At 68.6% G+C, this 56306-nt stretch carries 56 protein-coding genes, 1 other RNA gene and 3 pseudogenes (1 of these 60 running past the window's edge); 12 read left to right on the forward strand and 48 right to left on the reverse strand.

The window, feature by feature from the left end; genetic code table 11:
* The 5 genes from ACGFH9_RS21495 to ACGFH9_RS21515 all read right to left on the reverse strand — a co-directional run.
* Positions 1-432, reverse strand: a 432-nt coding sequence (locus ACGFH9_RS21495) for a hypothetical protein (protein ID WP_393222010.1), incomplete at its 3' end; no start/stop codon positions are given.
* A 24-nt stretch (positions 433-456) separates the two neighbouring features.
* Positions 457-1155, reverse strand: a complete 699-nt coding sequence (gene npdG / locus ACGFH9_RS21500; RefSeq protein WP_393222012.1) for an NADPH-dependent F420 reductase — start codon at positions 1153-1155, stop codon at positions 457-459.
* 32 nt (positions 1156-1187) lie between these two features.
* Positions 1188-2618 carry an RNB domain-containing ribonuclease gene (locus tag ACGFH9_RS21505; RefSeq protein WP_393222014.1) on the reverse strand — a complete coding sequence of 477 codons (1431 nt, stop codon included), beginning with the start codon at positions 2616-2618 and terminating at the stop codon, positions 1188-1190.
* 63 nt (positions 2619-2681) lie between these two features.
* Positions 2682-3503, reverse strand: coding sequence for a histone (locus tag ACGFH9_RS21510; protein ID WP_393222017.1), 822 nt, complete (start codon positions 3501-3503; stop codon positions 2682-2684).
* Between the two features lie 82 nt (positions 3504-3585).
* Positions 3586-3789, reverse strand: coding sequence for a hypothetical protein (locus ACGFH9_RS21515; RefSeq protein ID WP_355241419.1), 204 nt, complete (start codon positions 3787-3789; stop codon positions 3586-3588).
* Between the two features lie 184 nt (positions 3790-3973).
* On the opposite strand from ACGFH9_RS21515, the gene ACGFH9_RS21520 reads away from it, so the two are divergent.
* Positions 3974-4471, forward strand: a complete 498-nt coding sequence (locus ACGFH9_RS21520) for an NUDIX domain-containing protein (RefSeq protein ID WP_355241417.1) — start codon at positions 3974-3976, stop codon at positions 4469-4471.
* A gap of 3 nt (positions 4472-4474) precedes the next feature.
* Here the strand turns inward: ACGFH9_RS21520 and ACGFH9_RS21525 are convergent, their stop codons facing one another.
* The 5 genes and pseudogenes from ACGFH9_RS21525 to ACGFH9_RS21545 form a co-directional block, all read right to left on the reverse strand.
* Complete coding sequence (locus ACGFH9_RS21525; protein WP_393222020.1) at positions 4475-5341, reverse strand: helix-turn-helix domain-containing protein; 867 nt, start codon at positions 5339-5341, stop codon at positions 4475-4477.
* A gap of 87 nt (positions 5342-5428) precedes the next feature.
* Positions 5429-6172 carry a GNAT family N-acetyltransferase gene (locus ACGFH9_RS21530; RefSeq protein WP_393222211.1) on the reverse strand — a complete coding sequence of 248 codons (744 nt, stop codon included), beginning with the start codon at positions 6170-6172 and terminating at the stop codon, positions 5429-5431.
* Positions 6152-6532 (reverse strand): annotated as a pseudogene (locus ACGFH9_RS21535) (redoxin family protein); the annotation flags it as partial. The pseudogene ACGFH9_RS21535 and the gene ACGFH9_RS21530, both read right to left, overlap by 21 nt.
* Positions 6533-7333, reverse strand: a complete 801-nt coding sequence (locus ACGFH9_RS21540; RefSeq protein WP_393222023.1) for an alpha/beta fold hydrolase — start codon at positions 7331-7333, stop codon at positions 6533-6535.
* 71 nt (positions 7334-7404) lie between these two features.
* Positions 7405-8997, reverse strand: coding sequence for an FAD-dependent monooxygenase (locus ACGFH9_RS21545; protein ID WP_393222025.1), 1593 nt, complete (start codon positions 8995-8997; stop codon positions 7405-7407).
* A 157-nt stretch (positions 8998-9154) separates the two neighbouring features.
* On the opposite strand from ACGFH9_RS21545, the gene ACGFH9_RS21550 reads away from it, so the two are divergent.
* Positions 9155-10009 carry an expansin EXLX1 family cellulose-binding protein gene (locus ACGFH9_RS21550; protein ID WP_393222028.1) on the forward strand — a complete coding sequence of 285 codons (855 nt, stop codon included), beginning with the start codon at positions 9155-9157 and terminating at the stop codon, positions 10007-10009.
* Between the two features lie 33 nt (positions 10010-10042).
* Here ACGFH9_RS21550 and ACGFH9_RS21555 read toward each other — a convergent pair whose 3' ends face one another.
* Positions 10043-10216, reverse strand: a complete 174-nt coding sequence (locus tag ACGFH9_RS21555) for a hypothetical protein (RefSeq protein ID WP_355241397.1) — start codon at positions 10214-10216, stop codon at positions 10043-10045.
* A gap of 218 nt (positions 10217-10434) precedes the next feature.
* Between ACGFH9_RS21555 and ACGFH9_RS21560 the strand changes: the two genes are divergently transcribed.
* A complete protein-coding gene (locus ACGFH9_RS21560) occupies positions 10435-13230 on the forward strand; it encodes a TIM-barrel domain-containing protein (RefSeq protein WP_393222032.1) in 2796 nt (931 codons plus the stop codon).
* Between the two features lie 70 nt (positions 13231-13300).
* On the opposite strand, the gene ACGFH9_RS21565 is transcribed toward ACGFH9_RS21560, so the two are convergent.
* Both ACGFH9_RS21565 and ACGFH9_RS21570 read right to left on the reverse strand, forming a co-directional pair.
* Positions 13301-13468: a hypothetical protein gene (locus ACGFH9_RS21565; protein WP_393222035.1), complete on the reverse strand. Its 168-nt coding sequence runs from the start codon at positions 13466-13468 to the stop codon at positions 13301-13303.
* An 83-nt stretch (positions 13469-13551) separates the two neighbouring features.
* Positions 13552-13818 carry a hypothetical protein gene (locus ACGFH9_RS21570; RefSeq protein WP_393222214.1) on the reverse strand — a complete coding sequence of 89 codons (267 nt, stop codon included), beginning with the start codon at positions 13816-13818 and terminating at the stop codon, positions 13552-13554.
* A 212-nt stretch (positions 13819-14030) separates the two neighbouring features.
* Here ACGFH9_RS21570 and ACGFH9_RS21575 point away from each other — a divergent pair, with 212 nt between their 5' ends.
* Together ACGFH9_RS21575 and ACGFH9_RS21580 are read left to right on the forward strand one after the other, a co-directional pair.
* Positions 14031-14978, forward strand: a complete 948-nt coding sequence (locus tag ACGFH9_RS21575; protein WP_393222038.1) for a DUF5919 domain-containing protein — start codon at positions 14031-14033, stop codon at positions 14976-14978.
* A gap of 59 nt (positions 14979-15037) precedes the next feature.
* Complete coding sequence (locus tag ACGFH9_RS21580) at positions 15038-15781, forward strand: inositol monophosphatase family protein (protein ID WP_393222217.1); 744 nt, start codon at positions 15038-15040, stop codon at positions 15779-15781.
* 259 nt (positions 15782-16040) lie between these two features.
* Here the strand turns inward: ACGFH9_RS21580 and ACGFH9_RS21585 are convergent, their stop codons facing one another.
* The 10 genes from ACGFH9_RS21585 to ACGFH9_RS21630 all read right to left on the reverse strand — a co-directional run bounded on the left by ACGFH9_RS21585 (position 16041) and on the right by ACGFH9_RS21630 (position 25010).
* Positions 16041-17417: a hypothetical protein gene (locus ACGFH9_RS21585; RefSeq protein WP_393222041.1), complete on the reverse strand. Its 1377-nt coding sequence runs from the start codon at positions 17415-17417 to the stop codon at positions 16041-16043.
* Positions 17414-18628, reverse strand: coding sequence for an ATP-binding protein (locus tag ACGFH9_RS21590; protein ID WP_393222043.1), 1215 nt, complete (start codon positions 18626-18628; stop codon positions 17414-17416). The genes ACGFH9_RS21585 and ACGFH9_RS21590 overlap by 4 nt, the downstream gene beginning before the upstream one ends.
* 83 nt (positions 18629-18711) lie before the next feature.
* Positions 18712-19914, reverse strand: coding sequence for a tyrosine-type recombinase/integrase (locus ACGFH9_RS21595; protein WP_393222046.1), 1203 nt, complete (start codon positions 19912-19914; stop codon positions 18712-18714).
* Entirely contained in the window at positions 19914-20096 is a 183-nt protein-coding gene (locus tag ACGFH9_RS21600; RefSeq protein WP_112601013.1) for an AlpA family transcriptional regulator, read from the reverse strand. Before ACGFH9_RS21600 ends, ACGFH9_RS21595 begins: the two co-directional genes overlap by 1 nt.
* Positions 20096-21844 (reverse strand): replication initiator, encoded by a 1749-nt coding sequence (locus ACGFH9_RS21605; protein WP_393222049.1) that lies wholly within the window; start codon positions 21842-21844, stop codon positions 20096-20098. Before ACGFH9_RS21605 ends, ACGFH9_RS21600 begins: the two co-directional genes overlap by 1 nt.
* A complete protein-coding gene (locus ACGFH9_RS21610) occupies positions 21841-22380 on the reverse strand; it encodes a DUF2637 domain-containing protein (protein ID WP_393222052.1) in 540 nt (179 codons plus the stop codon). Before ACGFH9_RS21610 ends, ACGFH9_RS21605 begins: the two co-directional genes overlap by 4 nt.
* Entirely contained in the window at positions 22377-22568 is a 192-nt protein-coding gene (locus ACGFH9_RS21615) for a hypothetical protein (RefSeq protein WP_377668278.1), read from the reverse strand. The genes ACGFH9_RS21610 and ACGFH9_RS21615 overlap by 4 nt, the downstream gene beginning before the upstream one ends.
* Before the next feature lie 5 nt (positions 22569-22573).
* Positions 22574-22816: a hypothetical protein gene (locus tag ACGFH9_RS21620; protein ID WP_357173769.1), complete on the reverse strand. Its 243-nt coding sequence runs from the start codon at positions 22814-22816 to the stop codon at positions 22574-22576.
* On the reverse strand, positions 22813-24405 hold the full coding sequence (locus ACGFH9_RS21625) for a cell division protein FtsK (RefSeq protein WP_393222055.1): 1593 nt from the start codon (positions 24403-24405) through the stop codon (positions 22813-22815). The genes ACGFH9_RS21620 and ACGFH9_RS21625 overlap by 4 nt, the downstream gene beginning before the upstream one ends.
* Before the next feature lie 209 nt (positions 24406-24614).
* Positions 24615-25010, reverse strand: coding sequence for a transcriptional regulator (locus ACGFH9_RS21630; protein ID WP_238661241.1), 396 nt, complete (start codon positions 25008-25010; stop codon positions 24615-24617).
* Positions 25011-25170: 160 nt separating this feature from the next.
* Between ACGFH9_RS21630 and ACGFH9_RS21635 the strand changes: the two genes are divergently transcribed.
* Complete coding sequence (locus ACGFH9_RS21635) at positions 25171-25614, forward strand: hypothetical protein (RefSeq protein WP_393222058.1); 444 nt, start codon at positions 25171-25173, stop codon at positions 25612-25614.
* Here the strand turns inward: ACGFH9_RS21635 and ACGFH9_RS21640 are convergent.
* The 4 genes from ACGFH9_RS21640 to ACGFH9_RS21655 all read right to left on the reverse strand — a co-directional run bounded on the left by ACGFH9_RS21640 (position 25598) and on the right by ACGFH9_RS21655 (position 27983).
* On the reverse strand, positions 25598-26374 hold the full coding sequence (locus tag ACGFH9_RS21640; protein WP_393222061.1) for a glycosyltransferase family 2 protein: 777 nt from the start codon (positions 26372-26374) through the stop codon (positions 25598-25600). The genes ACGFH9_RS21635 and ACGFH9_RS21640 overlap by 17 nt on opposite strands.
* Positions 26362-27183, reverse strand: a complete 822-nt coding sequence (locus ACGFH9_RS21645) for a GntR family transcriptional regulator (protein WP_393222064.1) — start codon at positions 27181-27183, stop codon at positions 26362-26364. Before ACGFH9_RS21645 ends, ACGFH9_RS21640 begins: the two co-directional genes overlap by 13 nt.
* A 133-nt stretch (positions 27184-27316) precedes the next feature.
* Positions 27317-27661 (reverse strand): hypothetical protein, encoded by a 345-nt coding sequence (locus ACGFH9_RS21650; RefSeq protein WP_393222066.1) that lies wholly within the window; start codon positions 27659-27661, stop codon positions 27317-27319.
* A complete protein-coding gene (locus ACGFH9_RS21655; RefSeq protein WP_393222069.1) occupies positions 27654-27983 on the reverse strand; it encodes a hypothetical protein in 330 nt (109 codons plus the stop codon). The genes ACGFH9_RS21650 and ACGFH9_RS21655 overlap by 8 nt, the downstream gene beginning before the upstream one ends.
* Before the next feature lie 551 nt (positions 27984-28534).
* Here ACGFH9_RS21655 and ACGFH9_RS21660 point away from each other — a divergent pair.
* Positions 28535-28948, forward strand: coding sequence for a GntR family transcriptional regulator (locus tag ACGFH9_RS21660; RefSeq protein ID WP_393222072.1), 414 nt, complete (start codon positions 28535-28537; stop codon positions 28946-28948).
* Positions 28949-29054: 106 nt separating this feature from the next.
* On the opposite strand, the gene ACGFH9_RS21665 is transcribed toward ACGFH9_RS21660, so the two are convergent.
* The 4 genes from ACGFH9_RS21665 to ACGFH9_RS21680 all read right to left on the reverse strand — a co-directional run bounded on the left by ACGFH9_RS21665 (position 29055) and on the right by ACGFH9_RS21680 (position 33740).
* Positions 29055-30164, reverse strand: a complete 1110-nt coding sequence (locus ACGFH9_RS21665) for a hypothetical protein (RefSeq protein ID WP_393222075.1) — start codon at positions 30162-30164, stop codon at positions 29055-29057.
* Positions 30165-30352: 188 nt separating this feature from the next.
* Positions 30353-31600, reverse strand: a complete 1248-nt coding sequence (locus ACGFH9_RS21670) for a hypothetical protein (protein WP_393222077.1) — start codon at positions 31598-31600, stop codon at positions 30353-30355.
* A gap of 584 nt (positions 31601-32184) precedes the next feature.
* A complete protein-coding gene (locus ACGFH9_RS21675) occupies positions 32185-32658 on the reverse strand; it encodes an ABC-three component system middle component 2 (protein ID WP_393222080.1) in 474 nt (157 codons plus the stop codon).
* A complete protein-coding gene (locus tag ACGFH9_RS21680; RefSeq protein ID WP_393222083.1) occupies positions 32655-33740 on the reverse strand; it encodes an ABC-three component system protein in 1086 nt (361 codons plus the stop codon). Before ACGFH9_RS21680 ends, ACGFH9_RS21675 begins: the two co-directional genes overlap by 4 nt.
* Before the next feature lie 384 nt (positions 33741-34124).
* Between ACGFH9_RS21680 and ACGFH9_RS21685 the strand changes: the two genes are divergently transcribed.
* A complete protein-coding gene (locus tag ACGFH9_RS21685; RefSeq protein WP_393222086.1) occupies positions 34125-34316 on the forward strand; it encodes a hypothetical protein in 192 nt (63 codons plus the stop codon).
* Between the two features lie 391 nt (positions 34317-34707).
* Here ACGFH9_RS21685 and rnpB read toward each other — a convergent pair.
* Positions 34708-35123, reverse strand: an RNA gene (gene rnpB / locus ACGFH9_RS21690) — RNase P RNA component class A.
* 127 nt (positions 35124-35250) lie between these two features.
* Here rnpB and ACGFH9_RS21695 point away from each other — a divergent pair.
* Positions 35251-36012 (forward strand): sulfite exporter TauE/SafE family protein, encoded by a 762-nt coding sequence (locus ACGFH9_RS21695; protein ID WP_393222089.1) that lies wholly within the window; start codon positions 35251-35253, stop codon positions 36010-36012.
* Positions 36013-36035: 23 nt separating this feature from the next.
* On the opposite strand, the gene ACGFH9_RS21700 is transcribed toward ACGFH9_RS21695, so the two are convergent.
* Positions 36036-37268 carry an MFS transporter gene (locus ACGFH9_RS21700; protein ID WP_393222092.1) on the reverse strand — a complete coding sequence of 411 codons (1233 nt, stop codon included), beginning with the start codon at positions 37266-37268 and terminating at the stop codon, positions 36036-36038.
* Between the two features lie 54 nt (positions 37269-37322).
* Here ACGFH9_RS21700 and ACGFH9_RS21705 point away from each other — a divergent pair, with 54 nt between their 5' ends.
* Complete coding sequence (locus ACGFH9_RS21705) at positions 37323-37781, forward strand: MarR family winged helix-turn-helix transcriptional regulator (RefSeq protein WP_393222094.1); 459 nt, start codon at positions 37323-37325, stop codon at positions 37779-37781.
* Positions 37782-38063: 282 nt separating this feature from the next.
* On the opposite strand, the gene mctP is transcribed toward ACGFH9_RS21705, so the two are convergent.
* The 7 genes from mctP to ACGFH9_RS21740 form a co-directional block, all read right to left on the reverse strand.
* Positions 38064-39713 (reverse strand): monocarboxylate uptake permease MctP, encoded by a 1650-nt coding sequence (mctP, locus tag ACGFH9_RS21710; RefSeq protein WP_393222096.1) that lies wholly within the window; start codon positions 39711-39713, stop codon positions 38064-38066.
* Between the two features lie 58 nt (positions 39714-39771).
* Positions 39772-40014, reverse strand: a complete 243-nt coding sequence (locus ACGFH9_RS21715; RefSeq protein WP_393222099.1) for a DUF3311 domain-containing protein — start codon at positions 40012-40014, stop codon at positions 39772-39774.
* A gap of 138 nt (positions 40015-40152) precedes the next feature.
* Entirely contained in the window at positions 40153-41307 is a 1155-nt protein-coding gene (locus ACGFH9_RS21720; protein ID WP_393222102.1) for a bifunctional RNase H/acid phosphatase, read from the reverse strand.
* A gap of 3 nt (positions 41308-41310) precedes the next feature.
* On the reverse strand, positions 41311-42048 hold the full coding sequence (locus tag ACGFH9_RS21725; RefSeq protein WP_393222105.1) for a zinc ribbon domain-containing protein: 738 nt from the start codon (positions 42046-42048) through the stop codon (positions 41311-41313).
* Positions 42038-42874, reverse strand: a complete 837-nt coding sequence (locus ACGFH9_RS21730; protein ID WP_393222220.1) for a Nif3-like dinuclear metal center hexameric protein — start codon at positions 42872-42874, stop codon at positions 42038-42040. Before ACGFH9_RS21730 ends, ACGFH9_RS21725 begins: the two co-directional genes overlap by 11 nt.
* Positions 42875-42981: 107 nt before the next feature.
* The gene (locus ACGFH9_RS21735) at positions 42982-43557 is read right to left on the reverse strand and encodes a flavoprotein (protein WP_393222108.1); all 576 of its coding nucleotides are present in this window, start codon (positions 43555-43557) and stop codon (positions 42982-42984) included.
* A 13-nt stretch (positions 43558-43570) separates the two neighbouring features.
* Positions 43571-44800, reverse strand: a complete 1230-nt coding sequence (locus ACGFH9_RS21740; RefSeq protein ID WP_355241353.1) for a helix-turn-helix domain-containing protein — start codon at positions 44798-44800, stop codon at positions 43571-43573.
* Between the two features lie 247 nt (positions 44801-45047).
* On the opposite strand from ACGFH9_RS21740, the gene ACGFH9_RS21745 reads away from it, so the two are divergent.
* Positions 45048-45719 carry a bifunctional DNA primase/polymerase gene (locus ACGFH9_RS21745; RefSeq protein WP_355051440.1) on the forward strand — a complete coding sequence of 224 codons (672 nt, stop codon included), beginning with the start codon at positions 45048-45050 and terminating at the stop codon, positions 45717-45719.
* Positions 45720-46122: 403 nt separating this feature from the next.
* On the opposite strand, the gene ACGFH9_RS21750 is transcribed toward ACGFH9_RS21745, so the two are convergent.
* From ACGFH9_RS21750 to ACGFH9_RS21770, 5 genes are read right to left on the reverse strand one after another with little or no spacing between them, the layout of a single operon-like run.
* Positions 46123-46845, reverse strand: a complete 723-nt coding sequence (locus tag ACGFH9_RS21750; protein ID WP_393222223.1) for an FAD:protein FMN transferase — start codon at positions 46843-46845, stop codon at positions 46123-46125.
* Between the two features lie 49 nt (positions 46846-46894).
* Complete coding sequence (locus tag ACGFH9_RS21755; RefSeq protein WP_393222112.1) at positions 46895-47515, reverse strand: FMN-binding protein; 621 nt, start codon at positions 47513-47515, stop codon at positions 46895-46897.
* Between the two features lie 11 nt (positions 47516-47526).
* Positions 47527-48945, reverse strand: coding sequence for a ferric reductase-like transmembrane domain-containing protein (locus ACGFH9_RS21760; protein ID WP_393222115.1), 1419 nt, complete (start codon positions 48943-48945; stop codon positions 47527-47529).
* On the reverse strand, positions 48942-50324 hold the full coding sequence (locus ACGFH9_RS21765; RefSeq protein WP_393222117.1) for a DUF1501 domain-containing protein: 1383 nt from the start codon (positions 50322-50324) through the stop codon (positions 48942-48944). Before ACGFH9_RS21765 ends, ACGFH9_RS21760 begins: the two co-directional genes overlap by 4 nt.
* An 8-nt stretch (positions 50325-50332) precedes the next feature.
* The gene (locus tag ACGFH9_RS21770) at positions 50333-52456 is read right to left on the reverse strand and encodes a DUF1800 family protein (protein ID WP_393222119.1); all 2124 of its coding nucleotides are present in this window, start codon (positions 52454-52456) and stop codon (positions 50333-50335) included.
* Between the two features lie 428 nt (positions 52457-52884).
* Between ACGFH9_RS21770 and ACGFH9_RS21775 the strand changes: the two genes are divergently transcribed.
* Positions 52885-53142 (forward strand): DUF3040 domain-containing protein, encoded by a 258-nt coding sequence (locus ACGFH9_RS21775; RefSeq protein ID WP_234586377.1) that lies wholly within the window; start codon positions 52885-52887, stop codon positions 53140-53142.
* A 4-nt stretch (positions 53143-53146) separates the two neighbouring features.
* Here the strand turns inward: ACGFH9_RS21775 and ACGFH9_RS21780 are convergent, their stop codons facing one another.
* The 3 genes and pseudogenes from ACGFH9_RS21780 to ACGFH9_RS21790 form a co-directional block, all read right to left on the reverse strand.
* Complete coding sequence (locus ACGFH9_RS21780) at positions 53147-54037, reverse strand: SWIM zinc finger family protein (RefSeq protein WP_393222121.1); 891 nt, start codon at positions 54035-54037, stop codon at positions 53147-53149.
* Positions 54034-56205: pseudogene (locus ACGFH9_RS21785) on the reverse strand (DEAD/DEAH box helicase); the annotation flags it as partial. The pseudogene ACGFH9_RS21785 and the gene ACGFH9_RS21780, both read right to left, overlap by 4 nt.
* Before the next feature lie 80 nt (positions 56206-56285).
* Positions 56286-56306: pseudogene (locus ACGFH9_RS21790) on the reverse strand (ATP-dependent helicase); its annotated part runs 925 nt beyond the window's last position; the annotation flags it as partial.

Genomic DNA, 56306 nt, shown 5'->3' on the forward strand with positions numbered 1-56306 from the left:
CCGGTGCGGTGAAAGTCGCACGCCGGGTTCGGAGAGCGGCCCGGGGAAACGGAGCAGCGGCAACGCCGCCACCGCGCCCCGGGCCGACTCAACCACATCCGGCACTGGGCCGACGGCGGCGACACCAGCCTGGCCAACTCGGTGCTCCGCTGCGGCCACCACCATCGGCACGTCCACCGGGGCGATTGGGCCGTCCGCCTGGGCGGCGACGGCCAGCTCGGCGACATCGTCGCTGCTCTGCCCGCAGTCGATCTCCAACTCGGGCTGCTGGACCATCCGAAATGCCGCGCCCAGGTCCATGTTCCAGTAGTGGTCGACGTCGAGCTGAGACAGCTGGATCTCCGGACCGAATCGGCTCTCCGCCGCATCCAACAACATGGAGCACGCTCGGCGCAGATCCGCGATCCTCAACACCGCGTCAGCATCGGTCATGCCCCATGATCCCTCAGGGCACTGTCAGAGGTCGGTGACGCGGATGCCGGCGTGGGCCTTGTAGCGCTTGTTGATGGCGATCAGGTTCGCGGTGAACGCCTCGATCTGGTGGGCGTTGCGCAGCCGCCCGGCGTAGATGCCGCGCATCCCGGGGATTCGCGCGGCGAGCGCTCCGACGATGTCGACGAGTTCCCGGTCCTCGGTGCAGATCAGCACGTCGAGGTCGATCCGGTCGACCTTGGGGTCGGCCAGCAGTGGGGCGCTGACGTGGTTGAACGCGGCACACACGCGCGACTCGGGCAGCAGCGCGGCGGCCTGCTGGACGGCGCTGCCCTCGGCGACGGTGAGCGCGTACGGGCCCTGCTTGTCGAAGCCCAGTGGGTTGACGCAGTCGACGACGATCGTCCCGGCCAGCGGTTCGGCGAGAGCGGCGACGGTGGCGGCGTGACCGTCCCACGGCACCGCGATGATCACCACGTCGCTCCGGCGGGCCACCTCGTCGTTGGCGGCGCCGGTGATGCGGACGTCGGCCGGCATCCGGGGCAGTGCGGCGATCTCGGCGGCGGACTCGGCGGCCCGCTCCGCGGACCGGGAGCCGATCAGCACCGTCTGCCCCGCCCGGGCGAGGCGGTAGGCGAGGCCGCGTCCCTGGTCGCCGGTGCCTCCGATGATGCCGACCGTCAGCCCGGACACGTCGGGCAGCGTGCTCGCGTCGTATGCCATGGGCTCATCCTCGCAAACCGCTCGGCGGCGACTCAGGCCAGCTCGAACAGCACCGTACGTGCGGCCGGGTCGGCGGTGACCAGACGGACCCGGACCCGTTCGCCGAGGGGCAGTTCTCCGAGGCAGCGACTGCGGACCGGCGGGGCGTCCAGCGCCACCGTTCCACCGGGCGGGCGCGGCCGGGACTTGCCGTTGGCAGGGGCGTCGACGTCGAGCACCGCCGCGTCGAAGGTCTCCCCCACGCGGTGTTCCAGGAGTACCGCCTCGGTCAGCTCGACAGCACCCCGGCTGGCCGCCGAGGCGACGCGGTCGGTGCTGGCCATCACCTCGGGCAGCCGGGGCAGCGCCGAGCGTGCCCAGTCGGGCACCTCCCGGCCCGCGTGTAGGGCCAGGCAGACCTCGGTGGCGTACCGGTCGGCGAGGCGTCGCAGCGGGGCCGTGACGTGGGCGTACGCGGCCGCCACCTCGCCGTGCTCCGGCTGCTCCGGTCGACTGCCGTCGAAGGCGGTGTACGCGGCGCCGCGCATCAGCTCGGCCGCCTGGTCGATGAACGCGGCGCAACGCGGCTGCGCGGCGTCCAGGGCGTCGATCACCTCGCCGGGGCTCATGCCGTCCGGCCAGCGCACGCCCAGCGGCGCGGCGGCGGCCCGCAGGCGTTGCACCGCGTCCGGCTTCGGCGGAGGCATCGTCCGCAGCAGGCCGATCCCGCCAGCCAGCATGATGTCGGCGGCCGCCATTCCGGTCAGCAGCGAGATCTGGGCGTTGTGCTCCTCCATCGGAGCCGGCCCGCGCAGCACCAGCCGCCACCCGTCGCCGTCGGGCTCCACGTCCTGCTCGGGTAGCGGCAGGTTGATCGCCCCCCGGCGCAGTCCGCGGGCGGTCAGCCGGTCGCCGATCTCGGGCAGCAGCGCGATCGGCTCGGGCAGCCGACCGGCGTCGGCGGCCGCCTGCACCCCGACGTAGTCGAGCTTGGCCCGACTGCGTACCAGAGCGCGCTCCAGCTCGACGGACACCGTGCCGCCGTCGGCGTCCAGGTCGATGGTCCACACCACGGCGGCGCGGTCGTCGTCGGGCAGCAGGCTGGCCGCGCCCTCGCTGAGCGTCACCGGGTGCAGAGGCACGTTGCCGTCGGGCAGGTAGACCGTCTGCCCGCGCCGCCAGGTCTCCTCCTCGAGCGCGCCGCCCGGCTGGACGTGGGCGGCGACGTCCGCGATGGCGTACCGCACGCGGTAGCCCCCGCCCGGCCGGCGGGCCAGGTGCATCGCCTGATCCAGGTCACGGGAGGTGGCCGGGTCGACAGTGACGAACGGTATGTCGGTGCGGTCGACTGACGGCCGCGGCGGCGCGGCCGCCGCCGCGTCGGCCTCCCGCTGGGCGGCCGCCGGAAAACCCTCGGGCAGGCCGAGCTCGCGGCGCAGCGCGCCGAAGTCGATGCGGGGAGCGAGTACGCGTCGGATGACCACGGATCAATCCTGACAGCGCTGCCGGTGATCCGCTTCCCGTGACCGGCCGGTGGGTCGGCCCGTTCAGCCGGTCGCCTTGCGGGCGGTGCCCGTACCCCGTGTGGTGGTAGCCCGCGCGGTCACCTTGCGGGCCGGCGCCTTGGCCGCGGTGGTCTTCTTGGCAGTCGTCTTCTTCGCCGCGGCCTTGCGCGCGGTGGTCGACGAGGTGGCGGTCACCTTCGCGGCCGGTGCCTTCTTCGCCGCCGCCGTGCGGACGCCGCCGCTCGGACGGGTGGACGTGGCCTTCTTCGCCGGGGCCTTCTTGGCGGGGGCCCTCTTGGCCGTCGTCTTCTTCGCCGGGGCCTTCTTGGCGGCCGTCTTCTTCACGGTGGACGCCTTGGTCGCCACCTTGCGAGCGGGCGCCTTCGCGGCGGCGGTGGCCCTCTTCGCGGCCGACGCCGTGGTCTTCTTCGCCGCGCTGGTGGTCTTCCTGGCGGTGCCTGTCGTCTTCTTGGCAGTGCCCGTCGTCCTGGTCGCGGCGGTGGTGCTCTTGCGCGTCGCGGCGGCCGGGGTCCGCTTCGTGGCGGCGGTCGTGCTGCGGGCGGCGGTCGAGGTCCTGGCCGGGGCCTTCTTCGCCGCCGCGCTGGTCGTGGTCGCGGTCTTCTTCGCCGCGGCGGTGGTCGTGGTCTTCTTCGCCGGGGCCTTCTTGGCCGCCGTGGTGGTCTTCTTCGCCGGGGCACGCCCCGCGCCGCCGGCCGCCTTGCGGGCCGGGGCCGTGGCGGCGGCGGTGGACTTGCGCACGGGGGTGGTCCGGCTCGCCGACGTGCCGCGCTCCGCCGCGGCGGTCTTCTTCGCGGTGGTCTTACGGGCAGCCGGGCGTGTGGTGGCCTGCTGGGTAACGGCCATCGTCGTTCCCTCCTTGGGGACGTGCTCTCGCGTGCGTCCTCGCGGAGCACGAACTACCGCGACGCGGGCCGTCCCGCGCCGTCTACCTGTCCTCCCCGGTCCAACGCGCGTCCTCGGCCTCCCACGCCTCGTTCCGCTCCTGCACTCGCTGCAGGGCGTTCTCCGCGTCGGCCGCCGAGTCGTACGGGCCGAGGACGTGCTTCGCCGGGCACACGTCGGCGTCCGTCTCGACCCGGTGGTGTCGGGTGCACCAGTAGAACTGCCCACTACGTCCGCTGTCGCTCATGGGAAACACTGTGCACCGCGAACCGGCCGACCGCCACCGGATCACGCAGGTCGCCGAACCCTCTCCACAGTAGAGACGCTTGCTGCGGCGCGGGCGAAAACGCCGAAAGAAGTGCAGGTGGGGGCACTGGACGCGCGGAAGCCCGGGGTCGGGCGAGGCGGGACGCGCGGCCTATGATCGCCCGATGGCGGTACCGGACTACATCGTGCGGATGCGCAGGCACGTCGGCCACGACCTGCTGTGGCTGCCCAGCGTCAGCGCGGTCATCCGCAACGACGACGGCGAGCTGCTGCTCGGCCAACGCTCGGACGACGGACGCTGGTCGGTGATCAGCGGCTTCGTCGAGCCGGGCGAGCAGCCGGCCACCGCGCTGGTCCGGGAGGTGCGGGAGGAGACCGGCCTGGACGTGACGCCGCTGCGTTTGACCAGTGCCGTCTCCCACCCGCACACCTATCCCAACGGTGACCGTTGCGAGTACCTGAACCTGGGCTTCGTCTGCCGGGTGGTGTCCGGCACCGCGCGGGTCAACGACGACGAGTCGCTGGACGTGCGGTGGTTCCCGCTGGACCGGCTGCCCGCGTTGGACCGGCACGCGCTGCTGGTCATCGCCTACGCGCTGCGCGACAACCCGTCGGCCGGTCACCTGCCGCCGGGCACCGGCTGGGACGACGTGCCCGACTGACTCTCAGGCCGTGACCCGCTCGACGGGGATCCACAACTCGGCGTCCGCCGTGGTCCCGTCCGCGGACACCCGCACCCGGGAGATCTCCGGTCCAGGTCGGCTGCGGTACGGGTTGGACGGAAACCACTGGGTGAACACGTCCCGCCAGAGGAACTGCACCGCCTGCGGGAACGCGCCGGAGGTGGTGAACACCGCCCACGTTCCGGCCTGCACGGGCAGCGCGTCCAGGTCGTCCGGTGGCGTCGTACCGGTGACCACCCCGTGCCAGTAGTCCAATTCGCTGCCCTCGGCGCGGCTGTCGGCGAGGTTGTCGCTGACGTTGACGATCCCGGCCGGCTCCTGGTCGGAGAGCGCCTCGATCCGAGCTGTCGTCTCCTTGTCGATGCTCCTGATGAACGCGACGATCGCCGGGTTCATCCCCTCGTGCACCAGCGGGACACGAGCCTTGCGCCCCACCAGCGCGAACGCGTCCTTGCTGACGATCCGGTACTCCATGCTGCCGCTCCCTTCCACGGTGAGTCGGAAGGACATCCGGGGCTGGGCGCGCAGCGCCGCCCCCGTACGCCGGGCCTCTCCGGGCCCCACACCGTGTACGGCGTGGAACGCCCGGGCGAACGCCTCGGCCGATCCGTAGCCGTAGCGCACCGCGACGTCGAGCAGCGTCCGCTCCCCCGCCAGTACGTCCGCGCCCGCGACGGTGAGCCGACGTCGGCGGATGTACTCCGACAGCGGCATACCGGCCAGCGCGGAGAACAGCCGCCGGAAGTGGTACTCCGACGTGAGCGCGATCCGTGCCAGCTCGGTCACCTCGATCTGCTGATCGAGGTGCCGCTCGATGTGCGCCATGGCCTCGTTGAGCCGCTCCAGCACCCGGACCTCCTTCCCTGACGAGCAGCAACGCTAGGCGGCAGGGCAGGCGGCCCACCCGACATCCGGTGCCCGCATTGGTCGGGTACGTCAACGGCGCGGTTGCTGCATGACCCAGGTGGGTACCGGCTCCGCCAGCGAGCCGACCACCTCCCAGCCGGCGCGGCGGTACAGCTCGACGTTCGCCGGCTTGCTGGTCTCCAGGATCGCCGGCAGGCCGTCGGCCGCCGCACGCGCCAACCCGGCCCGCATGACCGCGCGACCCCAGCCGCGTCCGGCGCTGTCCGGGTGGGTGCCCAGGACGCCGAGATACCAGTCACGCACCGCGCCGCCCTGGCGGACGAGCTGGTACAGGCGCCCGTCGGCCAGGACGCCGACGCCGCCCTCGTCGACGTCAACACCGTGCGACGGGCCGGGAGCGTCACCATCGAGCAGGACCCGGAACGGGATCGGCTGTCCCGCCCCGGGGGCCAGCACGAGGTGCGCGTCGCGGGCGTGGAACCGGAAGGCGATGCCGCCGCCGGCCCGGTCCAGCACGACGTTCTCCGACCCGGTCGTCCACTCCCCCGCGAGGGCCCACTGGTTGAGGCCGAGGCTCTCCGGCACCTGGTAGGCGCGGCGTTCGTCGAGCGCGGGGCCGTTCGGCGACGCGAAGTGTTCGCCACGGTCGAAGCCGAGGTACGTCTCGGGCGTGCGCAGGTTGTCCCAGTCGGCCTCCGCCTCCACACCGACCCCCCGCACGGGTACGAGGTCCCGCTCGATGCCGAGCAGACGCTGGATGGTCCGCTCGGACTCCTCGTAGCGGCCCTCACCGAAGTGCTCGTCGCGGATCACGCCGTCGGCGTCGACGACGTAGAGCGCCGGCCAGTACTGGTTGGCGAGGGCCCGCCGGATGGCGTAGTCGCTGTCGACGGCGACCGGGTAGTCGATGTCGCGCGCCGCGACGGCGGCGCGTACCCAGTCGATCCGGTGCTCGAAACCGAACTCCGGCGTGTGCACCCCGACGACGACCAGGCCGTCGTCGCGGTAGGCCCGCGACCAGGCCCGGACGTACGGCTCCTGGCGCAGCCAGTTGATGCAGGTCAGCGTCCAGAAGCTCACGAGGACGACGCGACCGCGCAGCTCGGCGGGGCCGAGCGGCTCGGAGTTGAGCCACTCGACCGCCCCGCCGAGCAGCGGCAGGTGCACGGCCATCTAGCGCAGTGACCGGAAGGCGGTCCGCAGTTCCTCGGAGAACAGCTTCGGCTGCTCCCAGGCCGCGAAGTGCCCGCCGACGTCGAGCTCGTTGTAGTAGATGAGGTTCGGGTACGCCTGCTCGGCCCAACTCTGCGGCGCCTCGTACAGCTCGTCGGGGAAGACGCTCACGGCGACCGGGACGTTGACGCCCTTGGTGGCGAAGAACGAGAGCTTGTTCTCCGTGTAGAGGCGGGACGCGGAGACCGCGGTGTTCGTCAGCCAGTAGAGCGAGATGTTGTCCAGGATGTCGTCGCGGGTCAGGCCCGCCTGGGCACCGTCGAAGACCTGCGCGATCAGGGCGAGGCTCTTCGCGTCGTGGTCGAGCAGGAACGACGCCAGGCCGACCGGAGAGTCCGCCAACGCGGTGAGCGTCTGCGGACGCGTCGCCATCATCAGGGCGTACGCGACGTGCTTCCAGACGTAGTCCAGCTCGGTGGCCGCGCGCATCTCGTCGTCGGACAGGCCCGAGGGCAGCGATCCCATGGCGTTGTTCGCGCCGGTGGTGTCGCCCTGGAACAGCAGGTCGATCTCGGGCGGGACCGCGCCCGGCATGTTGGTGTGGATGCCGAGCAGCTGCGGCGGGGCCTGCACGCCCATCTGGTCCACGACGACCGCTCCCCGGTCACCGCCCTGGGCGACGAACCGGTCGTAGCCGAGACGCGTCATCAGCTCGGTCCAGGCAGTGGCGATCTTCTGCGGGTTCCAGCCCGTCGAGGTGGGCTTGCCGGAGAAGCCGTGCCCGGGCAGCGACGGGATCACCAGGTGGAAGGCGTCCGACGCGCTCGCGCCGTGCGCGGTCGGGTCGGTGAGCGGCTCGATGCGGAGCCATCTCAGCGGTGTGCGGGAACGAGCCGGCGCAGGTAGCTGACGATCCGGTCCTCGTCCGGATCGGTCGCGCGGACGCCGATGTAACCGTCGGGTCGCACGAGAACGAGGGTGCCGTCGGTGGCGTCGTAGTTGGCGAAGACGTCACCGGTGGGATCGGTGTACCGACCGTCGGCCGCCTGCCCTGCGCCAAGAACGCGGTACGCGCGCACGTGCTCCGGGAAGCGCTCGGCCAACCTGCTGGCGACCTCGGCGCTCCCGGCCCCGAAGGCCAGGGCGGTGACGTGCGTGCCGCGGAAGAGGTCGAACAACCGCAGCGCGTCACCGTTCGCCGCCACGAGCATGCCGCCGGGTGCCCGATCCCCGGCGGTGAGCACGCCGGCCGCCACCTCGCCGTGGAGTTCGCTGAGCGAGCTCGCCGGGTACCGGACGCCGAGCTGGGTGACCGACTGCTGCTGACCGTCCTTCGGTAGCACGGTGGCGAGCCCACCGCCGAACATCTTCGCGGAGAGACCCAGTACGTCGAGGGCGACCGGCTGGCGTTCCTCCTGATACGTGTCGAGCAGCGCGTCGGGTGCGCCGGACACGGCGTGGGCCAGTTTCCAGCCAAGGTTGTACGCGTCCTGGATGCCGGTGTTCATCCCCTGCGCACCGGCCGGAGTGTGCACGTGGGCGGCATCGCCGGCCAGGAAGATCCGTCCCACCCGGTAACGCTCGGCCAACCGCGCGTTGGCCCGCCAGATCGACTGCCACCGTACGTGCTGGATCCGGATGTCGGCGCGGCCGCTGATGTCGCTGATCAACGCCTGCATCGCGTCGGTGGACAGCGTGGTGGCACTGTCCGCCGGCACGCCGGTCTGTAGCTGGAACGCATTGATCCCCGGCAGCGGGCACAGGGCGAGACCGGCGCCCGACGCGTGTATCCACTGGTACCAGAAGTCACGGTCCAACCCGGCGAGCTCGACGTCGGCCACCAGCCACCGGGAGTCCTCGTCCGTCTCACCGAGGAAGGCGATGCCACTCTGCTTGCGGACGAGGCTGGAGCCACCGTCGCAGCCGACCAGGTAGGCGACGCGGACCTCGGCTTCTGCACCGTCCGCGTCGAGCCAGGCGGACACGCCCGTCTCGTCCTGACTGAACCGCAACAGTCGGGTGTTCTGCTCCACCTGCACCCCGAACTCGGCCAGCCGGGTTCGCAGCAGCGCCTCGGTGCGGTACTGCGCGATCATCAAGGGCCGCGTGTACGGCGTCGCCGCGCTGGGCTCGGCGGCGTTGGCGAGCACCTCGTGGGTGATCGTCTCGCCGTTCGGCAGGTACTTGCGCAACAGCATGCGGAAACGCCCGTTGGCGACAGCCGCAGCAGCAAGGCCGAGGTCGTCGAGTACCTCCAGGGTTCGTGGTTGCATACCTTTGCCCCGAGAACCAGCGCGGGGCTCGGCAGCCGCTTCGATGATCCGAACCGGTATGTCGCGGCGAGCCAGCTCGCACGCCAGAGTGAGGCCTGTCGGCCCCGCCCCTACCACCAGAACAGCCGGGTCCAGCACAAGATCAGTCACGACACCGACTGTATGACCGGCCTCTTGACGATCTGACGACATTCGCTGCTGACCAGCGCAAGAACGTGAAGCGTCCGTCAACTACCGCCCGTACCGCTTTGCGCTGCGGCATGCGGGTACGGCAGCATCAGCCGCCGTGAGGGTACGCGGCACCGGAATCGAACAGAACACCCCTGGTGGGACGAACAGAAGATTTCGTTTGAGTCGGCGCGGCCAGCACTGGTTCGCCGGTGTCGGGGTTGCCACCCTGGCCGCCGTCCTCGGCGTCACCCTCGCCGTCCGTGGCGGTGCCGCACCGGCCTGCGCCGCGCCACCGAGCGGCAACACGGTCCACAGGGGCACGGCGAGCTTCTACGACGCGGGCCGCTCGGGTGGCACCTGCTCATTCCCGGGTCCGCCCGTGGACCGGCTCTACGTGGCCCTCGGCTCCTCCCAGTACGGCAACGCTGCCGCCTGCGGCAGCTACCTGGACGTCACCGGCCCAAAGGGCACGGTCCGGGTGATGGTCATGGACCAGTGCGGCGGGTGCGGCAGCAGCAAGATCGACCTCTCCGACGAGGCGTTCACCCGGATCGCCGACCGGTCGCAGGGCATCGCCCGCGTGACGTACCGGACGGTGGTCGACCCGTCACTCGACGGCGGCCTCACCTTCCGAGTCAAGGGCGGCGCGTCGCAATACTGGTTCGCGGTGCAGGTCGGCAACCACGGCAACCCGCTGCGCTCGGTCGAGGCGAAGGGACCGACCGGCGGTTTCCGCAAGACTGCCCGCCAGGTCGACAACTACTGGACCGTCGAGGACGGGATCGGCCCCGGCCCGTACACCATCAGGGTCACCGACGTGTACGGCCACCGGAGCACCGCCACGGGCATCCGCATGACGCCGAAGCAGGTCCAGCGCACCACAGCCTCCCTCGTCGCCGCCATGCCCAGCGCCTCCCCAACGCCTTCGCCGTCGCTCTCACCCTCGCCGACGCCGCCGGCCGAGTCGGCCGCTCCGGCGGCGACGGTCGAGGCCCTGGCCGGCGCAGCTCCGCTGGCCGCCGCACGCTGCTGACCGCGCGCTGATCCACTCCAGGTCGGCGGCGGATCAGGTGCTGATCGCCCCCAGCACGGCGGCGTTGTTGCCGCGAGCGGCCCGCTCGCCGGCGGCCACCACCTCTTCCGGGGTGGCGCCACGGGCCATCGCCTTGGCCATGGCCTCCTGACGCCGCTGCTCGATCTGCTCGTGACGCCTCTGCTTCAACCGACTCCAGAAAGACATGCCGCAGACCATCCCCGCGCGCCGGCTGCGGCAAACCGGTCAGGGGCGATGTGCCGTCGTCAGCCGCAACCTGCGCCGGGGCGGACGCACAGGTTCAGGCTGGTGGTCGGGCCCGCGAAGGAGAGAAGAGAAACTCTCCGAGCCCGTTGACAGACGTTTCGGGCAAGTGACAGCGTTGTCATCGACTCATTTCCTCCATATGAGACGAGGAGCGCATCTTGCTCTATCGGAACTCACCGCGCCGCCGTGCGACAGCAGCCGCTGCGGCCGGCATTCTCATCACGGGGCTGGCGCTCGCCCCGGCGGGCCCGGCGCAGGCCAGCCACCACCGGGCGCAGGACGCGGCCGTACGCTCGGGCAACGCACGCTTCGAGGTGCTGTCCCCGACCCTGATCCGCACCGAGTACCAGAAGGACGGCCGGTTCACCGACGCGGCCACGTTCAACGCCATCGGGCGCGACGACTTCCCCCGTACGCGTTTCACGAAGCACGTCGAGCACGGCTGGCTCACCATCGACACCGGCGCGATGACGCTGCGCTACCAGGTCGGCTCGGGCGCGTTCACCGCCGAAAACCTGACCGTGCAGCTCAAGGCCGGCAAACAAGACGTGCAGGGCCAGCCCTGGGCCGGCCACACCGCTCCGGCCTGCGAGTTCGGCGCGCTCTGCGAGGCCGAGGCGCTGCAACTGAACGGGCCGGGCGTGGCCACCGACCACCAGGGATACACCGGGCGCGGGTTCGCCGCCGGCTTCGCGTCGTCCGGCGACTCGGTCACCTTCGCGCTCGACGCCCCGGAGGGCGGCACGAAGCAGCTCGCCGTCCGCTACGCCAACAGCACCGGGGGCGACGGCCAGAACGTGGACCGCACCCTCACGGTTCAGGTCGACGGCGACAACGGCCACACACTGACGCTGCCGCCCACCACGAACTGGGACACCTGGGCCACGGCCAGCGTGCCGGTCGACCTCACCGCCGGCCGGCACGAGATCCGCGTCGTACGAGGTGCCGACGACTCCGGCAACGCGAACATCGACAGCCTCGCCGTGGTCAACCCGGGTGACCCGTTCCCCGCGCCGGCCACCCCCCAGCCGCAGCCCCTACGGTTCGGCACGCTGGGAGAGGCCGAGACCGGCGCGCTGACCGGCGGCGCGCGGCCCGCGAACGACCACAACGGCGCTTCGGATACGGGATTCCTGGCCGGCCTGGAGAGCACCAGCGCCGCCGTCGCCCTCACCGTCACGGATGTACCCGCGGCGGGCGACTACCAGGTGCAGATCCGCTACGCCAACGGGCAGGCCGGCGCCCAGCCGAGCCAGACGCGCACCCTGTCGGTGACGGCGGGAACGGCGGCACCGGTCACGGCGACCCTGCCACCGACCAGCGGATGGGACTACTGGAACACCGTCTCCGTCCCGGTCCACCTCGACCGGGGCACCACCACCGTGACGCTGGGCTGCCCCACCGACGCCAGCTGCAACGTCAACGTCGACACGGTCGCCGTCACGGGCAGAGCCTCCCCGCTGCTCGCCCCGCACGCGCCGCTCGGCGGCTACCGCCGGGGCCTGGACGGCGTGACCGGTTCCGCGCTCACCGCCCCGGGCCTGCTCTACCAGGACGGCTGGTACCTGCTCGACGACTCGGCATCGGCCCTGCGCACCACCAAGCCCCGGCCCGCGCCCGAACAGGACGGCTACGTCTTCGCGTACGGGCAGGACTTCACCCGCGGCCTCAAGGACCTGTCGACCCTGACCGGCCCCACGAAGTTGCTACCCAAGTGGGCGTACGGGGTGTGGTACTCCGAGTACTACGACCGCACCGCCACCGAGTTCCAGAACCTGGTGGCCCGGGCGAAGGCCGAAGGCGTACCCCTGGATGTTCTTGTCCTGGACACCGACATCAAGGCGCCGGACAAGTGGAACGGCTGGAGCATCGACCCCACCCGCATCCCCGACCCGAAGGCGTTCTTCGACTGGGCGAAGAAGCAGGGCCTGCACACCGGCATCAACATCCACCCGAGCATCCTCGGCTCGGACCCGAAGTTCGCCCAGGCGCAGGCCACCGCGAAGGGCAAGCTCCAGCGCGTCGGCTGCAACGGCGGTCCCGACTGCTACACGTTCGACTTCGGTGACCCGGACCAGCTCAAGGCCTATCTGCAGCTGCACGACGGGATGATCCCGAAGGGCAGCAAGGGCCCCGACCTGTGGTGGCTGGACTGGTGCTGCGACAACACCACGTCCTCGCTCGCCGGCGTGACCGGTGACGCGTGGATCAACCAGCAGTACGCCGACAAGACCGGCTTCGCCTTCTCCCGGGCGTACGGGTCGTTGCAGGCCGGCGGCTACGGCAGCCCGACCCCGGTGGCGACCGGGCCGTGGGCCGACAAGCGCACCACGCTGCACTTCACCGGCGACACCACCAGTGACTGGGCGACGCTGCAGATGGAGGTCGGCTACACCCCGGGCGAGTCGGCCGCGACCGGGCTGGCCGCCGTCAGCCACGACATCGGCGGGCACACCGGCGGCCTGCGGGAGCCGGGCAGCGAACCGGGCAGCACCAAGCTCCCCGACGACCTGTACGCCCGGTGGGTGCAGTTCGGCACGTTCCAGCCCATCGACCGGCTGCACTCCAACCACAGCGACCGGCTGCCCTGGCAGTACGGCCCGGAGGCGAACGCGTCGGCCAAGAAGTTCCTGAACCTGCGCAAGGAACTCCAGCCATACACCTACGCCGCCGCCAAGGAGGCAACCCGCACGGGTACGCCCATCGTCCGCTCGATGTACCTGGCGTACCCGAACGAGCAGGCCGCGTACGCCACCGCCGGCTCGGAGTACCTCTACGGCCCGGACTACCTGGTCGCACCGGTGACGACGCCGGGCGACACCGCCACCACGTCGGTGTGGTTCCCGCCGGGCAACAGCTGGACCGACATCTTCACCGGGAAGACGTACCGGGGCGGCACCACGCAGACCATCACCACCACGCTGGACACCATGCCGGTGTTCAAGAAGCACTGAAGTTTTTAGAGATCCGGACGGCCGGGTGGGGGGCAACCCCGCCCGGCCGGTTCGTTTGGTTGGGCTGGATTTAGTGTCGGCGAGGTCGGCGGGCCAGGGACAACCAGCCGAGGAACCTGGCATGCATCGCCGGCAGGTCCGGGCGCAGACCCAGGCCGTACATGTCGTCGGTTGCCTCCTGCATCGACGCGGCCAGGTAGAACGCCAGCGCGATCGAATGACCGTAGAACTCGGTCACGAGCGCGAGCTGAGCGGGACCGCACGGCCAGGGCGCGGCGCAGTTGCGGCACCGCCATGCTGGGCGCATCGGCAGGTGCGGGTTCATCCGACCCGCACCGGACGTCGCAGGCGTTTGGCCGGCCTGGTCGGTGTGACGGGCAGGGGTTGCAGCCGTACGCCCGCTCGCATCACAAACAACTCGCGCCGCGCCACGGCGTCGCCCGCCGCGTTCAACTGGTAACCCTCAATCCAGACCCAACCGTCGTACGTGTGCCGCTCGGGCAACTCGCGGATGACGCGAACGAAGATCGGGCGCAAGAACTGCACGCTCGCGGCGGTGGTCAGGTGGATGACGTCGCCGGCCTTCATCGTCCCGATCACCGCGACCCCCGCCAGATGGTCCGCTTAGCTGATCCCTCTCCTGACATGCCTCGAACCTGTCAGGCGCAGCAGCCGCCAATCCATCACAGCGGGTAGTAACCGAGCAGATAACTTTCGTCCACGTTGGATGTCGATCAGTTCCGGCTATATGACCACCGGATAAGCTGACCACCACCCAGGTTTGGGAAGGAGCCACACGCATGAGCGTCAGGGCAGCCACAGCGTTAACAGTGCCTCCTTCACTCTGGGACACCACCGACATGATCGACGCTTTGGCCGCCCGCGACATTGCGCGCGTCTTCCGCTTGGTTCAGCGCGCAACCCGCGTCAGCCAAACCCACCTTGGCGTTGCCACGGGCCTCAGTCAGGCTCAGATCAGCGAGATCATCAGCGGTACCCGTCGGGTCAGCAGCATCGACGTACTAACCCGCATCTGCACCGGCCTTGCCATGCCCGGTCACGCGCGGATGACACTGCTTCTTGGTGAACACCCATCCCAGGCCGCGCCCGGTCCTGGCGGCGAGGGCGGCAACCGCACACAAGTAGTGTCCGCCCAGGCAGGATGCGCCGACCGCTGCCGGCCGGTTGACGAAGATGCCCGGGAGTGGTGTTCCGACGTCACCGCGGTCTACTTGAGCCGGTCGGAGTTCACCGCGAAGATGCCACCACACGTCCTCTTCGACGACGCTACGGACATCCGGGCCGCCGGTCTGTCGCTCAACATCCTCTGCCAGCAGTATGCCGACAACCAACTCCTCAAACTCTTGGCCGCCGGCACCCACCTCCGCTGCCTTTTTCTTGACCCTGCTGGCGACGCAATTAAGAGGCAAGAGCGTGAGGACGACTATCCAGACGGTCACCTCAGCGCGCTCACCGAACTCAACATCCAGAACCTCGCCGGGCGCATCCGCAATCGGCTTCCGGCCGATGCCCACGAGCGCCTGGCCATCCGCGTGTACGACGAAACCGCCCGTGTCAACGTGCTCCTGATTGACGACCGACTCTGCGTCGTCCAGCATTACCTACCGCAGATACGCGGAGTTGACTCACCGACGATGGTCGTCGAGCGCACCGCTATCACTCCCGGCCTCTACACGGTGTTCGACGGAATGTTCACCTCGCTGTGGGAACGCAGCCGCGACGTATGAGCAGCTTTGCGCACCTTCTGCCCCTGGCAAACGAGGCTGTCGACCTGGCGCATCACCTCATGCGGACCCTCCGACCTGGCACTCTTACCAGCAAGGGTGACCGCGACATGGCGTCCGAGGTGGACTACGCCATCGAGCAACAGGTCCGCGAACTCCTGGCCGCCAGGGCACCCGACATCGGCTTCCTCGGCGAGGAGCACGGCCTGAGCGGCGATGCCACGGAACTCATGTGGGCACTGGATCCGGTGGACGGCACCGTCAATTTTGTGCACGGCTCACCCCTGTGCGCCATTTCTCTCGGCCTGATCCACAAGAAAAGGTCAGTCCTAGGCATCATTGATCTACCATTCCTGGGCACTCGTTATCAAGCCGCCGAAGGGTGCGGCGCTTTCGCCAACGGAGAGCGCATCCATTGCAGTCAGACAGAGGATTTGCAAGATTCCGTCGTCGCTATTGGAGACTACGCTGTAGGAACTGATGCGGCAGCCAAAAACGTCCAGCGGCTTGCTATCACGCATCAACTAGTGCGGAATGTTCAACGGATACGCATGCACGGATCGGCCGCAATCGACCTGGCATGGCTCGCTCATGGCAAGATCGATGCTTTCATCATGCTGAACAACAAGCCATGGGACACGGCTGCGGGCGTCGTGATCGCGAAAGAGTCCGGCGTCCAGTTGGTCGACGTCGACGGAGCGCCACACAGTGCAGACTCTACTGCGACAGTCGGCGGAAACGATCGGGTTCTTCCGCTCGTCCTCGCGCTCGTCCAGCAAGCTCTCTCTTCCCCGCAGGCTCACTGACGTGTTCGTGAGCACCCGGAATGAGAGATCGAAAGCCGACCCGATCAACGCGCCGAGGCCAGTGCAGCTAATCAGAACCGCTTCCCGGCCGACCGCTACCGGGCGATCCCACACGAAAAGCTCGCAGCCCCGATCGAGGCCGCGACCTGGTGGGCGACGGACGAGTCGACCTGTACGCCGGATTATGACCGTGGTAGACCCATTGAACAGGGATGGAGCACAGCCACAGCCGCTTCAGGCCGTCGCCAGGCCGTCGCTGCTACCAGTAGATCGCAACGACCTCGCCGTCCAAGAGCATCTCGTCGGTCGGCTTGGGTTGCGTGGGACTCGTCGAGGCAGACACCGCGACCGACTGACCATCGGGCAGAAGGAGCGTGTCCGCCAGCGCAGCCGAGCGAAGTTGAGCAGCCACAACGGAATCGACCTTGACCGCGTAAGTCGTCGCGAAGTGGTTTGCGATGGCTTCAAACGCACGGCGCCTAGCGTCATAGCCCTCGAACTCTCGACAATGATGTGCAGCGAGGGCCGTGAACGCCGATTTCTGATCGGCATCGATTACAACGTCATAGTGTTCCGCAAGAAGCATCGAATAGGCAATCAATGCGAGGGCGACGGTCGCACTACGATCATCATTCAGGCCTTGCGAGGCTGAATTTTGACCGAACGCTCTGCCTGCCTGCTCGACCTGAACCGCCAAATCCGGAACAACGTCCCGCAGAACATCTACAAGCTTTACGGGAACCCAGCTACTTCGCACGCCGCCAGCGTTCAATCTGGAAAGGATTCGGAAGCGCTGCCCAGTGAAGAGCACCCGCCGCACATCCTTCCAATATAGGCGCTCCTCAGTAACGCCAACTACATAGAGAGGTCTTGGGACATATTGCAAATCAGGAGCAATGTGCTCCGTCAAGCGAGTATGAACTGCAACTCTTTCACCACCAAAGTCCACTACGCAATAGTCGAGCGCGCGGCATCGAAGTGGGATGAGCCCGACGAGCAACTTGTCCAGCACCCGATTGACGGCAGCAACCTCTTGAAGTTGCGGAAATTGGGATTGCGGAAAAAGCTCTGGATTCTCGACTATCAGAGCCGACAAAGCCGACATGATTGATGTCATCTTGAAGATCGAATGGGTTGAAAGCTCGATCTCAAGCTCTACCAACAACCCTCTTTCCAAATTCGACGGCCGGATAACCCAACCATCATAAATTGGATCAGTGAAGTTCGTCGCGAGGCCTTGCCACGATCGCACCCGAGGGGGGCTTTCGTTCACCGTCAAGGGCGTAACACCCAGTCGACCCTCCTCGCCCTCATACAACTCTTTGAAGGCGGCCTGAACCGTCGACTTGCGAAGAACTTGCGAGGACTGCGTATAGGCTTGCTCACTCTTCGACGACAGCTCACCTTTCGTGGCTCCTACGCCCAAACCAATTTTTCCCGACAGCTCCCCTCGGGCAGCGCTGGTGCTTGTGTCTGTATATTCCGAGGCTAGTGCACCCTGCCGGGAAGCGAGCAGACTGTAAACGCTGACCTCATCAAGATAAACGAATTCACGAAGGGGAGTCGTAAGAGACCTAGCCGCCTTGACTCTCTTACGACGTCGCAGGCTAGCGATCCGACGCTTGAAAAAGTTCATGCAATCCCCACCGATTTAATTGCCTTTTGGCGCTGCCATTCCTCAACCCGCTCAAAGCCGCCAATGTAATCTTCAGCCATGATTGAATCTCGGCGATCAGCTGCGGCAAGAAACGCTGCCTCGGTCCAGATTCCCGCCAAGGCCGCCGCACTCCAGCCGTCCGTACGTGCGGCCACAAAGGCGTGAGGCAAAGGATCTACGGTTCTCAACCGGCGCGCAGAGACCGCTAAAATTTGCTCTCGATCTCCGCGACCTGGCAGAGGAAAGTGAATCTCCCAATCAAACCTACCAGGCCGCCTCAAGGCAACATCAATGTCATGCGGCCTATTGGTTGTTGCAATGACGACGACATTGCTGTCAGCATTAAACCCATCCATCAAGGTCAGCAACTGAGCAACTAAGCGGTTTGACGCTTCATGAGCTTCATCGTCACGCTGCCCGGCAATGCTATCAATCTCATCGAAGAATATGATGGCACTCTCTTGTCGCTTTGCATGAGCGAAAATTTTGCGAAGCAACTCTTCACTCTGCCCGAACCACTTGCTTACGACTTCAGGCCCGTTGATCTGATAGAACGTTGCTTGGGATTCTTGAGCTATGATGCGCGCAAGCATCGTCTTCCCTGTCCCAGGTTCGCCAGTAAAGAGCACTCCCTTTACCCGACGCGCACCGATTCTCTCAAGGAGATCGTGATGCTTTAATGGCAGCTCTATGAGCTCGCGAGCGCGAGTGATGACACTCTCCAAGCCTCCAAAGTCATCGAACGACTGTAATTCTCGGTCGCGGCGATCGATGAAGTTGCTGATCATGCCGTCATCAAGCTCCGGCAGATCAAGAAAACGGATCGGCTTTTCGTCCAACACACGAAGCACGCCGTCCGCAGACACCTCGACGGTGTTCCCAACAGCATGGGGAACGCCGCCCGGTGGGACAATACGCGTACTTCCACCGAACTCGACAACCGTGCAGTCGTCCTTCTTAATGCGAACGACCGCTACCCACGTATCGGACTTCCAGAGACCTTCAGGGGCGACTTCAATCTTATCGCCTAAAATCAGGATCACTTGGCCCGGCTCATAATTCACCGGCCTCGGGGACTCGACCCAGCCGATCGACCCGTTTGGCATCTCGATGTACACGCAGCGCTCATTTTCCACGTAGCGGACGCGTGCGAGCTGCCCCCATCCGCTAGAGGCTTCGATCTCCGTCACGACGAAAGAATAGGACCTCGACGCCAGTATTCATCCTGACGCGCAGACAACCTGTCGGATTGCCACCACAACACGCGCCACCGTCACAGACTGCTACCGGATACAAACAGGTCGTCAATCGCTCGGCGGGTGCGTTCCTCGCTGGCCGGCATCAGGTGCGTGTAGACCCGGAGCGTGAAGCCGGGGTCGGAGTGCCCGAGGTACGAGGCGAGGGCCTTGATGCTCTCCCCCGCGTCAAGCAGCGCCGAGGCGTAGAAGTGGCGAAGCGCGTGCATCCCGGTCGCCCGGGTGGGGACGATGCCGGCCGCTTCGACCGCCGGTCGCCAACTCTTGCCATCGAAGGTGGCCCGCTTGATCGCACCCCGCCGAGTGGTCGTGAAGACCAGCGGCACCGTCACCCGCTCGTCGCTGAACGGGTCTTCCCACGGCAGGGTGATCGAGAGCGGGGGGTACTTCTCGGCGTGCTCCTTGAGCGACTGCGCTACCGAGCCAGGTAGCGGCACGCGACGGTCCCGATCGTTTTTGGGTAGGCCGAAGACCAGCCGGGAACGGACCACCTTGACCTGCCGGACGATGTGCAGCCAGCCCGAGTCGAGGTCAACGTCATCGACGCCCAGGCCGAAGATCTCGCCCTGCCGCATCCCGCAGCCTGCGCCCAAGTCAACCATCGGACGGTACCGCTCAGCGAGGCCACCGCGGATTGCCGAAACCTCGTCGGCCCGCCAGGGAACGACGCGACGATGCGCCGGCCGGGGTGGCTTGACCGACTTTGCTGAACACGGGTTCTTGGCAATCCGCTCGTCGTCGACGGCCGCCCCGAGGATGGTCCGTAGGTGGGCGAAGACGACGGCCCGGGTCGCTGGGGCGAGCTTGCCGACCATCCCGGCGTCCCACTCCCGGATGTGTCCCGGCTTGATCGAGGCCAGTTGCCGAGAGCCGAAGAACGGCAGCAGGTGCTTCCGTACCCGGAACTCGGTGCTCTCCCGGGTCGACTCATCGAAGGAGCGCGTCCGCAACCAGTTCTCGGCGTACTCCGCGAAGGCCATCCGACCGGCGGACGGGTCGACGTAGGAGCCTCGGAGTTTGTCCGTCTCGGTGGAGACAAGGAACGCGTCAGCCTCGCGCTTCGCTCGGTCGGGGAAGGACTGGCTACGCTCGCGACCGTCCGGGCCGATGTACCGGACCCGGTAGCGCATCCCCTTGCCGAACAGGTCCGACTTGATCCGCTCTTTCCGGCCGCCTTCGTGCCGGATCACCTTGTACCAGCGGTCCTCTACGTGTCCCATCAGGCTGCCGCCTGCTCACGTACCCATGACCGGACCGTTTCCGGCTCGTACCGCAGGTGTCGACCTACCCGGGCCGCGGGCGGACCGTACTTGACCTTGCGCCAGCGATACAGCGTCTCGGTCGGCACCCGCAGGTACGCCGCCACGTCCCGGATCGTCCAGAGCCCATCGTTCGCCGCCATCAAAGCCTCTCCCCCGTCGTGCCGTCTGCTCCCGCCGTCGATCCGGCCTCGGATAGCTGCGCGGCCCGGTCCTTAGCGGCGAGGAGTTCGGAGCGCCAGCGGGCACGTTCGCTGATCGACCGCAGCAGCCGGTGAGCCATGGCCGGCACGTCGGGGTCGTCGGGTCGGGCGAGTTCCCAGGCGTGCCGGACCGGTTCGACGGTCGCGCCCTGGTCGTCGACGCCATCCAGGCCGACGCTCACGCCGAGCAGAGCCCGCACCCACGCCCGCACGTCGTGCTTGTGGTCCGAGAGCGTCTTGCCGGACCAGTCGCGGGAGATGAGGATGCGCCGGCCGCCGATGCCGAGGGTGTCCCGCTGGTGGACCTTGCCCTTGCAGCGGCCCGGATTGAGCTTGGCGTGTGCCTTGCGGGGCTGGACGCCGTAGAGCAGCCAGTTCGCGCAACGGTCGGTGCACGGGGTCAGCTGGAGTTCCTGCCACAGCCGGTCCATGTGCGCCCGCTGCCGGCCGCTGGTGGCCTTGTGGACGTCGCCGGTGTGCTTGGTGATGTACTTCGTGACGTACCGGATGGTCCGCTCTGCGTCCTCGGTGCCGGGCATGACGCCGCGTGCGTCGACCTGCGAGCCGAAGCGCACGACGTGCACCGGTTCGGCGTCGGGGTTCTCGTCGATCGCGTCGAGGGCTTCCGTCCAGGTGCTCAGCGGCGCGCAGGTGTCTGGGTCGACCCACGTCGAAGCCTGCTCGTCCCAGACCGGGAGCCGGTCGACGGTGTACCGCTGCACGTCGACGGAGGGCCACCACACCTGGTGATAGGTCGCTGCCGCCACGGTCCGCAGCACGTCACGCGGGATGGTGCCCCGGATGGCGAAGTGCGCGTGTGGGGCGAGGCGGCGTTGCGGCTCGACGCAGCCGGCGTACTGGACGTTCCAGCCCTCACAGCGGCGCAGGTTCTGCCAGAACCGGTCCAGCAGCCGGGGGAAGTGCACGGCATCCCATGCGGCGCGGCGATAGTCGTACCTGTCCGGGTTGAGCGGGGTGCCGTCCGGGCGGACCGGGCCGTACGAGTCGAGGGTGAGCGTCAACCACATCGACGGTCGGTAGGTCGAGCCGTCCGGCGCGGTGTACGTCTTGCCGACCGTGCGGCGCTCGACCTTGCGACGAGGCAGGTCCGGGGCATCCTGCCGTCGCCGGGTGGAGCGCTTGCGGCGCCTACCGGTGTCCTCGTCGTCCTGGTCCTCGTCGCCGGTCGAGTGTGGCGGTGCGATGCGTCCCCGGAGCCCTTCGGCCGTGATCGCCTCTTCCACCTCGCGGATCGCCTCGTCGAGGTCGGCGACCTCGTCCCACTGGCTCGCCCGAGACGCCTCGTCACGGGAGAACTCCAGGTGTCCGCGCAGCAGGACAAGCGCCTTCTGTTCCTCAGTCGCCGGCTCCGGTGGCGGTAGCGGCTCGTCGTCGCGGTGCCAGCCTTCCCGGATCTGGGCCTGCCGCAGCCGGCGGTTCTTCTTGGCGCACGGGCCGCACTTGTCCTCACGGGTCGCCCCACAGGGCAGGTCGATGACCTCGGTCAGCCCGGTGGCGAGATCCGTGCGGCGCATGGCGAGTGGCCGGACGCAGACGCCGTACTCGGCCGCGATCTCCTTGAGCACGTCGACCGAGCGGGGTAGCGCCATGCGGGCCGCCCGCGACCCCGGCCGAGGTGCAACCGGGGTCGGGGCGGGTTCGAGGCCGGGCAGGGTCGGAGCGGTCACTGAATGATCCCGACGACGTGCGGCCGGTTGGATGGGACGACAGTGCGCGGAGGCACCACGGCCGGGGCGATCGACGGCATCGGCTCTGCCGGGCGGACCGGCTCGACGGTGGCGGGCTCCTCGTACTGGTACGCGGTCGGCTGGTCCGGCTCGTCGGCCGCCGGGGCAACCGGGGCGTTGGACAGGACAACTTTGACCAGTGCGAGGAATGCCAGCGACGGCACCGCAGCCACGGTCCAGCCCCACACTGACGGTTCGGCCTCCGCGACCTGGGCGGCGAGGGACAGCAGCGCGAACGCCACCAGGAGCGAGCCGACCAGGCCGACCGGGCGGGCGGCGCGCCGCCGGGCACGGATCTCCAACCCGAGGTAGATCGCCATCAGCTCGACCGCCACCGCGTTGGCCCAGCCGATCCAGTCGGGCTGGCCGTGGGCGACGGACAGGTCGTGCACGTGGGTGAAGGCGGCGGCACCGGCCATGGTGCCGATGGCGAGCAGGATCAGCAGGCGTACCGCCGATTCGGTGCCGTTGCTCATCGCCATTCCTCCAGCGGCTTTTCGCGGATGGTCAGGTCGATGCGGATACGTCGGCCGTTCATGTCGGGGCGTCGGTTGACCATGTGCGCCACGCCGTGCAGGGCGGCGGCGGTCTGGTCGGAGGGGCCGACGAGCCGGATGCGCAGCGGACGCCGGAGCCGGTCGATGATGCGGGTGAGGGGGTTCACGGCGGTTACCTCCGGGCCGGTCGGATGTCGGTGCGGATGTAGTCGGGTGGGGTGCCGAGTGCGGCGACGGCTTCGGAGAGGCAGCGCCAGAGCGCCCACGCCTCGTCGGGGGTCAGTGCCATCCGTCGCCGTCCGGCACCGACCGCCAGATAGACGGGGTACGGGTCGGGCCGCTCCGGGTCGACGCGGACGGAGACGGCGGTGACCGGTTCGGGGGTACGCAGTCGGTAGAAGCGGCGACCGGTCATCGGGCATCACCCCCGGCGTCCCGGTCGAGCAGGTTGCGCAGGGATTCGGGCAGCAGCGGCCCGGACGGCTTACGAGGCAGCGGAAGCCGGACCGGTTCGGCGGCGGTCTCCCGGCCGACCTGGGCGAGGATGTCCGAGGCGTCGGCCGGAGCCGGGTACTGCCGGGCCATGTCGCGGATGTCGTCGTCGCTGACGTACGAGAACCGGACGCGCATCGGGTCGGGGGTGCCGTCGAGGATGACGTACCCGACGCCCTTTGCCCACCGGGGCATCTGGTCCGCGAGCGCGCCCCGCTTTCGGGCACCGTCCCCAAGAACCATGTCGACCTGTGACGCCTCGGTCAGGCCCAGCGCGATCCGGGTCGGGAAGAGATCCCGGAACGGCAGCACGTCCTTGCGCGGGTCCTGCAACGCGGCCACCACCAGGACGCCGACACCGGCCCCCTGGGACAGCAGCAGCCCCAGCGACGACGCGATGCGCTTGCGCAGCTCGACGTCTTGCAGGTACGCGGTCAGCGCGGCCATCTCGTCGATGACGACCACGACCAGGGGGTCAGCCTCGGTCGGGGTGTGGACGCGAACCCGGCCGGCAAGCCGAGTCTGCCGCTCCCGCAGCACCTCCACCGCTTCGTCGAGCAGATCGGCCATGGCCTCGAACGATCTGCCGGCGAACCGGGCGAACATCGGACGGCCGAGCGCGAACTCCATCCCACCCTTGGGGTCGATCACCCACAGCCGGACGAGGCCCGAGGCGATCCCACCACCGAGGACCCGGACCAGCGACCACAACACCGAGCCCTTACCGGACCGGGTCGCGCCACCCACCAGGACATGCGTGGAGAGCAGGTGCAGCGACCAGGTACGCAGGTCTTCCCGCCGCGCCAGCGGAAGCGCGGTGAAGTCCGGCACCGCCGGCACCGCGAACGGCGGGACCACAGTCCGCAGCGCATCGGTACGGACCAACGCCAGGTAGACCAGCGTCGGCCGGTCCCGAAACCGCACCCGGTCGACGAGCCGCAGCAGCCACGCGCCCCGGCCGGTGCGGGTCGGCGGATCGCCTGGACGCTCGGAGTAGACCCGTGCGTGCCGGCGCCCGAACGCGTACGCCAGGTTGGCGCTGACCGCCTGGAACTGCTCCGGCGTCTGCCCCCGGACCATGCGGACGGTCAGCACGTCGAGCGCCTGATCCGAACGCACCCGCAGCAGCTCGGGCAGGATCGGCCGGTGGTCGTACATCTCGGACAGTCCGCACAGGGTCATGGCTTCGCGCCAGGCCCGCCGGTAGACGAACACCCGCCGCCACGAGCCGAGCAACGGACCCGCCAGGAAGGTCCACCAGGACGACTCGTCACGCCAACGCCACACCGCCGACACCCCAGCCGCCAGCACGAGCGGCACCACCAGGCCGGGCCAGTCGAACTCGACGTAGAGCCAGAGCGCCAGCACCACCGAAGCCGTGACCACCGGGTGCCGCAGGCACCACCACAGAACCCGCCCGGACCACCTCAGCAGCAGGCCGAGCAGCACCATCCACAACGGCAGCTTGAGCTTCTTCGGCCGGATCACCAGCAGATCCCCGGCCGAGGTCATCAACACCTCACCCCGAGGCCGCCCGATCACTTGGCACCTCCGACCGGGGTGAACCGGGCCTGACACACACCGCACCGGGGCCGGTTTCGGCCAGCCCGACGCCTACCCTTGGACACGTCTGCACCTCTCTCGACAGAGCAGGGGGAAGAGACACCGGGGCGGGGCTGCCGTCCGCCAAGACCTGACAGCCCCGCCCTGACCAGAACCGGTTACGCCGACGCCTTCTGGTTGACGCCCGCCGGGGCACGCAGCCCGGTCGCCCGCAGCGAGTACGCCATCCGACCGTTATTCGCCACGTACGGCGTGACGGTCATCCCGTCGAACTCGACCGCCTCGAACAGCCCGCCCGTGGGCGGCACCGGCTGGTAGTCGGCCGAGATCTTCACCGTCGTCTCCCGGGACCGCTTGCCCAGCTCGGGGTCGAGATCCATCACCCGGACCTGCCACACCCGCTGGCCGGTCACCTTGTCCTTGGCCGGCGACCGTCGGCCCGTCTTCTCGTCGTAGTCCTCGACCTCGCCCAGGGACTCGGGCACCAACGCGCACCCAGCCGGGAACACGTCCTCGAACCGCACAGCGAACCGCGTTCCGCCTCGCAGAGCCATCGCTCAACCTCCACTTGTTAACTTGTCTGCCAAGTTGCGTTCCAAGCTAGACGGCACTTGGCAGACAAGTCAACAAGTTTGCCCAGATGCATTGAGCCGCAAGGCTTTCCGGACCTTCGGAGGTGGTACTAACTCGACTGTTTGGGGTATCTCGGGCACCATGCCCGGTGACATGAGATCAGTGGATGAGACGCACGCACGGCCAGCCGGAGTCGACGACAGGACCGTCGAGGCATTGGGTGAGCTGAGCAAAGCCATGGAGACGATCCACCGCGTACGCGGACACCTGTATTCGGCGCATCAGCTCGTCGGCGGTGCGGACCTAACTCTTGATCGAGCGGTGCGGCTACTCCGCGAGGCGGGACACGGCGAGGTTGCCGACCGGATCGAGCGCGAGTTGATAGGTCGCAACGTCCTGCCGGGACGCTGGACATTCCAGGTCGTCGAAGAGTTCGACGATGGGTACTACGCCGCGTTCCAGGAGGTCGAGCGGGATGCGCGGGAGAGGCTAGCCGGCGGTCGACGGCACATCTACGAGGCAGAGATGAAGCAGCGCCGGCGCACCCACGGGATGCCGGGGCACGAGGCTACGCCGCAGGAGTGAGCGGCAGCCCGTTCGGGAGCATCGAGGCCAGGGCTACGGCTCTGGCCTCGATGATCTTCATGCGGCCCTCGTACTCGACGGGTTCGCGGTGGCTGGCTTGGCTGGTGACCTGACCGGGCCACTTGCGGTAGAGCAGGCCGTGTTCGCGGGTGAAGTAGCCGTCGCTGATCGCGCTCGCGGCCAGGAGTAGGCCGGTGTCCTCGGAGGCGGGGAGCGCCATCCAGCCGCCAAGGGCCAGGAGCAGATCCCGGCGGATGCACAGAGTGGCGGGGTGAACCTGGGAGCGGTAGCCGTTGGCCTGCCAAAAGGCGAGGACGGCACCGCGGGCGATGGTTCCGCCTTCCGGGTCCTTGTCCCAGCCGAGGGTAGATCCGTCGGGCATCAGGTCCAGGACGCGGGAGGTCGTCCAGCCGATCTGCGGATGCGCCTCGAAGGCGGCGATGTCCCGGGCGAGGGCACCGGGAGTGAGCTGATCGTCCGCGTCCAAGACCTTGACGTGTTGCCCGGCGACCCGGGAAAGAGCGAGGGTACGGGCAACACCTGGCCCGCCGGGACGACCGCCGCCGATGCTGATGCGAGGGTCGTCCGGCAGGACGCCGTCCAGCGCGCCGGTCTGCCCGTCCTCCTGGACGAGCCACTGCCAGTCCCACCCGTCAGGCATCTCCTGCTTGACCAGCGAGTCGTACGCGCCGGTCAGATGTTCGATGCTGGGCGCGTGGACTGGGGTGATGACCGAGACGAGCTGCGTCAAGTTTTCCACCGTTGCAGTTTGTGGGAGTAGACCAGTTCCGTCCGGTCCCCCGGCATCACCACGTCGGCCACCTCGACGACGCGGCCTTTGGTGTCGATCGACGTCTTGCGCACGGTGAGTACCGAGACGCCCGGGTCGATGTCCAGCAACTCGGCCTCGTCCGGCGATGGCGGGCGCGCACGGATCTCGTCGTCGATGCGGTCGACCTCGATACCGAGGGTGTGGAGTTGGTGCTGTGTGCCGCCCGGCCAGGGCTCCTTGCCCGCGTCGAGCAGGTCCGGGTTCGCGGCCACCAGGTCGTACGGCAGGTAGGAGTACGACATGGTCAGCGGCGCGTTCTCATGCCGCGAGGTTGTCCAGTAGACCCGCCGCAGCAACGGCGTACCCGGCTCGACCTGCAAGGCCGCCGCCATGTCCGAATCCGCTTCCACGCGGGCGTACTCGGCGTGGAACTTCAGGTCATCGACGGTCAGGCCGGTGTCGTGCTCGGTGGCCCCGGTCTTCAGCCGCTCCGACTCGTCGAGCAGTGCCCGGTCCTTCTCCCACTGGTACCGCTCGGCGTTGCGACGCCGTACCCGCTGACGGGGTGCCCGTACGTAGGTGCCGCGCCCCTGCTCCGCGCGGACCAGGCCCCACTCGCGGAGCTGCCGGATGGCGTTGCGGACGCTGGTGCGGGACAGGCCGGACGAGTCGGCCAGCTCGGTCTCGCTCGGCATCAGCGTGCCGGGGGCTAGCTCTCCGGCCACGATCTTGGCCCGCAACTCTTCTGCGAGTTGCAGGTAACGAGGGCGCCAGTCCCGGCCTTGCACACCGGTCACCGTACCCCCTAGACGTTCCAACGTCTGCCAGGCGGTCCCGCCTGCGGGCCGCTCCGGCACCGGGGGCACGACGGGTACCGGGCGCTTCACGGGCCGGGTACTCGTCGACGGCATCCGACTGATGGGCCGACGCTCAGAGGTGTTCATGGCACCCCTCCAGAGGCTGCCCCTTGGTCATCATCACCAGGCGGGCGTAGGTCAACTCGTAGATGAGCCGGTCGAGCTGGGTCCGGGAGAGCAGGATCGATTCGGTGGCACCGCTGCGGCTGGCGTCGAGCTTCACGGCCAGGTCGCGGCGAAAGAATCGGTCGGTCAGCAGTTGCACGCTGATCCAACCGGTTCGCTCCCGGCCGATGGTCCGCAGCAGCCCCCGATGCATCGGATCGTTCGGGCCGCAGCCTCGGCACCAGCTCGGGCAGTCAGCGGGATTCGCGGACGGAGTCGATCCCCGCTCGTTCGTGGCCTCGGGTTCAGTCACCGGTGGCCTCCGTGCGGTCGATCGCCTGTGCCGACAAGGAGCACAGTCGCTCGGCCAGTTCGACAGCCTGCGACAGGGAGAGTTCCACCCAGGCGATCCCGCCCCGGCTCGTCACATGCACCGCGACGAGGGGCACGCGAGCGTCGGAGGCGACGAGGTACGTGACGATTTGGCCGCTCTGCCGACCGCCGCCCAGGCGGTGCATCGCCCCACGATGACGGCGCGGCATATGGGCCATCACCGGCGGCACCAGGTGCCCGCATCGCTCCGGCGCACACCAGGCCGGGTGGCTGCCGCCGGTCAGCTTGCCCCCGTTGCTCACCGCACCCACCGCCCACCGTTGCCCCGGTAAATCCGGGCCGGTGTCATCAGCGATGCACTTCTCAGCACCGGCAGTTTCCGGGTCGGCGCGTTGGCCCACGCCTGGATAGGGGTTCGGCGGGGCGTGCAGCGACCGGAGGTGACCGCGTACCTGCCGGGACTGAACAGCGGACGTTTGCGGGATCTCCAGACCGAGAACCAACGCCGTCGACGATGAGAGCCAGACATCGCACCTCCACGGGTAGGCCGGGACCGGCGGTCAGCCACGCGGTGCGCAGTCGGCCGCCGGTCCCGGATGAGGGCACGGCGCACCGTCCGACGCAGACGGGTCGGGTATCGCCGAGCCACTGGTACGCGCAGCTACCGCAACCGGTCCGACAGGACGCCGCGCGTTACGTGCGACCAGGAGCAGCGCATGACACCACCCCTGATACGAGCCGTCACCCCGGCCGTACATTCGGAAACGTACCTACAACTGAATGAGTTGTCTAGACGTCGAAACGTGCCTCCTGGTTGACACTTGATACGACAAGTGCCAGGTACGGTGACCGGGTGCCCACCCCGCACTACGGACAGCCTCGTTACCGCGTAATCGCGGACCAGCTCCGTGAGCGCATCGAAAGCGGCAGCATCCCCCCGGGTGGGCTCCTGCCAACCGAAAGCGCCCTCACCAGCGAGTTCCGGGCAAGTCGCGGCACCGTCCGTCAAGCCATAGCCGTCCTACGTGACGAAGGCATGGTCACCACCGAACACGGGCGCGGCACCTCGGCAGCGCCAATCCGCCAAGAACAAAAGGCAAAACGCAAACCCGACCTAGAGATCCGCTATCACGAAGTCACTGCTGATCCAGAGCTGGCGGCGATCTTCGGGGTCGAAGTCGGCGCGACCCTGATCGCGCAGCAACGCGTCTACCGAACTGGCGGATTCATCGAGTCAGTCGTCAGAACCTATCGGCTGCCCAGATAAACAGACGCCGCATTTGAGATCAGCTAAGGTGGCGGGTCCACACAAATCTCTGTCCAGCAGGGCCACACGGCCCCACTAGCAGCAGGAACGCTCACGAACCAATTCTTCAGTCCGTCAATTCGGACGGCTCATCCAGACTAAACACAAATCTGCTACGGGTACGAGTTATCTTGGCCCGATGCGCGAGCTGCTCTGGCGAGCGCTCCACGTTGCGGTCGACGGCTCGCATATCGATCCAGGACTCGCCATCCGCCTCCCTATGCCCCTCTATTGCCCGACCCGATGCCACAACGGCACCCTGGGAGGCGATCCGCTCGCCAACAATCTTCACGCTCTCAATAAGCTTCTCCATATACTCTGGAAGAAAGTCTTCGTGAATCATGTCAAAATGACGGACAGTGCTGCTAGATGCGGGATGCATGGATTCCGTCGGAGGCTCCAACCGGCAGCCTCGAACCCAGCGAGTTGGAACAAGGTGATCAGCTCCATTAGCGCGCATGACGCTGAACATCGGGGCACGAAGAACAGCTAGACAGATTATGAAGCGACATTGAAAGAACTCGGTCTCCGCAGTGGGGGCGCACCGCTCAGCAAGGTGGTCGGCAGCCTTAACCAGTGGCAGGGTAATAGCCCTATAGGCTTCTTCGCCGGTTAGCTCCAGCTTCCCGCCCGCCTTCCGCAAGACCTTCGCAATCGAAAGAGCGTTAGGAGCAGGCTCGCCAAAGAATTCGATATCCCAGAACGCGAAGGTATCATGGATGCTCATTAAGTACGAGGCACCATTAAGCTCGCCGTCTGCCTCGAAGAAGAATTCGATCTCTTTGTGCTTCAGCCCGGCGATCTGAGGAAAAGAATAATGGAGTTCGGGTGAGTTGGGTCGCGTGAAGAAAATATACGGCAGCTCGCTTTGTTTGCACTCCACCAAAAGATTCAAAGCAGGTGCAACTGCAGTCCTCTCAACTTCCGTCGGCAATTCAAGCTCAGCAAACAAGTCGATTGACCTGATCTGACCCGATTCCCCATCAACAAAGGCCCACTCTTCCTGGATAAGCCTAAATGAATCGAATCTCTCCCAGATCTTCTCTAGAGTATCTGCGATGGCGGTTTGCAACGGGTACCCTGACCTAAGCACTGCCTCTAGCAGACCTTCACGGGAAATTCCGTCAGGCAGTTTAGCGTAGGACGGCGAATTGAGTTTATCATCAGAGGTCACCACGAGGGAAGATTATCCCCGCTTCTAAGCAGAGCCACAACGAACTGTCTCTAACCAGACTATCAACTTGCCTACCCGCATTGACGGGAAAGCATCCCCCAGCAGATCAGAACCCAACCTCAACGCCACACAAAACTCACGCGCGTTGCTACGCCCCAGGAGTCGTTCGACTGAAACAACAACTTGCTGCGTCAGTCCGCCATTTGAGGAAAGAATCCATAGCGTCCCCGCGATCCTTTCGTGAACTCATACATCTTCGCAGACTTGCTCAGGTCGGGGGGAGAAACGTTTTCGAGCACTACGGCTTGCCCTTCGAACGTCGAGTCAAGGTACCGAAAGAACTCCGTCGAGACAGCGCTCTCGGCAAGCCGATGGTCTTCAGCCGTCTCCGGCTCCTTGTAGGTCAAAAGCGGAGAATCAAGTACTACGAAGCCGGGGTGCGGCAACTCCCGAGTGATGCACCATTGCGCCAATCCGATAGTGAAGGCAGCATGCATCAATGCTCGCATTCCTTTCCCGTGCGAGGCCCGGGGAACACCGTTCGTGCTCATCTCTCCCGTCTCGGCATCGAAGCTGACAGTCGAGACCTCGGGCACTCCCCAAGAATTCAGGATACTCGCAAGAAGCTGCGAGAAGGCCGTCGCTGTGTCATTTCTAATGACCGAAGGCGGGACCGACGACATGTCCGCCAGATTTGGAACCGACGCAGTCATTTCGTCGACTTGCCGCATCTGATCATATGCAGCAAGTCTTCGCTCGATCTCGCTCCTAGCGGACAGAAGATCTCCGAGCTCGGCTTGTCGAGGGCGGATTCGCTCATCCAACTCTAAGGCCGCCCGTTCAACATCCCGCTGCCGACTGCTCAGGATCTCGATCGCGGATTCTTCTCGCCGCTTCTCCGACTCCAGATCACCAATCGCGTATTCAAGGTCCTGACGAAGGCTCCTGGTCTTCTCCTGCTCGGCGCGAACAGACTCTGCAAAGAGGCTCCGATCCTCGACTTGATGTGCTTGAACCGACTGATATTCCGGCGAGGCACCGCAGAATACGCAGGCGCCCACGTCGAAGTAGCCCAGGAGGGTTCCTGCCTCCTCAAGCATCCCTAGCCGTTCCAAGTCGGATTCGTACTTCCGAGCGAGTAGGCTGAAGTTGTTGGTAAGATCGTTAAGTTCGGACAAACGGCGATAGCGATCGTTGTACTCGTTCTGAATCTCCCGCTGCCCCTGACCGAGGACCGCTTGTTGCTGAATGTGCTCGCCCATTGTCGCTGTTACGTCATCAATGGCCGCCTGGAGCCGGTCGGCCCGTTCGCGCAAGCTGACCTCGGTCTCGCCGTCCGCAAGCGTCAACCTCAAGCTCTCGACAACTTGCTGAAGCGCAGACAGCTTGCCTTCATTGCGCTGACGATTCGCAATGTCCGCCTTGGTGATCAGCGGCAAGTCAGAATCGTCGTTCCCCTGCAGAAGCACCTTTAGGACTGACCGTTCGGTTGTTCTGGTTGTCCATTGCCCTCTGAAAGGAGCCGGAGCAAGTGAGACGATGTCAGCCTCATTGACAAGCACTAATTGGCATATGTCTCGGAAACTCAGAGAACGCGTCTCGTTCTGATCGCTAGTTCGAATACGTCGATCACTTAAATCTAACTGCTGCAAGAGAAAGGAGGATATATTGCGATCGGACTTCCCGCTATGCTGCACAGAAAGAAGCCGCGGCTCGCCTGACGGCTTAGATCCCTCGTAGATACTGAACCTCATCGGCTTGCCGCGTAGAGGTCGCTGTAGAATCACACCGGCCGGATGCCGGGCTGTTCGAATAGCCAGAGAGGCCGCATTGTATCGCTCACCCTCTGGTATTTCCTTAATTTCGCTAGCGCCCAGCAGATAATTAATAGCGTCGAAGATATAAGATTTTCCTGTATCTGACGCTCCACGGATGACGGTTAGACTAGATCCGAACTTCAGCTCTGCCAGGGGAACATCCGCGCCGGTAACCTGCAGTTCGGTCAACGCGATCCTGACCATGGCTATTCACCCTCCGGTCGGGCTTCGTCGCGCTCCAGGACCCACCTGGCCACCGCATCTCGCACGCCAGCTCGATCTCGTTCCTCCGCCCCTTCGGTAGCGTCGTGGACCCAGGCGGCGCGGGCCCGGAGTATTCTCGCGTACGAGGAATCGAGAATCGACATGAAACGGAAGCCATTCTCGGTTGCGCGGAACTCGAAGCCGTGCAACATAGGTTGGGCACTGACAAGGCCGGCCCGCATCATGGTATCGATGCCAGACTTTATAAGGTCACGCTTCACCGCCAACTCTCCCACCGAACCAGGCACCTCAGGGTGGATGCTCGGCGGTCCGTTATTTTGACCAGTATGCAACAGCATGTGATCGAGCTGCATGAGGGCTTCGAGCCCGTATGAAGTCGGATAACCACTCGCCAGCAGAAAGACAACCCTTAGCCCGGCCTCAAGAGGACTATTCAGAGGACCAGTGATATTCATTGCCGCCACCTAAGCCGATGTTCATTCGCAAGCTGATGGCAAATACCCTTCTTGTCACGCGCCTGCCAGACTGAGATCAACGCGTTCGTCGTTAAATTGATCGCTTGCGATTGCTTCAAAACGGCTTGTAGGCGTTCGTAGCCGGAGCGGTGATCGTCATCGTGAACCTCCTGCACCCCTTCCTGAACCTCAGATTGCAAGTGTTCGAAAGTTCCGGCCGGCACCTTGTCTCTGTAAAAGATCCGGAAAGTCTCGGCGCAATAGAAGTACTCCCGCTGTTTGGTAAGGTGCCGGAACGCCGCATCGTGTTCAGCCAACTCGGAGACACATGCCGCAGACATTCCATATTTCTCTTCGTACACGTCAAATAGTTGCTGAAGGTACGGCGTCTCGTCGGACGCAGGAGATTCGGGCGGTCGTTGCGGTAGCGGCGGCGCAGGCAGAGGCATCGCGAATCGAATCGAGTGATATGGTGACTTTTCGTGCTGACGGAGCAGTTCGGGGATGGACAGGGCTTTGAACCGTGAAAAGTCGACGCTTTCCGCGTACTGGGCGACCCTCTCCCGCTCGGCGGGATTCTTGGCCGGCCCCACCTTGGCCTCAGCAAGTTCCTGCAGAAAGTCTTCTTTGAGGGATGCGGGACGCAGGACAAGTTGCGCAAGCGATGGCCCGGGACCCCTAGACGCCATGAATGTGTAGGTGCGGGGCAACGTGTAGTAGCCGTCGCAGGCATATCTGAGCACCTTGTAAATTTCGGGCCACGCGTCGCTTGGCATTAGCACATCTTTGTAACGCTTACATTGGAAGCAGTCCCAGTCTCCTTCGAAGCCCCTCGGCGTCACGAATCCGGCGATGTCAACGCCGTGATCGTTAGCTCCTCCGAAGCGCTTAATCGAATGATATCCCGGCAATGTGTATGCCCATTCAAGGACAAAGTCTTCCCACTCGTCTGCCGTGTAAATGAAGAGCTGGGCGTCTGGCGTGAAGCGCGGGCCTTGGACCGGTGGCACCACGAGCGCGACTCCGGGCGGTTTGACCGGCAACTCCGTTAGATCGGAGTCGGCAGGATAAGTATCAGGCACGAGAGCTCCAGCAGCACGGCGCAACGGTGGTGTGCACGGAGAGTAGATCAATCCACTGCACCTGCGGCAGACTTGACAATTAGGCGACAAACCGCTTCGCCCCTGGGTTCGCACCACTCACTGGCTCGGCCCAAGGGATGAGGGCGGTGTCTACACGAGAGGGGCTGCCGAATTTTTCTGTTTTGGATCAAGGCACCGCGCTCCACGCGGTGCGGGGCGGCAAGCCCGGCCGGCGGCAAGCCCGGCCGGCGGCAAGCCCGGCCGGCGGCAAGCCCGGCCGGCGGCAAGCCGCCCCGGCCGCCTACGGCGCCGGGGCGGTGAGCCGCCGACAGCCGCCGGGACACCGCCCTCACGCCAATGACGGGAGACTCCTACGGTCGCAGCATGGACGATCCGATCGTGCTGCGTCTCGACCTCGCCACCGCCGAGGATCTTCGCATCGCGCTGTACGACCTGGGCGAGCATCAGGCCGCAGGCAGGCCGATTCCCTACATGGACGCCGAGACCAGCAGACGGCTCGGCGCCGTCCTGCGAGAACTGGATATCCGGTTGGTCGGCACCGGCAGATTCGCGTAGCCGGCTTGCCAACGAGCGGTACGGAAGCCGGCACCTCGACCGCCATCGGGGTTGGGGCTTCCGCCTGCCGCGCCAGTCCAACCCCGGGACTGGCTTGCCACCGGATCACCGGGTCGCGGCATCAGTTCCACCAACAGGCCGTACCCGACCCTTCCCCCACAGCCGCCGGCTCCGCTCCGGAACCATCGAACGCGGCCCCTCAGACGGCCCGCAGCGGCACGGCCAACTCGATCCGAGAAGAGGTCGACTGAGCCGGCGCTCAGGGCGTCTCCAGGGCGTGAGGGCGTCGTCAGGGCGTCAAACGCCACCCAATGTTGACCATAAACGACCATCGACGCCCGAACATAGAACCAGCTCAGAGCCTTGATCAGGTCTCTGGGCTGGTGGGCGACGGACGAGTCGACCTGTACGCCGGATTCTGTGCCCGGCGCGTACCCCGAAGGGTTTGCGCCGGCGGCGGCCATCCATCTCGGCCTGCCGTTGCCGACAGGCTCTAGCGGCCTACCCGCAGACATCGGGCGGGCAGCCCTCGAGCGTCTGCGCCGGGTCGTCATCTTGCGGTGACGGCCCTTGCTTGGCCTTGCTCCGGGTGGGGTTTACCGAGCCACCCCGGTCACCCGGGGTGCTGGTGGGCTCTTACCCCACCGTTTCACCCTTACCGTCCCCGTTGGGGTCGGCGGTCTGTTTTCTGTGGCACTGTCCCGCGGGTCGCCCCGGGTTGCCGTTAACAACCACCCTGCCCTATGGAGTCCGGACGTTCCTCGGCGACGGGCCGCAGCCCGTCGACGCGACCGCCCGGTCGACTCGTCCGTCGCGCCCCCATCCTAACGACGGCTGCTCCGCCGGAACTCCTGCCCCGCCTGGGCAAGATCGGGCAGCTCACGGCCGGTCCGACGAATCCGCCCCGCGCGGCGGGCGCTAGCCTCGTGGAGCTATGGATCTCTCCCACGCCGCGCTGCTGCTCGCCGCCGGTCTCGCCGCGGGCACTGTCAACGCGGTGGCCGGTGGTGGTTCGCTGATCACGTTCCCGGCGATGATCGCGGTCGGGTTGCCGCCGGTGCCGGCGAACGTCAGCAACTCCGTCGCCGTCTTCCCCGGGTACCTGGCCAGTGTGGCGGGCAGCCGTCAGGACCTGCCGCGCCCCCGCGCGCTGGCCACGCTGGTGCCCACCACGATCGTCGGCACGATCGTCGGGGCGCTGCTGTTGCTGGCGACCCCGGCCCGCGCGTTCGAGCTGGTCGTACCCTTTCTGGTTCTCGGCGCGACCGCGGTCCTGGCCTTCCAGGACCCGCTGCGCCGGCTGGTCGGTCACCCCCGGGATCTGTCGCCCCGCCGGCGGACGGTCGCGGTTCAGACGATGGTCGCGCTCGGTGCGGTGTACGGCGGGTACTTCGGCGCGGCGCTCGGGGTGATGCTGGTCGCCGGCCTGGCGCTGGTGCTCGACGCGACCCTGGCGCGGGTGAGCGCGATCAAGAATCTGCTCTCCGCCGTGGTGGGGCTGACCACGCTCGTGGTGTTCGCCCTGTTCGGCCCGGTGAACTGGGCGGCGGTCGCGGTGGTCGCGCCCGCCACCCTCATCGGGGGGTACGCGGGCGCGCGGCTGGTCCGCCGGCTGCCGCCGGTGCTGCTCAAGGGGCTGATCGTGGTGTTCGGTACGGCGATCGGCCTCTACCTGCTCTACCGCGCCCTACGCTGACGAGCCGAACGCCCAAGATCCGCTCAGTACGCCTCGCGCACCGGCTCCTCGGCTGCGTGCTCGGTGTTCGCGGCGGCGCGGTTCCACCGGGACCACAGGACGCGCTCGCCGTAGCCGGCGGCCATCACGTGCGCGAACGCGAGGTAGACCAGCACTCCGACGGTGAGCACCCCGAACCCGACCCAGAACGGCAGCGCCAGGGACTGCTCGGCGAGCTTGCCGGAGATGATCGGCGCGGGTGCGGCGGCACCCCAGCGGACCAGGTTGAACGCGCCGGTGGCGAGCCTGCGGTCGCTGGAGCCGAGGCCGAGCGCCAGGTCGGTGAGGTTGGCGTTGGCCATGCCCATGCAGAGGCCGGCGAGCACGAGCACGACGAGCGCCTCGGCGGTGCTGGTGGACGTGGCGAAGAGAACCATGCAGATCAGCAGCCCGCCGATGGCCACGCCCACGGTCTGTACCGCGCCGATCCGGTGCGCGAGCCGGTGGCCGATCACCAGGATGCCGGTGGCCAGGCCGAGCCCCCAGCCGGTGAACGCGAGCCCCAACGGGACGACGTCCAGGCCGAGGAACAGCGGCGTGTAGCCGAGTACGACGAAGAACACGAAGTTGTATGCGGCGGTCACCACACAGAGGGCGATGAAGGCCGGCCGGCGGTAGGTGGCGAAGATCTGGCCGACGCGTACCGGGGCCTGGCGGTTGGTGGGCTCGCGCAGCTTGCCGGCGGCCACACCGAGGGCGAGGACCATGAACACGCCGCAGACGAAGAACGGCAGCCGCCAGGAGACCTGGCCGAGCAGGCCGCCGATCAGCGGGCCGACGGCGAAGCCGAGGCCGAGGGCGGTCTCGAACAGGCCGACCACCCACTCCCGGTCGATGGCCAGGTTGACCAGCACCACCATGGCGGTGGCGAAGAACATGGCGTTGCCCAGACCCCAGACGCCGCGCAGCACCGAGAGCTGCACGATGTTGCCGCTGAACGAGGCGAGGATGGCGGCCAGGCCGACCACCGAGACGCCGGCGACCAGCACCGGCTTGAAACCGAACCGGCCGCTGGCGAGCGTCGCCGGGATCATGCCCAGGGCCATGACCGCGATGTACGCGGTGAACAGCAACTCGACCTGCCAGGCGGTGACGCCGATCGCCTCGCCGATGGCGGGCAGGATCGGGTCGACGACCGCGATGCCCGCGATGGCGAGGAAGGCCACCAGCGTGGTGGCGTAGATGGCACTGCGGTTTGGTTCAGATGACCGATCCACTCCGACTCCCCCATTAGCTGTATCGTACAGGTATTTACCCTGTATCCTACAGCTATGAGCGACGACGACGAGAGCACCCTCGGACTGATCGAGACCGAGGTCGCCCTGCTGATGCGCTTCGGCGAGGCCACCCGGCGGGCCAGCGGGTCCGCCGAGCACCGGGTGCTCGACCGCGCGGCGTACGTGATCCTGCGGCACCTCGACGCGGCCGGCCCGCAGAACGTCTCCGCGCTCGCCGCGCGCCTCAACCTGGACGGCTCGACGGTGACCCGGCAGGTCTCCGCCCTGCAACGCGACGGCCTCATCGTCCGCGCCCCCGACCCCACCGACGGACGCGGCACGGTCATCTCCCCCACCACGGCCGGCCTCCAGCGGATGGCCGCCGTGCAGGCCGCCCGCACCCGGCTCTACGGCGACATGCTGTTCGACTGGACCCCCGAAGACCGGGAAATCCTGGCGCGCCTCCTGGGCCGCCTCAACCAGGCCCTGGTAAACCGCAACCGCCCCCGCTGACCCCCGCCGACCCCGCCCCGCCCGGCCCCCGGGCGCTGGGCCGCACCCCGCTCGCCGCCAAGATCGCGCAACATCCTGGATGTAGTGGCATCCCCACCGCTCGACACCACTACGACAAGGATCGAGCACGATCTTGATGGGTGGGTGACGCACGAGGGGCGACAGGCAGCGGGCGGCGGGCGGCGCGAAAGGGGCACCGACGTGCGGCGGGACCGCCAGGCAGCCCGGGCGCCAGCCTCGCGGCGGGCGCCCGGGGAACGGGTACAGCAACAGGGAAACGGGTCAGGCGACCGGTTCGCGGGCCGGGTCGGCGTCGCGTTCGGTGCCGGGGGTGACGCGGGGGTCATCCTCGTCGGCGAAGTAGTCGTCCGGCGTGGTGCCGTCGACTCCCTCGGGCGCCTTCGCGGCCCGCAGGATCAGCGTCAACAGGGCGGCGACCGCCAGGTTGACCAGTACCGCCACGATGCCCACGTAGATCGTCTTGGGCGTGTCGAAGCCGAATTTCTCCAGCGGGAAGGCCGAGCCCCCGAAGTGCTTCTTCGTCGGGCTCGCCACCTGGTAGAGCATCCACATGCCGAGGCCCATGCCGGCGACCCAGCCGGCGATCAGGGCGGTGCGGTGGAACCAGCGGGTGTAGAGGCCCAGCGCCACCGCCGGCAACGTCTGGAGGATGATCACGCCGCCGATGAGCTGGAGGTCGATCGAGAACTGCGGGTCGAGGAACACGATGCAGGCCACCGCGCCGACCTTCACCACCAGCGAGGTGATCTTCGAGACCTTCGCCTCCTGCGCGGCGGTGGCGTCCTTCTTCAGGTACTCCTTGTAGATGTTGCGGGTGAACAGGTTCGCCGCCGCGATCGACATGATCGCCGCCGGCACCAGCGCGCCGATGCCGATCGCCGCGTACGCGACTCCGGCGAACCAGTCCGGGAACTGCTGGTCGAACAGCAGCGGCACGATCGTGTTGTTGTCCACGCTGCCGGCCGAAGCCCCGGGCAGCGGCTTCACGCCGGCCGCGATGGCCATGTAGCCGAGCAGCGCGATCAACCCGAGCAGCAGGCTGTACGCGGGCAGCGCCGACATGTTCCGCTTGATCACGTCCCGGTTCCGGCTGGCCAGGACGCCGGTGATGCTGTGCGGGTAGAGGAACAGGGCCAACGCCGAGCCGAACGCCAGCGTGACGTACTGAAGCTGGTTGTTGCCGTTGAGCAGGATGCCGTCGTTCGGGTTCGGTGACGCCTGGAACTTCGCGTCCGCCGCGTCGAAGATGTCGCCCCAGCCGCCCAGCTCGTAGGGCAGGTAGATCACCGCCACGAGGATCACGATGTAGATCAGGCTGTCCTTGACGAACGCGATAAGCGCCGGCGCACGCAGCCCCGACTGGTAGGTGTACGCGGCGAGGATGGCGAACGCGATGATGATCGGCAGATGCCGGGCCAGGGTGCTGTCGCCGGTCACGCCCATCGTCTTGAGGACCGCCTCGATGCCGACCAGTTGCAGCGCGATGTACGGCATGGTGGCGACGATCCCGGTGATCGCGATCAGCAGCGCCAGCACGGGCGAGTCGAACCGCGTACGGACGAAGTCGGCCGGAGTGACGAAACCGTGCCGGTGCGAGACCGACCAGAGCCGGATCAGCACCAGGAAGACCATCGGGTAGACGATGATCGTGTACGGCACCGCGAAGAACCCGGCCGCCCCGGCGCCGAACATCAGCGCCGGCACCGCCACGAACGTGTACGCGGTGTAGAGGTCACCGCCGACGAGGAACCAGGTGATCCAGCCGCCGAAGCTGCGCCCGCCCAGGCCCCACTCGTCGAGGTGCGCCATGTCCTTCGGCGCACGCCACCGCGCGGCCACGAAGCCCATCGCGCTGACCAGCAGGAACAGCAGCGAGAAGACGATGATCTCGGTGAGATGGTCGCGCCACATTAGCAGGCCCCCTTCGTTCGCGACTGCGGGGCTCGCAAAACCGGCTCACTCCTCGCGCTCACCGCACACCCCGCTTCTTCGTCATCTGGTAGACGAACGTCGTGGTGGAGACGCCGAGCAGGATCCAGGCCAGTTGCAGCCAGTAGTAGCGCGGGAACCCGAAGATCCGGGGCGCGTCACTGTTGAAGAACGCCGGGATCAGCGGCACCACGATGGGGAGAAAGAGCAACCAGTTCCAGGGACTGTGGTCCTTCGCCCGGGTTGGCGCCGTGGTGGGCGCCTCCGGTTCCGGTGCAGGCATCTGACACACCTCCGGGGAGTCGTGGCACGCGATGTAACGGCCGGAGGCTACGACTCTGTGACCGCCGTCACGATCAGCGCACGGACGGCTCTGCGCCGAACGGCGCATCGGCTGCGCCGAACGGCGCGGACGCGCTGCTCAGGCGGTGGGGAGGTGGGAGGTGTCGTTGACCGTGCGGACCGCGATGCCGCCGTCGGGCCACAGGTCGAGCACCGAGATGCCGGCCGCGTCCAGGAAGAGCCGGTGCAGGAAGCCGTCGGTGGCGGCGAGGGCGTCGCGCAGCGCCAGCTTGATCGGCGAGACGTGCGAGACGACCACCACGGTCTCCCCGGGGTACGCCTTCGGCAGCGCGTCGACGACCCGGTGGACGCGTTCGGCGACCTGGGTGAACGACTCACCGCCCGGCGGGGCGATCCGCGCCGACGCGAGCCAGGCGTCCATCTCGCCCGGCCACTGCTGGCGTACCTCGGCGAAGGTGCGCCCCTCCCAGTGCCCGAAGTCGCACTCGATCAGGTCGGCCTCGGTGCGGACCGGTACGTCACCTATCGCCTCGGCGATCGCCGCCGCGGTGGCCGTACACCGGGACAGGGGTGAGCTGAGCACGGCCGCGACGGACGGGGCCAGCGCGGCCACGCGCGCGCCGGTGGCGGCCGCCTGGGCGCGGCCGCGCTCGGAGAGCGGCACGTCGCCGCGGCCGGAGTAGCGGCCCTGTTCGGTGTACGCGGTCTCGCCGTGCCGCACGAGGATCAGCCGGGTGGCCGTGAAGCTCGGGCGCGGCTCCCAGGAGGCCGGGGCGGTGGCCGGGTCGCTGCCGGTCGAGGCGCCGCCCGTCGGGGCGCTGGCCGAGGCCGGCGCGCTGGCCGCTGGCGGCGTGGGTCGGCCGGCGGCGGCGTCCATCGCGGCGTTGGCGAGCGCGTCGGCGTGCCGGTTCTGGTCGCGGGGGATCCAGGTGAAGCGGACCGCGCCGAAGCGGCCCACCAGCGCGGCCGCCTGGGCGGCGAGCGGACGCAGGCCGGGGTGCTTGATCTGCCACCGGCCGCTCATCTGCTCGACGACCAGCTTGGAGTCCATCCGGACGTCCACCTCGGCGGCGTCCAGCTCGGCGGCGGCCCGCAGCCCGGCGATCAGACCCTGGTACTCGGCGACGTTGTTGGTCGCCGTACCCAACGACTCGGAGCGCTCGGCGAGCACCTCGCCGGTCTCCGGGTCGCGCACCACCGCGCCGTAGCCGGCCGGCCCGGGGTTGCCCCGGGACCCGCCGTCGGCCTCGACGACGACCACGCGCGGTGCCACGACCTACAGGCCCGACTCGTTGGTACGGACCATGATCCGTCGGCAGTCCTCGCAGCGGACCACGTCGTCCGGGGCCGCCTTGCGGATGCGGGCCAGGTCGGCGCCGGAGAGTTCCAGGCGGCAGCCGCCGCAGCGGCCGGCGGTGAGCAGCGCGGCGCCCAGCCCGGTGTCCTCGCGGATCTTGTCGTAGAGGGTGACCAGCTCGGCGGGGAGGTCGGCCGCGAGCGGCTGCCGGGCACCCCGCTTGAACTCTTCGTCCTTGGCGATCTCGGCCAGCGCGTCGTCGCGGCGCTGCTCGGTGGCGGCCCGCTTCTCCCGGGTGTCGGCCAACCGCTGCTCCACGCCGTCGAGGACGCCCTGGGCGGTCTCCCGCTGCTCCATCACCTCCAGTTCGGCGTCCTCCAGGTCACCCTGACGCCGGTTGAGCGAGGCCAGCTCGTGTTGGAGGGCCTCCAGCTCCCGGGCCGGACCGGTGCCGGCGGCGAGCCGGTTCTGGTCCTTCTCCTTGCGGGCGCGGACCTGCTCGACGTCCTTCTCCAGGCGGGCGATGTCCCGATCCAGGTCGTCGACCGCCACCTGGGCGCGTACCCGCTCGTCCTCCAGCGACGACAGCTCCCGGGCCAGCGCCTCCAGTTCGGCCCGCTCCGGCAACGACCGGCGGCGGTGCGCGAGCTGGGCGAGGTTGGTGTCGATCGCCTGAAGGTCGAGCAGGCGGCGCTGGACCTGGGGGTCAGCCTTCACGGTCGGGCTCCTTGTCGTCCACAACGGGTGCGGCGGCGTGCACGGTCCACGGGTCGGTGTCCAGGTCGGACACCAGCGCCTCGACGCCCGGCGCCTCCCTGAGGAGGGCGGCCAGGTCGTCCAGCCACGGTCGTTCGGTCGCCCAGTGGGCGGCGTCGATCAGGGCGGGACCATCGGCGGCGACATGCTCGCTGGCCGGGTGGTGCCGCAGGTCGGAGGTGAGAAACGCGTCCACCCCGGCGGCGGTCGCGGTGCCGAGGAAGCTGTCCCCCGACCCACCGCTCACGGCGAGGGTACGAACCATACGCCCGGGATCCCCCGCGGCGCGAACTCCCCAGGACGTGACGGGGAGCACGGCGGCGGCGTGCCGGGTCAGCTCGGCGAGGGTCATGGGGCGCGGCAGCTCGCCGATCCGGCCGATGCCCCGGTCGTCGCCGTGTGCCGGGGAGTCGGGCGCGGGCCGTTGCAGCGGGCGCAGGTTGGTCAGGCCGAACCGGGCGGCGAGAGCGTCGGAGACGCCCGGGGACGCCACGTCGGCGTTGGTGTGCGCCACGTACAGCGCCACGCCGGCCCGGATCAACTGGTGGACGATCCGACCCTTGACGGTCGTCGCCGCGACCGAGGAGACCCCCCGCAGCAGCAGCGGATGATGCGCGACGATCATGTCGGCCTGGGCGGCCAGCGCCTCGGCGACCGTCTCGGGCACCACGTCGACCACGCAGAGCACCCGGCGTACCGGGGCGGTCGGCTCGCCCAGCACCAGGCCGACGCGGTCCCAGTCCTCGGCCCAGACCGGCGGATAGCGGCGCTCCAACTCGGCCACCACGTCGCTCACCGAGGGCGCGGATCGGCTTGTGCTCACGGCGGGCCAGCTTACCGGCGCGGAGGCCGCCGGACGGTGACACCCGGCCCAGCCGCGTACGACGGGCGGGCTCAGGCGGCGCGGTACGCGACGGTCCGCAGCGCGGCCAACGGCATCTGCCAGGGGAAGGCGTGCATGTGCTGTTCGCCTGTCCCGGGTGGGTGCAGGGCGACCACGTGGTCACCGAAGAGCACCGTTATCCCCCACTCGGCCAGCCGGGCCACGCCGGCCCGGAACGCCGGGTGGGCGGCCATCGCGACGTTGGTGTACGGCACCGCGACGATCGGGATGCCCTTGCCCTGCGCCTCGACCAGCAGCCCGAGGGCGAGCGTGTCGGCGATACCCGCCGCCCACTTGTTGACCGTGTTCACGGTCGCCGGGCAGACGACCATGGCGTCGGCCGGCGGCAGCACGTCCGGGTCACCGGGATTCTTGTAGTGCGTCCGCACCGGGTGGCCGGTCTGCCGGTGAAGGGCCGCCTGGTCGACGAACTTCGCGCCGTCCGGTGTGGTGACCACGCAGACGTCCCAATCGTCGGCCTGGGCCAGCTCGACCAGGCGACCGACGTGACGGGCCAGCGGCGAACCGCAGGCGATGACATAGAGCACCGGACGGTGCTCGCTGGTGTGTGGTGCGCCGGTCGTCACACCGGCTCCGCGCTCATACCCCTACTCCCATCTGCTCAGCCAACTCCGCTACCGGAGAAGGCGGCGCACCCCGTGTGCGACGAAGGACATCCGACATCACCTCGTGGGCGATCGGCCGGCAGCGGATCTCCGACGGCGCGAGCCGGTCACCGAGCAGCAGCATCTCGCCGGCGTTCGCCACGTCGCCGATCTGGGCGTACCCGCGGGCGATGTCGAGCAGGTGGTGGGCCCGGCGCTCGGGCAGCAAGGCGTTGAAGTCGGGCTCCGCGATGCGCAACTGGTGGACCTCCACCGCGCGGCCCCCATCGCCCAGCTCCACGGCGGCGGCGGCCCGGTGCAGCTCCACGTTCGTCGGGCCGAACGAGGTCCAGTAGTGGTTGTGGTCGCCGCCGAGCAGGGTGGCGGCCTCCTGCGCACAGTTGATCAGGTCGTCGACGCTTGCCGAGTCGCCGATCCGGGACGCGGCCATCGCGCCCTGCAACAGCAGCATCCCGTAAACGGACAGCCGGGCCGGCGAGACCTCGTTGCTGCCGCCGGGCGCGAGCCGGTTGGCGATCTGGACGTTCAGCTCCAGCGCCGGCCGGGCCCGGCCCATGGCGACCAGGGCGTTGCAGACCCGGGTGGTGGCGATGCCGGCCAGCAGCGGGTCGTCGGCGCGCTGGGCCACCGCCATCGACCGGTCGGCCGCCAGCCAGGCCAGTTCGAACTCGCCGAGCTTGCGCAGCACCGAGGACGCGATCTGGTAGACCTGCCCGAGCAGGTGGGCCGCCTCCGGCGCCTGCGCCCCGCTGTAGGCGGCGTCGGCCGCCTGTGCGTCGCGCAGCAGCTTGGGCAGCGCGCGGGTGAGCATCCCGTAGCGGCCGTACTGGTAGGTGAGCCAGGCGTGGTTGACGGCCTTGCGCATGTCGTCCAGCGGTGGCGGGTACGGCACGGCGTCGAAGTACGCGCTCATCGAGTCGTACCGTTCCAAGGCGGCCCGGATCTCCTGCACCTCGATCTGGTCGATGCAGTTCAACGCGTCCGTGCGTCGCTCCGGGTCGCGGCCCAGCAGCAGCTGTACGTCCATCTGGAGGATGTCGGCGATCTCGTAGAGGACCGAGAACTTGTCCAGCCGGCGGACGCCCCGCTCGACCTTGTCCACCCAGCTCTTCGACTTGCCCAGGCGGTCCGCGAAGACCTGCTGCGACATCTTGCGCCGCCCCCGCCAGTAGGCCACTCGCCGTCCAATGGGTAGCTCGTCCATCTCCCCATCCCTCCCCTGCCACCGCCGCTCGGGGCGGGGCGATGTCCGCGGGTGCGGCGATCAGTCGTTCGTCTTGCAGTTTTCGCTGGTCGCACAGCGTGTACGTCAGCCGGAAAGCCAGTCCTCGTACTTTTCGTGCAAGTTGCACGAGCCGTTCGTCAACCTCAACGATCGTGGGTTACGGCAGTGACGGCGTTCGAACTGCGACCTGGCGTCCGCCGGGCCCGACCGAGAGGAGATGGCACACATGTGGGGGAACGTCGGACCGCGCGTAGCCGAACTGTCGCCGCTGGAACGCGTCCGGCTGCGCCGGGTCGCCATCCGGTACGCCGTACACGGTTGGGAGGTGACGCCCGGCGCCTGCCTCGCCCGCAGCCGGTTCGTGTGCGGCCGGGCCGGCTGCCCCACGGTGGGCTGCCACCCCGCGCTGGAGAACTGGGAGCTGGCCGCCACCACCGACCCGGCCCGGGTGGCCACCTGGTGGCGGACGCGCCCGCACGGCGTCCTGCTGCCCACCGGACGGACCTTCGACGTGTTGGAGGTGCCGGCACACCTCGGCCGGCACGTGCTCGACGCCGTGCAGACCCACCCGGCCGGCACCGGCGTACGCGGGCCCGTGCTCGTCACCCCGACCGGCCGGTGGATGTTCCTGGTCCGCCCCGGTGATCCGTTGCGGCCGGAGCTGGAGCACTGCTTCCACGTGGTCCGGCACGGGCCGGGCTCGTGGATACCGGCCCCGCCCACCCGGCTGCCCGAGGGGACGGTCCGCTGGGCGGTCGCCCCGGAGCAGGCCCGTTGGCAGCTCCCCGACTCCTACCTGGTGCAGAACACCCTGATCGAGGCGCTGCGCGCCAGCGGGGTGACGCTCACCCACGACCTGCTCCCCGGCCACCTGCCGCTGCCCCGCCGGGGAAGGTGAACCAGCGGCCGGTCGACGATTCGATCCGGTGACCGACAGCGTCGCCGGACGGCCGGTCCTCGTTGAGCAGGTGACCGCGCGAACGCGCGTCACGAACGGGGGAACGATGTCCACGTACGACCGGTCGCCGTATCCCGGCGGCACCGAGCCGCCCCGTCGCGGCCAACCACGGCACCGCTGGGCCGGCACCCGACCGACCGGCTCGCGCCCCGGGCGGCCCCGTCCCACCGGCACCCGTCCCGCCACCACCCACCGCCCCCTCCGCTAACCCCCAGACCCCCACCCCGCCTCGTCGATCTTGCACTTTGTGTCGCGGCATTCCCCGCCAAAAGGGGCGGATCGGCAACCGAAAGTGCAAGATCGCGGAGAAAGCGCGGGGGCGGGGACAGGGGTGGGTGGGTGGTTAGGTCGTTAGCGGGAGGGCGGCGGAGTGGAACTGGCGGGCGTCGTCGGTGACGACCGCGTAGGTGTGGTCGGTCAGCCGGTCCAACCAGCCGATCCCCGCCGTCCCCATGGCCAGGGCAGCGGTGGCGTAGGCGTCGGCGACGCCCAGGTCGCCGCCGACCACCGTCACCGAGCGCAGCCCGCTGGCCGGGGCGCCCCGACGAGGGTCCAGCACGTGCCGTCCCCGCTCGTAGACGCCGGAGGTGGCCACCGCCAGGTCGGTGCCGGCGAGCACCAGGCAGGTCGCCATCTCGTCGAAGGGGTGCCGGATGCCGATGCGCCACGGCTCCCCCGTCGGCGAGAAGCCCCGTGCGCGCACGTCCCCGCCGGCGTTGACGTAGTGGTTCGCCGCGCCGGCGGCGAGGAGCCGGTCCGAGGCGACCTGCGCCGCCCAGCCCTTCACGAACCCGGACGGGTCGAGCCCGCCGGTGGCGTACGCGTCGAAGAACCCGTCGGTGACGCCCCACAGGTCGGCGCAGGCCTCTAGGACGAAGCGCAGGTCGGCCGACGCCTCGGAGAGCAGCACCTCGCCCCGGTCGAACCGGCGCACCTCGCTCTCCGCCCGGTACGTGGTGAACCGGTCGTCCACCTCGTGCATCCAGGCGACGACGTCGTCGGCCAGCTCCCGCAGGCGCGCGGAGGGCAGGTCGTCGGCGAGGTCCACGGTGATCGTCGTACCCATGATCTGTTCGACCCGGCACAGTCCGGGACGGGTCGTCGCCGCCGACACCTCAGAACGCCTGCTCGATGGCGGCTCGCAGCGACGTCTTGTACGCGTTGCTGGTGGCGGTCGCGCCGGAGACGGTGTTGAGGTTGGCGCTCTGCTTCTTGACCACCTCGCCACCGCTGCCGTTGTAGGCGCTGCTGACGTCACCACTGTGGATGTCGGACTCGCCACCGCTGGGCAGCGACAACGTCACCGCGTCGACGATCTTGTTGCCGGAGACCACGATCTGCACCTGCACGTACCCGTAGTCCCCCGCCGTGTCCACGGTCGACCCGGTGATCCGGCGGGTGGTGGGCTGCTGCGGGGCCTTGGTGGTCTTCGGCGCGGTCGGCGCCTTCGCGGTGGTCTTCGTGCCGGACGGCCGGGCGGTCGTCCGGCCGGGCTTCGGCGACGCGGGCGCGTCGGCGGTCGCCGACGGCGTCGGCGGCGTCGGCGGCCCGTCCGCCGGGTCGCCACCGGGGGCGTCCGGGGCGAGGCTCGGGTCGGCGCCCGGTCCGCTGGGGTTGACCGGCTGCGCCGACGGCAGGTTCTGGGCGACCTGGCTGGTGCCCGGCGAGCCCTTGAACACCACCAGGGCGGTGGTGCTGGCGGCCAGGCCGGTGATCGCGAGCAACGCGCGACGCATGCGATGCCTTCCTACAGTTCGAAGGTTGCCAGGTGGATCTGCCGGCGGGGCACGCCGGCGCCGCGCAGCGCGCGCACCGACAGCTCGACGAGCCCGGACGGTCCGCAGAGGTAGACGTCGCGCCGGGCGACGTCGGGCACCAGTTGGCGCAGCCCGTCGGGGCTCATGAGCTGGCGGGGGCCGGGGTCGTCGCGGGAGCCGATGACGTACCAGATCGACGTGTCGCGTTCCTGGGCCAGCCAGTCCAACTCCCGGCTGAGCAGCACGTCGGCCGGGGTGCGGGCCCGGTAGATCAGGGCAGCGCCCGGTGGCAGTTCCTCCAGCATGGCGCGGATGGGCGTGATGCCGCTGCCGCCGGCGATCAGCAGCGCCCGTTCGCGCAGCCGGTGTGCGGCGGTGAAGGTCCCCGATGGGCCCTGGGCGAACACCCGGGTGCCCGGTTCGAGGTCGCGCAGGTCGGCGGTGTGGCGACCCACGACCTTGACGGTGAGCCGCAGCCAGCGGCCGTTCGCGGCGGCCGAGACGGAGAACGGGTGCGACTGCCACCAGGAGCCGGGGGTGAGGAAGCGCCAGCGGAAGTACTGCCCGCCGAGCATCGCGAGTCGGCCCAGCCGCTCACCGGTGAGGTAGATGGAGATGGTGTCCGGGCTCTCGGCGACCACGTCGGCGACGCGCAGCCGGTAGCGCAGGTTGAACGCCAGCGGCGTGATCACCCGACCCCAGAGCACCGCGGCGACCACCAGCAGGTAGAGCGCGATCCAGCCGGTGCGTACCGGACCCGGCTTGTAGAGCTGCGCGCCGTGGGTGAACTGGTGCCCGTAGCCGAGCAGCAGCACCAGATAGCTCGACCGGTGCAGCAGGTGCCACAGTTCGTAGGGCAGCGCCCGACGGATGGCCCGGATGCTGCTGAACCCGATCACGATCATGATGCCCGCGGCGACGAACGCCGAGGGCATGTCCTCGTAGTCGCCGAGCAGCGTGCCCACCTCGGCGAGCACCGAGTGGTTGCGCAGGTCGGCGTACCCGACGACGATCAGCGACAGGTGCGCCAGCACGGCGACCAGCAGCGTCGCGCCGATGTCGCGGTGCCAGCGGCCGATCTGCTCGCCGCCGATCCACCGCTCCAGCACCGGCAGGCGACTCATCATCAGCACCTGCACGAGCAGCAGGTAGCCGGCGATCAGGCCGGTGATCCGGCCGGCCGCGGTGAGGGTCGCCGCGCTGCTGCGCAGCGACCCGGCCGGGGTACCCAGCCACCACGGCAGCACGCTGGCCAGCAGCCCGATCACCAGCAGCGCGGCGAGCAGCCGTCGGCCGCCGGGTCCGCGCCGCTCCGGAACCTGCGGGGGTACGGGAGCAGCCGACCGGCCGCCGTGCCGGGACGAGGTCCCGGTGCGGCGGCCGGCGGCGTGGGTGTGCGAATGCGTCACGCGTACAGCTTCATCGGGGCGAACTTCATGCGCGGGAACACCTTCTGCACCTCGGCGTTGGTGAGCCCGAAGCGACCCTGCGCCAGGGAACCGTAGACATTGAACATGTTGTTGTATTCCGGCACGTCGCCGGAGTCCAACTTGCTGAGGCCGTTCCAGGTGCCGAGCAGCGACCCGGCCAGCTTCTTGCCGGACAGGACGGTGACCACGCCGCCGTGGCCGTGGTCGGTGCCGCCGGTGTTCGAGCCGACCCGGCGGCCGAACTCGCTGGACACCATGACGGTGACGTCGGCGGCCTGCGGACCGAGGTCGGTGAAGAACGCCGCCATCGCGCTGGCCAGCTCGTTCAGCCGGCGGTGCAGCTGACCACCGCTCTGGGTGCCCTGGTTCTCGTGGGTGTCGTAGCCGCCCATGCCGACGGTGGCGACCCGGACGTTCGCACCACCCTTGATGAGCTGCGCGAGCTGCTGGAACGCGTTGCCGATGCCCTCGTACTTGACGCCCGTGGCGGGCTGGTACGGCTTGGCGGCGAGCTTCTGCGCGGTGGCGAGCGCGCCCATGCCCTCCTGCACGGCCTCCTCGACCGGGTGGTTGATCCCGGTGAAGAGTCCCTTGATCGCCTTCTCGGTGGCGGCACGGAACTTGTCGTCGCCGTTGAGGCGCAGCGAGCCGACGCTGTTCAGCGAGAGCGCGCCGTTGTTGCCGACCAGCGAGCGCGGCAGGGTGCTGCCGATGCCGACGCTGCGGAACGCGGTGCCCTTGCCCAGGTTGTCGACCAGGCCGTCGAGCCAGCCCCGGCCGCCCGTCTCGTTGGGCAGCCCACCCAGGTTGCAGGCGTCGGCGGCCTGGAAGTGGCTTCGGGACAGCCGCTCGTCGGAGACCGCGGGGATGAAGCCCAACTGACCGGCCTTCAGGAAGCTCTCCAGCGGCTTGAACGCGCTGGTCAGCTTGAAGCCGCGGCTCAGGGCCAGCGAGTCGTTGCCGAGCAGCAGGTCGGGCCGGGCCTTGGCGAGCACCGCGTCGCCGTCCGGCGCGACGACGCTCAGCCCGTCGAGGCCGCCGTACAGGAAGACGTGGATCAGCGTGCCGGTCTTGGTCGCCGCGAACGACGCCGAGGTGGTGACGAACTGGGCGGTGGCCAGGGCGGTGGCGGTGGCCGCGGCGCCGGCGACGAAGGTCCGTCGGGTGACGCCGCGCCCGTCCTGCTGGGCCTCCTCCAGGTCCTCCAGTCGGCGGTAACGGTCGGCCTCGGCCGCGTTCTCGGCGGCCACGAGGTCGGCCTCCGCGCGCAGCAGCGCCTCGGCCGGGTTGTCGGCCAGCCGTCGCACGTCGGGGCATTCGGGGTGCAGGGGGAAAGAGTTGTACACAGTCTTCTCCATCGGGTGCCTCACCGGAGGTGGTGCTGGGGGGAAGCGAGGATCGCCCGCGCGACGGCGGTGATGGCCCCGTTGAACGTGGCGTCGACCTTGGCGGTCGCCGACACACCGGCCACGCCGAGGATGAGGTTCTTCTCCCGGGTGCTCAGCTTCTGGCCCACGAGCCGCAGGGACAGCGCGTCCACGTACGCCCCGGCGGTCGCCGGCGGCTTGACCAGCTTCTCCGGTGCGGTGTACGTGAAGACGGTGCGGTAGCCCGCCACGATCTCGCCGGCCTCGTTCCAGCCGTTGACCATCGTGCCGGCCGAGGTCCACGCGACGTAGACGTCGGGGTAGCCGTCCGGGGTCGGCTGACCCATCGGGTACTGGCCCAGCTCGCGCAGCTTGTCGTGGATCTGCCGCAGGCCCCGGGCGAACGGGGTGCGCTTGTTGTCGCCGTTGTCGTTCTTGGCCGACGCCTCGGGCGAGACGCCCAGGGTGCGGTACGTGGCGACCAGGTACTCCATCGGGCGGCGCACCTTCTGGCCCACCGCCGCCCAGAACTCGGACGAGCTGAACAGCGTCATCAGCACCGGCTTGATCATGCCGTTGTTGCTGCTGTACGTCTTGGCCAGCCGGTCCACGAGGGACTTCGGCGGGGTGTCCGAGACGAACCGGGTCGCCAGGCTCTGCGCCACGTACTTCGCGGTCGAGGGGTGCAGCGCGATGTAGGTGATGTACTTGTCGATCGCCGCGTCGACTGCGGCGATCTCCTTGGCCGTCGGGTTGTTGACGTCCTTGATGCTGAACGTGTTGGGGTGGGTGAAGCCGAGGATCTTCACCTTGCCCATGTAGTGCTGGTTGACGCGCAGGACGTACTGGCCCTTGTCGTCGACGCCACGGCCGGTCTGGAGCATGGCGGCCTGCCGGACGTCACCCTCCTTGTAGCCGCCGTCGACGCCGACCGAGTACAGCTCGAGGTTCTCCCGGGCGAGGTTCTCGTTGATGGCGTCCTTGCGGGAGTCCTTCTGGTTCAGGTAGATCAGCAGCGCGGGGTGCTTGTTCGCCGCGACCAGCATCTCCGGGTAGCTGCCGAGCGCGTGCTTGCGCACGACGTCCTTGTCGAAGGAGGTCCGGTAGACCTCCCCGCCGTCGAAGTCGGCGGCGATGTGCAGGAAGTCGTTCCAGAAGTCGACCATCACCTCGAAGAGCTGGCGCTTCGACCAGATCTGCCGGGCCAGGGTCGCGTCGACGACCTCCCGCTCCGGCTGGGCGCCCTGGTCGTTGAGCTTGTCCCGCTGGTCGCGCAGCTGCTGGACGGAGAGCGACTGGGTGGGCAGCTCGGAGAGCTTCAGCTCGGCCTTGCTCGGCTCGATCTTGTCCGGGTCGAGCTGCCCCCGGATCCACGCGTCGATGCCCTGCTTCTTGATGTCGGCGACCACGGCGGGCGTCGCCCCGAAGGTGGTCCGCCGGGCCAGGTGCAGGATCGGGTCCTTGGCGAGCACGGTCTTGACGGTCACCGTGGTCGCCGCGGCGGCCGCCGCCGGGCCGGATAAGGTACGACCACCGGCGGGCGCGTTCTTCTTCAGCGCCTCACCGGCGCGCGAGCCCATGTAGCTCTCGTTCTGCTCGGTGTAGGTACGCACCGTGCTGGGCTGCTGGCCGCTGGGTCGCGCCGCGGTCCCGTCGGTCACCGTGCTGCCGGTCGCGTCCGCCGACGCCTCGTCACCGAAGAGGTCGCGGAACTGCGGGGTCATGGCGAGCGCCGCGCCACCGGCCACGACGGCAGCGGTGCCACCGAGGGCCGCCATGGCCTTGCGCCGGCCGACCTTGCGGCCGGGCTGGTCGTCGTCGTCCAGAGTGGGCAGACCGGCGCCGGCCGGGCCGGACGGGGCGGGACGGCCGAGGCCCTCCGGCCCGACCCACTGCGGCCCACGCGGGGCGGGAGCGGGCTGGGCGTTGTACGCGTACCCGTCGCCGTACTGCTCACGCGGGTCGCCCTGCGCCGGGTAGCCGCCCTGGTAGGGGTGGGGCGAGTCGTTTCCGTACGACCCGGACGCGGTGGGGTCGCCGTACGTGTCCGAGGTGTGGTGCTGGCGTCCGTCCCAGCCGCGGTCGTCCCGCGGTCGACGTGGTGGCACATTCTGGTCGGCCATGTACCAATCCGATTTCTGATGAGCGCCGGAAGCTGCGACCGAGCGGGTGCGGCAGGTGCGGCGACTGTTGCCTGAGGGGGTTGCTACGGCAAGGTAACCAAGCGCTCAGGTGCCTTCAAGGCGGGCCGAACACGCCCGTGACGGCACTTAAGACAGCCCTCACCACGGCATTCGTGGCCGGCGGCCCGTTCGGTCCGGGCTCCGACCTTCCCAGCAGGGCGGACGCGCGGCAGCCGGGTACGGATCGGACCGCGCCGCCGTACGCGCCACGATCTTCACTGTTCACCACCACAGGCAAACTTAAGGTTTGGATAAGCCGGACGTGAGGTTGCCTCACCTAGGAAAAGTAGGAGGAGCGGTCGAGCGTGAGCCGCCGCCGCAGCGGGTATGCCGCCGAACCGCTGAACGCGTGAGGGGAAGGCAGCGCCATGCTCAGCAAAGAGGATCAGCGCAGGTTCGACCAGATCACCCGTCAGCTCCGGGAGAGCGACCCGGCATTCTTCGCCCGACTCGACCATCGGGTCCGGGCCCGTCGGGGCCGATATCTGATGTTGTTGACCATCGTGCTCTGGGCGTCGCTGCCGGCGATGGCCGTGTTCGCCGGGCGGCTGGCCGGCGCGATCTGCGCGGTGGTGCTGGTGGCCAACGCGGCGATCATGTGGCGGTTCCGCCGCCGCTGGACGTGACGGTTCACCCCGGTCCGAAGGCACGGTACGCGCGACGCAGCCGTTCCAGTAGGCCGGGCCCGCCGATGGCCGGTGCCGGCGGACCGAGCTGGCGCAGCAGGAGATCCGGCCCGGTGGCCAGTCGGGGTGGCCGGTCGGGCAACGGCACGGGTGACGCCCAGAAGCGGTCCACCGCCTCCGCGACACCGGTGGCGGCCAGCCCGGCGAGCGCCCGGGACGCGCCGGCCGCTGGCAGGACGTCGACCGCCGAGGGGCCAGTGTCCACGATGGAGGTCTGCGGGGGCGATGTAGGCGTGCCGGCCGCCTCGGCGCGGCGGGCGCGTAGCCGGCCGAGCAGGTCGGCGCGGGATCGGCCACGCCAGTGCAGCAGCTCGAACGGGTCCGCGTCGAACGCCTCGGCGAGCAGGTAGAACGTGGCCGCGAGGTGTTTGCACGGCACGGCGAAGTCGGGGCAGTTGCACCGCTGGGTCAGCTGGTCGACACCGGCCGGGAACAGCGGAGCGCCCGCCGCCGCGAACAGCTCCTCCAGCTCGTCGGGAAGGTCCCCGGCGAGCAGACGGGCACTGAAGAACGCCTGCCCGGCCAGCTCGTCCTCGATGCGGGACCAGAGCGCCTCCGGGAAGACCTCCAGCGCGATGGAGACCTCGTACGGCCGGGGCCGGGAACCCTGCACCTGGGCGGTGACCCGACCGGGTGCGACGTCGAGCCGGAGGACCTGACCGGCCCGCGCGTACGACCGGCCGCGGGTCAGCCGGGTGCCGAGGGCGAACGACTCCAGCACCTCCAGGAACCGCCGGGACCACCAGGACCGCCCGATGGCGCCCCGGGTGCTGCGTGCCTTCAGCCCTCCGTCGACCTTGCGGGGGCGGCCGTAGTCGGCGAACCGCTCGCTCACTCCACCACCGCCCCGGCCTCCAGTGCGAACAGGTCCCGGAGCTGACCGGTGGACAGCTCGGTGATCCACTGTTCGCCGGTGCCGACGACCCGCTCGGCGAGGCTGCGCTTGTCGGCGATCAGCGCGGCCACCTTCTCCTCGACCGTGCCCGCGCAGACGAACTTGCGGACCTGCACCCGTCGCCGCTGCCCGATCCGGAACGCCCGGTCGGTGGCCTGGTCCTCCACCGCCGGGTTCCACCACCTGTCGACGTGCACCACGTGGTTGGCGGCGGTCAGGGTGAGGCCGGTGCCACCGGCCTTGAGGGACAGCACGAACAGCGGCGGACCCTCGGCGGACTGGAAGCGCTGCACCATGGCGTCCCGCTCGGCCTTGCCGAGCCCACCGTGCAGGAACAGCACCTCCCGGCCGAAGCGCGCGGACAGGTGCCCGCGCAACATCGCGCCGAACTCCGCGTACTGGGTGAACAGCAGCGCCCGCTCCCCCGCCGCCAGGACCTCCTCCAGGATCTCGGTGAGCCGGGCCAGCTTGCCCGAGCGTCCGTCCAGCGGGGAGCCGTCGCGCAGCAGTTGGGCCGGGTGGTTGCAGACCTGCTTGAGCCGGGTCATGGTGGCCAGCACCAGTCCGCGTCGCTCGATGCCGTCGCTGGTCTCGATCCGGGCGAGCATGTCGTCGACCACCACCCGGTAGAGGGCGGCCTGCTCGGCCGTGAGGTTGCAGACCACCTCCATCTCCAACTTCTCCGGCAGGTCCGAGATGATCGACGAGTCGGTCTTGAGCCGGCGCAGCACGAACGGGCCGGTGATCCGGCGCAGCCGCTCGGCGGCCTCCGCGTCACCGTGCCGCTCGATCGGCTCGGCGAACCGCTTGCGGAACGTCGCGGCCGGGCCGAGCAGCCCCGGATTGGCGAACTGCATGATCGACCAGAGGTCGGCGAGGCGGTTCTCCACCGGCGTACCCGTCACCGCCACCCGCTGCCGGGCCGGCAGCGCGCGGACCGCCTCGGCCTGCCGGGTGGAGGCGTTCTTAATCGCCTGCGCCTCGTCCACCACCACCCGGTGCCAGTCGATGCCGGCCAGGTCGACGGCGTCCCGGGCAGCCACCGAGTAGGTGGTGAGGACCACGTCCGCGCCGTGCGCGGCCGTCGTGAACTCCGCCCCCCGCGCCCGCTCCGCCCCATGGTGTACGTGCACCCGCAGCCCCGGCGTGAACTTCGCCGCCTCCCGCTGCCAGTTGCCCACCAACGACATCGGACAGACGAGCAGCGTCGGTCCGGCGTCCGGCGGATCTCCGGCGAGCAGCGCGAGCAGCTGCACGGTCTTGCCCAGCCCCATGTCGTCGGCCAGTACGCCGCCGAGCCCCAGCGACCGCAGGAAGGCCAGCCAGGCCAACCCCCGCCGCTGGTACGGCCGCAGCGTCCCGGCGAAGCCCGGCGGCGGGTCGAGCGGGGTGAGCCGGTGCTCGACCGCCCCGGCGAGCAGGTCGCCCAACGCCCCGTCGGCGCTCACCTCCAGCACCGGGAGCGCCCCGGTGTCGTCGCCGTCGGTGAGCCCCAGGCGCAGCAGGTCGGCGACGGTCAGCTCGCCGGCCGAGCGGAGCAGGCGCAGACCGGCGGCGAGCCGCCCCGGGTCCAGCTCCACCCACCGGCCACGCAGCCGTACCAGTGGGGTCTTCAGCTCGGCCAACGCCGCCAACTCCTCGGCCGACAGTGGCTGGTCGCCGAGCGCGATCTCCCAGCGGTAGTCGACGAGCGCGTCCAACCCGACACCGGCCTCGGTGCCGGCCACCGTGCCGGGCGCGGTACGGCTGCGGGCGCGCAGCCGAGCGCCGAGCCGCGCCGACGGGCGCTGCCACCAGGAGGGCAGCAGCACTCCGAAGCCGGCCGCGTGCAGCACCGGGGCGCCCTCGCTGAGGAACCGGTGCGCGCCCTCGACGTCCAATTCCATCGCCTCGGGCGCGGCGGTGCGCAGCGCGGCGTCCAGGTCGGGCCAGAGTCGGCTGGCCCGACCCAGCTCGGCGAGCAGGGTCTCCTGCGGGCTACCGGTGCGGCCGGCGGGACCGTCGAGCGTGTGCGCCCGCCAGACCTCGGCGGCGTCGACGTGCAGGCCCGGCTCGTCGGCGGCCTGCAACCCGAACTCCAACCGCCACCGCGCGCCACCCTCGGCCAGCTCAGGGCCGTTCCTGCGGATGAACGGAGGCGACACGTCGCCCGGCATTGGACGGGTGGCCAGGATCGGTTCGGTGACCTCGTCAGGGGCCGGCTCGACCA

The sequence above is a fragment of the Micromonospora sp. NPDC049102 genome, assembly GCF_043197485.1.
Classification (GTDB): domain Bacteria; phylum Actinomycetota; class Actinomycetes; order Mycobacteriales; family Micromonosporaceae; genus Micromonospora.

Bases quoted from the DNA above. Each gene is read 5' to 3' on its own strand.
- ACGFH9_RS21580 (WP_393222217.1), top strand. From the start codon at position 15,038: ATGCGGACCCTCCGACCTGGCACTCTTACCAGCAAGGGTGACCGCGAC.
- ACGFH9_RS21620 (WP_357173769.1), bottom strand. From the start codon at position 22,816: ATGACCGGTCGCCGCTTCTACCGACTGCGTACCCCCGAACCGGTCACC.
- ACGFH9_RS21685 (WP_393222086.1), top strand. From the start codon at position 34,125: ATGGACGATCCGATCGTGCTGCGTCTCGACCTCGCCACCGCCGAGGAT.
- ACGFH9_RS21600 (WP_112601013.1), bottom strand. From the start codon at position 20,096: ATGGCGGCGAACGATGGGCTCTGGACGATCCGGGACGTGGCGGCGTAC.
- npdG (WP_393222012.1), bottom strand. From the start codon at position 1,155: ATGGCATACGACGCGAGCACGCTGCCCGACGTGTCCGGGCTGACGGTC.
- ACGFH9_RS21520 (WP_355241417.1), top strand. From the start codon at position 3,974: ATGGCGGTACCGGACTACATCGTGCGGATGCGCAGGCACGTCGGCCAC.
- ACGFH9_RS21705 (WP_393222094.1), top strand. From the start codon at position 37,323: ATGAGCGACGACGACGAGAGCACCCTCGGACTGATCGAGACCGAGGTC.
- ACGFH9_RS21585 (WP_393222041.1), bottom strand. From the start codon at position 17,417: ATGAACTTTTTCAAGCGTCGGATCGCTAGCCTGCGACGTCGTAAGAGA.
- ACGFH9_RS21625 (WP_393222055.1), bottom strand. From the start codon at position 24,405: ATGACCTCGGCCGGGGATCTGCTGGTGATCCGGCCGAAGAAGCTCAAG.
- ACGFH9_RS21715 (WP_393222099.1), bottom strand. From the start codon at position 40,014: ATGCCTGCACCGGAACCGGAGGCGCCCACCACGGCGCCAACCCGGGCG.
- ACGFH9_RS21575 (WP_393222038.1), top strand. From the start codon at position 14,031: ATGAGCGTCAGGGCAGCCACAGCGTTAACAGTGCCTCCTTCACTCTGG.
- ACGFH9_RS21740 (WP_355241353.1), bottom strand. From the start codon at position 44,800: ATGGACGAGCTACCCATTGGACGGCGAGTGGCCTACTGGCGGGGGCGG.
- ACGFH9_RS21630 (WP_238661241.1), bottom strand. From the start codon at position 25,010: ATGGCTCTGCGAGGCGGAACGCGGTTCGCTGTGCGGTTCGAGGACGTG.
- mctP (WP_393222096.1), bottom strand. From the start codon at position 39,713: ATGTGGCGCGACCATCTCACCGAGATCATCGTCTTCTCGCTGCTGTTC.
- ACGFH9_RS21510 (WP_393222017.1), bottom strand. From the start codon at position 3,503: ATGGCCGTTACCCAGCAGGCCACCACACGCCCGGCTGCCCGTAAGACC.
- ACGFH9_RS21770 (WP_393222119.1), bottom strand. From the start codon at position 52,456: ATGGCCGACCAGAATGTGCCACCACGTCGACCGCGGGACGACCGCGGC.
- ACGFH9_RS21555 (WP_355241397.1), bottom strand. From the start codon at position 10,216: ATGTCTTTCTGGAGTCGGTTGAAGCAGAGGCGTCACGAGCAGATCGAG.
- ACGFH9_RS21750 (WP_393222223.1), bottom strand. From the start codon at position 46,845: ATGGGTACGACGATCACCGTGGACCTCGCCGACGACCTGCCCTCCGCG.
- ACGFH9_RS21570 (WP_393222214.1), bottom strand. From the start codon at position 13,818: ATGAAGGCCGGCGACGTCATCCACCTGACCACCGCCGCGAGCGTGCAG.
- ACGFH9_RS21775 (WP_234586377.1), top strand. From the start codon at position 52,885: ATGCTCAGCAAAGAGGATCAGCGCAGGTTCGACCAGATCACCCGTCAG.
- ACGFH9_RS21545 (WP_393222025.1), bottom strand. From the start codon at position 8,997: ATGTCGTCAGATCGTCAAGAGGCCGGTCATACAGTCGGTGTCGTGACT.
- ACGFH9_RS21515 (WP_355241419.1), bottom strand. From the start codon at position 3,789: ATGAGCGACAGCGGACGTAGTGGGCAGTTCTACTGGTGCACCCGACAC.
- ACGFH9_RS21695 (WP_393222089.1), top strand. From the start codon at position 35,251: ATGGATCTCTCCCACGCCGCGCTGCTGCTCGCCGCCGGTCTCGCCGCG.
- ACGFH9_RS21675 (WP_393222080.1), bottom strand. From the start codon at position 32,658: ATGAATATCACTGGTCCTCTGAATAGTCCTCTTGAGGCCGGGCTAAGG.
- ACGFH9_RS21765 (WP_393222117.1), bottom strand. From the start codon at position 50,324: ATGGAGAAGACTGTGTACAACTCTTTCCCCCTGCACCCCGAATGCCCC.
- ACGFH9_RS21595 (WP_393222046.1), bottom strand. From the start codon at position 19,914: ATGGGACACGTAGAGGACCGCTGGTACAAGGTGATCCGGCACGAAGGC.
- ACGFH9_RS21745 (WP_355051440.1), top strand. From the start codon at position 45,048: ATGTGGGGGAACGTCGGACCGCGCGTAGCCGAACTGTCGCCGCTGGAA.
- ACGFH9_RS21755 (WP_393222112.1), bottom strand. From the start codon at position 47,515: ATGCGTCGCGCGTTGCTCGCGATCACCGGCCTGGCCGCCAGCACCACC.
- ACGFH9_RS21610 (WP_393222052.1), bottom strand. From the start codon at position 22,380: ATGAGCAACGGCACCGAATCGGCGGTACGCCTGCTGATCCTGCTCGCC.
- ACGFH9_RS21635 (WP_393222058.1), top strand. From the start codon at position 25,171: ATGCCCGGTGACATGAGATCAGTGGATGAGACGCACGCACGGCCAGCC.